Consider the following 42,834-nt stretch of genomic DNA (forward strand, 5'->3'; position numbering starts at 1 on the left):
TCCTTTAAGATCCGGATAAATCCAGTCGTAACGTTTTCCGAGCAAGAACAAAGCGCGCATCGAGTAGGCTTTCGTCGCGACTTTACTCTCGGAAATCAGCCAATCGAATGTCGCCGACGCAATTTTTTGCAATTGTTCGTCGGTCGCAAAATTCCCTTTTCCCTTCGACGGAAATTCCTTTTGCGCAATGAAAAGGCAGATTTTGGAAATCGACCGAAGCGAACTCTCGTCGGGGAACGATTCCAGCGCATCACAAAATTTGTCGAGATACGGCACGATCAAATCGAGTTTTTTCTCGAGTACGAGTTCTAGGTTCCAGCACGCCTTGTGATGGTTTTTGCCTGAAACGTCGAGCGCCAGGTCGAGAAGTTCGGGGAACGCTTCGGGATTTTCGAGCACGTGACTTGAGATCAAATCCCGGATCGGTCGATGTGCCGTGCTATTTTCAATCTGTTGTTTAAGGTCCATCCGCTAAAATAAAAAAGCCCGACAAAATATCGGGCCTTTTCGGTTTAGATTCCTATTGTTATTGGTGTTATTTTCTGAACACGTACTCAACAGTTCCGTTTGCGTAAACAGCGCCTCCGTCTCCGTTACGGTCCGGGTATTCTCCGAACGGCTCAGTATACGTAAGTTCGTCTCCTGATTTTGTCAAGATCCAGTTTACTTCGTCGTTGTTGTCATCGACATAAGTAGCTTCAACAACTACAGTTGAACCCGCCTGACCTTGGATCAACCAAGTTCCGGTGAACGTGTTCGATGCGCAAGTAGCCGTTCCGTTTGATTCGTCGATCAATACGTAGTTTTGGTTGTACGTCAACGTTCCGTCAGCGTTCAACGTGATTTTACCGTTGTCGTAGCAACCGCTTTCCTCAGTAAGGTCAGTGTGCGTTGTTCCGTCCTGGTCAAAATCGTTAGCTTCGCCTACGTTAACTTCTTTAAGATCGTAGGTTCCGGCAAGCGTTCCGCTGTTTCCGTCGTCGTCGCTGCTACATGATGTGAATCCCAATGCCGCTACTGCGAAGATGCCTAGTAAAAAATTACTCTTTTTCATTTTGTGTTAGTTTTGAATTATTAATAAGGCAAATTTAGAGCCCACAGTGCGGGGATTGTTATACGAATTTTCATCAGTTTTATAAGATTTCCTGCGATTGAAACCTCAAAAGTTACAGTTAAACGACAGGCCGCCAAAGTAGTTCACAGGCATTCCGGGATAGTAATAACGCGGGTTACCGTTTGGCGCTGTGGCATTTGGCAGAATCATCGAAGCGTATTTTTCATCGCCGATGTTGTTTACGCCACCGAATAGTTCCATAAAAGCATCGGTGAACAGCACGAACTTGTATCCTGCCTTCGCGTTCCAAACGCGATACGAATCATTGTATAAGGAGTTGGCATCGTTGAGTGGGATTTCGTCTACGTATCGGAAGTCGGTCAGCAAATAAAGCCCGCCCGCGTTCAAAGACAAGCCCGCATTTGCCGTAGTAGATGGAACTCCCGTTAATTTATTGCCCGAATAATCGATGTCGTTGTTGAGGAATTCCTCGAATTTATATTCACCGAAAGAAATGTTCGCGAACGGACGCAGCGATACCGACTTTGAAATCGCGATCGCGTATTGGCCCGAGACTTCAATTCCCTGATGCAAGGTTTCGCCTGCATTCACGCCGACATATTGATCATCTCCGACGCGTTGCGCGACCAATAAATCCTTGATCGACATCCTGTAAACCGAGATTTCGGCGAATAATTTCCGATCCAGCAAAAAAAATTTCCCGCCGATTTCGAGATTGTAGCCGTTTTCAGGTTTGATGTTCGGATTGATCGTGCCGTTTGGCGTAAGCGTTTCCTCGATCGCAGGCATCGAAAAGCCACGGCTTGCCGAAACGTAAATCGTCTGTAGTTCCGACGGTTTGTACAAGAACGAAAGTTGTGGCGACCAGATCCCGTCATACGAATAGTCCTCAGACGAAATCGCTTCGGCCGGAAATGTCGTGTCCAAGCCAAAACTCGTCTTGTTGAAATTCAATCCGGCCTGGACTTCGAATTTTTTTGACAACGTCGCGCGCAATTGCGCAAATGCGTTGACGATCGTGCGATCCTGTTCACTTCCCGAAAGCTGCGCGCCCGCGAGACTTCCGTTCCCGTTGTTGTCCTGATACAAATTCTCGAGATTCTTTCCTTTGAATCCGTCGCGGAAAAATTCCATGCCCGCCAAAAAAGAGACGCCTTTGAAGATATTTCCGGTGAATTGGGTCCGTGCGCCGTAACCGGTCGTGTTCTGTCGCAAAATGTCGAATGGACGCGGCTCGTCGCTTTTCTTGTGGTTCACGAAAACCGATGTCGCGTTCGAAATCGAATTGTAAACCTTCCAATCGTAGCTCAAACCGCCGATCCACGAATCGTATTGCTCGAAACCTTTCGAAGCCAGCCAGGTCGCGGCGGCGTTTTGTGGATTGTCGTCGAACGTCGCCTTGTCGATCGAACTCGGGATGAACGCTTTTAAATAGGTGTAATTTCCGAAGTAGGTGAGTTTGGAATTTTGTCGTCGGAACAATTCACCCGCAAGCGTCACGCCTTCGCGTTTGTATTTTGAGTTTTGTCGCCAGCCGTCGGATTCCAATCGATGATAGCCGATGTTGAGCGAACCGTTCTTGGAATCGAGCGAATACGTCGCCGTGTTTTTCAATAATCCAAATGAACCGACAGTCGATGAAATCCTGCCGCTGTTTCCATTCGGTCCTGAAACTTTAGGGTCGATCAGGATCGCGCCGCCCAAACCGGATCCGTAGACGCTCGAAAGCGGGCCTTTTATGATCTCGACTTTGTTGATGATTTCGACGTCTATGTCTTCGATCGTGGTTTCGCTGTCGCCCGAAGTCAATGGGATATTTCCGTAAAACGCACGGATCTTATTGGTTCCGAAAGGCGTTCTCGCACCGATTCCGCGAATCGAAATCCGGTTCGTATTCAAACTTCCCGATTGCATCAAAACGCCCGAAATTCGGTTGATCGCAGGCGAAATGTCCACATTGTTGTTGCGTTTCAAATCGGCCGACGAAACCACGCCGATCGCGGCAGGAGCATCGAGCAGACTGTCGGAAACGTGGAAACGGCTGATGGTTACGGGTTCGAGGCGCAAACTCGAAATGCTGTCGGTCTGGGCAAAAACAGAAATGTGCGCCACCATAATAAGTAACGCACATTTTTTTATCGTCGCGAACATTATTTGCTCGCCGAAATTTGCCAAAGCGTATTTCCACTGTCGTCGTTGACCAAAAGTGAACCGTCGTTCATCACGGTGACGTCGACCGGTCGGCCATAGACGCGAGATTTGTCTTCCTGTCTCACGAATCCGGTAAGGAAATCCTCAGGCTGTCCGGGTTTCCCGTTCGTAAACGGAACGAAAAGTACTTTGTAGCCGCTTAATTTCGATCGGTTCCACGAGCCGTGTTGCCCCACGAATGCGCCGTTTTTATATTTCGCGGGGAATTTGTCGCCCGTGTAAAACGCGAGTCCGAGTGATGCCGTGTGCGAATTCACGGGGACGTCTGGAACAAGTGCTTTCTTAACTAGTTCAGGTTTTTGACCTTTCATCCTCGGATCTTCGATCTGGCCGAAATATGAGTACGGCCAACCGTAGAATCCGCCTTGCTTCACGCTCGTGATGTAATCGGGAACGAGTTCGTCTCCGAGTCCGTCGCGTTCGTTGACGGCCGTCCAAAGTTCTTTCGTGTTTGGATTCCAGTCCATTCCGACAGGATTCCGTAAACCGCTCGCGTAGATTTTCTCGCCGCTTCCGTCAGGATTGATCTCGAGGATTGCCGCGCGACGCACTTCGTTTTCCATGCCGTTTTCGCCCACGTTACTGCCTGATCCGACCGAAACGTAGATCTTGCTATTGTCGGCGTTCGCGATGAGGTTGCGCGTCCAGTGATTGTTGTAACCGCCCGCGGGCAGATCGACGATTTTCGTGCCTTTGCCTTCGAGTTTGGTTTGTCCGTCGGTGTACGGATAGGTGTAAACGCCTTCAGTATTCGCGATGTAGAATTTGTTTTTGAGGATCAGCATGCCGTAGGGTTGGCTCAATCCGCTGATCAGGACATTTCGGGTTTCAAATTTCCCGTCCTTGTCTTTGTCCTGGAACATCGTGATCCGGTTCTTGCTCATTCGGGTTCCGCTCTCTACGACGAAGATGTCGCCATTAGGGCCGATGTAGGTATTTCTTGGGTTTTCAAGGTCGCCCGCAAATTTCGTGACCGTGAATCCGGCGGGAGCTTTGGGCGTCTCGTTGCCTTGCCAGCCTTCGATGCGGCTGTTGTTCGTGACCGATTCGGTTTGGTATGGAGGCGGAAGCGTCAAATCGCCGATCGCGGTCTTTACGGTCGTCGCACCTTGGGCAACCGCGGCTTCCTTTTCTTTTTTTGACGGCTGACCATTGCACGAAATTGCGATGGCCGATAGAAGTGAAAGGGTGAAAGTAATGGATTTCATGTCGTTTTTTTTAGAAGTTGCGTGAAGTTAGCCATTAAAAAATCGGGTCGAAAAACGCGCGCCTACATTTAAAACATATTTAACATTGCCTCAAAATCAGCTTTTCCTTATATTTAGGTGAACTATCTGCACTTTTTTACGGATTACGAAAAAGATTAGATGGTGAGTTCTTTACCAACCCGATGCATTTTCAGATATTTGCACCTTTATTCAAACACGAATTGATACACCTTCACGACAAAAGATTCGAGCCGTTCATCTCGGCCGAAGAAATCGATTTTGCAATTGCCGAAATGGCCAGGCACATCGAAGACGATTTTCAGGACGAAACACCTGTATTCGTCGGAATTCTAAACGGCGCCTTCATGGTAGTGGCCGATTTGCTCAAAAAATACCGTTTCCCGTGCGAGGTCAGCTTTTTGAAGTTGTCGTCGTATGAAGGAACGTCGTCCCAGGGCGAGGTGAAGCAGCTCATCGGGCTCAACCAGAATCTCGAAGGCCGAACGGTGATCGTCGTAGAGGACATCGTCGATACGGGAAACACCATCGAGGAACTCAAAGCGCTATTTAAGGCCCAGAACGTCGCACATTTCAAGATCGCCACATTATTCCTGAAACCCGACGCGTATAAGAAAGACATCAAACTCGATTACGTCGGCATCCGGATCCCGAATAAGTTCATCGTGGGTTACGGACTCGACTATGACGGATTGGGTAGGAATTTACCGGAAGTTTACCAGGTCGTGGAATAGTTCGGAAGTTCTTGGTTCGAAAGATCGGAAGACGAATTGAGTAGTCGGAAAGACAGTAAAGACGATTTGGATAAAAAGATGAACTGGTTTCAAATTACCAACTTTCAAAAAGCCACCACTAAACGCTTAACCAAAACGATCCGTCAACGCAAGCGAAGTACTCAAATAAACGCATAAACAAATCAACAAATCAACCAAAAGGTTCTTCCACGCAAGCGAAGCATTCAAATAAACGATTAAACAAATAAACGATTCAACAACAATGACAAACATCGTCCTTTTCGGAAAACCCGGCGCTGGCAAAGGAACCCAAGCTGAATTCCTCAAAGAAAAATACAATTTGGTTCATCTTTCGACCGGCGACATTTTTCGCTACAACATGAAAAACGACACCGAACTTGGGCAACTCGCCAAAAGTTATATCAGCGCGGGCAACCTGGTTCCCGACGAAGTGACTACCAAAATGGTGATGGATTCGGTAAATTCCAATCCGGAGGCGCAAGGCTTTCTGTTCGACGGATATCCGCGGAACATCGCGCAGGCCGAAGCGCTTGACTCGTTTCTGGCCTCGAAAAACATGGACGTTACGGCAACTGTCGCGCTCGAGGCTAACGACGATGTTTTGGTGCAGCGCATCCTGGAGCGAGGAAAAATTTCGCAGCGCCCTGACGATCTTGACGAGGCGACGATCCGCAACCGTTACGTCGTGTACAATACCGAGACGGCGCCGCTGATCGAGTATTATACGGAGCAAGGCAAATTCCACGCGGTGAACGGAATCGGTGAGATTGAGGAAATCACGAAGCGGTTGAGTGGTGTGATCGACGGGTTGTAGTGCAAAGTTCAAAGCGCAAGGTGCAAAGTGCAAGGCGTAATTGAGAAACTTAAAATGCTGTAAGACAAGTCGCGAAAAAAAAGCGAAAATTTGCAGTATCTTAAATTGGAAGCATCGCGCTTTCAGGCCGAAAGGCAGAACCAGGAATCCCGGAATGCAGAGGATTCGACAAAAACAGCTATGGAACTTTTAATAATATTATTCCTAATTATCCTCAACGGCGTGTTTTCGATGAGTGAAATCGCCTTGATTTCGGCGCGAAAGAACCGCCTTGAGAATGCCGCCAAGAAAGGCAACAAAGGCGCACAGACCGCGCTCGACCTTGCGAATTCGCCGAATAAATTCCTTTCGACGGTACAAATCGGGATCACACTTATCGGGATTTTGACGGGTATTTATTCGGGCGATAAAGTAACGACCGACGTACAACTTTTCGTCGAGCGTTTCGAAACGTTGAAGCCGTATGCCGAGAACGTCGCCGTTGGAATCGTCGTCGTGATCTTAACGTTCTTCTCACTCGTTCTGGGTGAACTCTTGCCGAAGCGAATCGGGTTGAATTATCCTGAAAAAATCGCAAAATCAATCGCGATACCGATGAAATGGATTTCAGTTGCAACGGCGCCGTTCATTTGGCTTTTGACCGTTTCCACCGAATTTTTGCTCAAGATTTTCATGATCAAACCGTCGGCTGAAGGAAAAGTCACCGAAGAAGAAATCAAAGCCATCATAAAAGAAGGAACCGAAGGAGGCGAAGTACAGGAAATCGAACAGGATATCATGGAGCGCGTTTTTCACATCGGTGATCGAAAAGTGAATTCATTGATGACGCATCGAAAATCAGTCGCGTTTTTACCGTTGAACGCCGACAAGAATCACACTAAAGAGTTGATGCTAAAGGAATTGCACTCGGTTTATCCCGTGTACAACGACAATTACGACGACATCGTGGGCGTGGTGAATTTGAAAAGCATTTTCGCGCATTTCGAGGAAGCCGATTTCAGCATTCCCAAGATCATGACCGAAGCGCCGTTCATCATGGAACAGACCACGGCCTACAAAGCGCTCGAAAACTTCAAGCAAAGCGGCGTACATTACGCGTTCGTAGCCGATGAATACGGCGTTTTCCAGGGAATCATCACATTGAACGACATTCTCGAAGCTTTGGTTGGAGACGCATCCGATTTTTATAAGGAAGATTTCCAACTCACGTCTCGCGACGATGGCAGCTGGCTCGTGGACGGACATTATCCGCTGCACGATTTCCTAACCTATTTCGAACTCGACGAACTCGTCACCGATTACGAAGTCACGACCGTTTCGGGCCTCATCATGACCGAGCTCTCGCGTATCCCGAAACAAGGCGAGAAATTACACTGGCAGGATTACGAACTAGAAGTAATTGATATGGACGGAGTCAAAATTGACAAGGTACTTGTTACATCACTCAAAGAAAAATAGCGCCACTAAAATAGCGCCACTAACCGATTAAACGGTTAACCAATTAACCCAAGAACGATGCGTCTCCGCAAGGGAAGAATTCAAATAAACGCATAAACAAATAAACAAACAACACGCCCGAAATCCAAAGTCCCGATAAACTCAGGCACTCAGGCACTCAGGCACTCAGGTACTCAAAAAAAATGACTGAAGGAAATTTCGTCGACTACGTAAAAATATACATCTCTTCCGGCAAAGGAGGCAAAGGATCCACGCACTTACATCGCGAGAAATTCATCGAGAAAGGCGGCCCTGACGGAGGCGACGGCGGACGCGGCGGACACGTCTACCTACGCGGAAACAAAGGGCTCTGGACATTGTTCCACCTCAAATTCGCGAAGCACGTAAAAGCCAGCCACGGCGGAGACGGTGGATCGTCGCGTTCGACCGGGCACGACGGAGAAGACAAATACATCGAAGTCCCGCTCGGAACTGTCGTGCGCGATAAAGATTCGAACGAGATCATGTTCGAGATCACCGAGGACGGCGAGGAAAGAATCGTCGCACAAGGCGGAAAAGGCGGACTCGGCAACTGGCATTTCAGGTCGTCGACGAACCAAACACCGCGTTATTCACAACCCGGAATTCCTGGCGAGGAAAAAGATATCGTGCTCGAGTTGAAAGTGTTGGCCGACGTCGGGTTGGTTGGTTTTCCGAATGCGGGCAAGTCGACATTGTTGTCGGTGCTGACATCGGCAAAACCCAAAATCGCCGATTACCCGTTTACGACATTGAAACCCAATTTGGGAATCGTCGCGTACCGTGATTTCCAATCGTTCGTGATCGCCGATATTCCGGGAATCATCGAGGGTGCGGCCGAAGGAAAAGGTCTCGGACATTACTTTTTGCGCCACATCGAACGCAATTCCACGCTTTTGTTTTTGGTTCCCGCCGACGCGAAAGACGTGAAAGACGAATACCACATTCTGCTCAACGAACTCGAGAAATACAATCCCGAAATGCTCGACAAGGAGCGTTTGCTCGTGATTTCTAAAACCGACATGCTCGACGACGAACTCAAGGCCGAGATGCAAAAAGAACTTAAGAAGACGTTGAAAGGCGTGGAGTTCATGTTTATTTCGTCGGTGGCACAGCAAGGTTTGGTCGAACTCAAAGACAAGCTTTGGAAGATGTTGAATACTGAAGCGGTGGAATAATACAATATATTTTGAACCGTTACGGGCATTAAGTTCATTAAGCGTAAGATCTTAATGAACTTGATGCCCTTACTGTTCCTATTGGTTTAAGAATCGTTCTACGGAAACGGACCACGCGTGAGGGATGCGAGCGGATATCCTTTTTTGCCAGGAAGATTTTATCCGAAACGAAGCGTCACGCAAAAAAGATAGCAGCGGGTCAGCCCGACGGCGGCTACTTATAAGTTCTTTCGCACACTTTCGCGAAAGCCGCCGGCACGCCCAAAAAAAGCACAACTATATCGATATAGTTATTTTTCCAAAACGTAAATTTCACGTATCTTCGCTGCGCTTAAAAAGGGCGGAAAGTTTTGTACATCTTGTAACAAAGCGGGTTTTTGACAGACCAATTCTCCCGTTAACTAACATTAATCTATTTAAAATGAAAAAATTCGTTTTATTCCTGCTCCTTGGGCTGTCGGCTTTCCCGATGCGCGCCGACGAAGGAATGTGGTTCCTGATGTTCATCGAACGCCTCAACCACCGCGACATGCAAAAAATGGGATTGCAGCTTACGGCTGAGGAAATCTACAGCATCAACAACCACAGTCTGAAAGATGCGATCGTGCAGTTCAACGGAGGTTGTACGGCCGAAATGATCTCAAAAGACGGGCTTGTCCTGACAAACCACCACTGCGGTTACGACGCGATCGCCGAACTTTCGTCCCCTGAGAAAAATTATTTGCGCGACGGTTATTTCGCGAAAGACCGCAAAGGCGAAATGAAGCCGAAGTCTTTGTTCGTGCGTTTCTTCGTACGTATGGACGACGTTTCAAAACGCATCCTTTCAAAAGTGAACGATCAAATGAGCGAAGCCGACCGCAACAAAGCGATCCAACAGGAAATGGCGTTGATCGAAAAAGAAAACAGCGAAGGCGGAAAATATGTGGTTTCAGTCCGTCCGTTTTTCCAAGGAAATGAATATTACTATTTCGTATATCAGGATTTCAAGGACGTACGTTTCGTGGGCACGCCGCCTGAAAGCATCGGAAAATACGGTGGAGATACTGACAACTGGGAATGGCCGCGCCACACGGGAGATTTCTCTATGTTCCGCGTTTACGCCGACAAAGACGGAAATCCTGCCGACTATTCAGAAAGCAACGTGCCTTTGCAGCCAAAAAAATACCTTCCCGTAAACCTTTCGGGCGTAAAGGAAAATGACTTCGCGATGATCTTGGGTTATCCGGGCCGAACCAACCGTTGGATGCCTGCGGGCGGAATCGAGCAGAACGTGAAATTCGCATATCCGGCTTGGGTCGAAGGTGCGAAAACGGGAATGGACGCGATGAAAGTCCACATGGACAAGAGCGATGACGTGCGTTTGAAGTACGCTTCGAAATACGCTTCGACCGCTAACTACTGGAAAAACCGTCAGGGAATGATCGACGCGCTTTCAAAAGCGGGAACAGCCAAGACCAAAGCGGGAACCGAAACCAAATTCAATACTTGGGCGAACAAGCCTGAGAACAAGGCAAAATACGGGACCGTAATTTCGACGATCAACAATTATTACGACAAGACGAACCTCAAGGCGCGCCACGACAACTATCTTCAGCAGGTTTTGCGTACGAGCACGTACAGCATGGCGCCTGCGAACTTGGGTAATATGTTGATCCAATATTCGAAAGAGAACGAGGCGAAACGTGCCGAGATGTTGCCTAAAATCGAAGCGGCCGTCGACAATTTCTACGGTGAATTCTACGCTCCGGCCGAGAAAGACATCCTTACCGCGCAATTGAATCTGTACGCCGCGAAAGCCGCAGAATACGGTTTGGCGCCTGTAGTTGCTGCCGAAAAAGCCAAAAACGGCGGAAACTTTACGGCTTACGTAAACGACATCACGTCGAAAAGTATCTTCGCCGACAAAGCGAGCGTGGAAGCTTTCGTGAAAAATCCGGTTGCAGGAAAAGTGGAAGCGGATCCGATGTACGTATTATCGGCCGATCTTTTGGCGAAAATCCGCGCGTTGAGCGACGAGCAAAAGCAATTGACCGACGATTACCAGAAGGCGTTCCGTTTGGAAGTCGAAGGTTTGCGCGAATCGAAGTTGAACTCGATCCAATATCCTGATGCGAACTCAACATTGCGTCTTACTTACGGAAAAGTCCGTTCGTTGCCTGCCGATAAACGCAACGACGCCAAGATCAACAACTACACGACGTTCGACGGAATGGTCAAGAAGTACAAGAAGAACGATCCTGAATTCGACTTGCCACAACGTTTGCTCGACCTTCACAAAGCGAAAGATTACGGTCGTTACGCCGACAAGAACGGTTACATGCCAGTGAATTTCCTTACCGACAACGACATCACGGGCGGAAACTCAGGTTCACCGGTTCTCAACGGAAAAGGCGAACTCATCGGGTTGGCGTTCGACGGAAACATCGAAGCGATGGCCGGAGACGTGATCTTCGATACGAAGTTGCAGCGCACGATCAACGTGGACATCCGTTACGTATTGTGGGTTATCGACAAATACGCGGGTGCGAAACACATCGTGGACGAAATGACGATCGTGAAATAATTCCTCGCCTTTGGGCGGTTGATTTTTGTTTAGGGTTTAGAGTTCAGGGTTGCTTTGCGTAACGCTAAATTCTAAACCCTAAACTTTTCAAACTACCTTACCTTCACGCGAATTCCCTTCGAATGTCCGCTAAATTCCGGCGCGTACATACTTTGTATCGTCGTGATTCCGTTCGAAAAGTCGCCCGTATTGTTCACGCGCAGGTCGTATTCGAAAACGTAGACGCCTTTGGGCAACGAATCGAAAAAGAAATGTGTCGCGGCATCACGCGTGCTTTTATAATAGCTCGCGTTCGCGTCCCAATGATAACCTGAAAGCACGTCGACGGGTTCGAAACACGAGGCGCGCATGTCTTTTAGATGTGCATATTCCATGTCTTCGGTTACGGTTACGATGATACGGACCGTTACCAGATCGCCGGCTTTGAGTGAATTTTCAGTAGTGATTCCCTGCAATTTCGAATCGCCCAAGACTTTGTGGTACAATTGCTTCTCGATCTTCATCGCGCCCGAATGTGATTTTATCTTGTCGAGGTCTTCAAAATATTGAAAATAAAAACCGCCGAATCCCGGAACGCTCGATTTGTTCTCGACCGACAACGTCGCCATTTCCTTTTTAATTTCGGACGCCTTCCAATTGATTTTCACGTAACCCGTCGCGGCCTCTTTCTCAGTCTCGTCCATCTTTTTCGTGGCGATTTTCTCATTCCCGATCTTGAAGACGGTGTTGTCTTTCACGTCGAGCCAATCGCTGCCTCGCATCAACAATGCGTAAACGGCTTCGGTCGTGGATTTCGTCGTCGGCCAATTCTTTTGTTGTTTGTTCTTGAGCAGCCAGACTTTCATCGCGTCGATCGATTTGCGGTCATTCGCGACTTCGTCGAACGCTTCGATAAGCAATGCCTGCGTCTCGATCGGCGCTTGGTACCAATACCAACCCGAGTTGTTCGCGATCCAGTACATGCCCCAATCTTCATTGTACGACGCCGTTTCCCTAAGGCTTTCGACGATTTTCCCGGCCGGTTCTTTTTCCCCGAAACGGTGCAGCACCAAAGCCGCCATTCCTTTTTCATACAAACCTAAGTCGAGCCAATTCGATTTCAGCTGCTCCAATCCGAGTTTTGTAAACGTCCGGATGTTTTCAGGCAGCGGATAGTCGGCCAAGAAAAAACTTCTCGCGTACAGGTAATGCAAATCGGAATACGGCCTGAAATACCGTTTTTTGCTTTCGTCGGTTGAAATCCATTTGGTGAATTCGGCGTCCGAGAACGCAATCGCTTTTTTCGCCATCGCATCGACTTCAGCATCATCGGCCAACGTTCCGAACTTCTTCAAATGACCCAAACCTGCGACGATATGGCGCGTGATGTAGTCGCTTTCGCGTCCGCCGTCGAACCAAGCGAATCCGCCCGAGCCTTGTTGTTTGAGTTGTAATTTCTTGAAAGTCGCCTGTTGCGATGCCTTCATTTTTTCAAGGTCGAACAGCACGGCGAGTTTTTGTTTCTGCTCCGAATCGCTTTTTGCATCGTTTAGCCAAGGCGTTTCGGCGATCAGGATCGATTTGAGTTCTTCATTCAAATCGAATTTCGACTGCGGATTTTTGCGCCACGTCTCAAATATCTCGGCGATTTTCGGATTGCTTCCAATGATTTGCGTCGCGAGCGCATTCGCATAGAAACGCGAGAATGTCTGTTCGGCGCATTCGTGTTCGTATTCCATGAGGTACGGAAGCGACTGCAGCGCGAGCCAAGCCGGGTTCGATGTATATTCGAGCGTCAACAGATGCGGTTTCATCGTGGTCGACGTATTGTTCTTCAAATTCTCGAACACATATTCCTTCCTGGATTTTTCGCGCACCCACAACGCCTGGGTTTCAGTAACGAGCATGTTGTTGGTCAGGACGGGCAAGATGTTTTCCTCTCCGTCCGAGAATTCTCCCGCTTTCGCAACGATGCGGTATTGAACGCCTTGCAAACCTTCGGGCACGAAAATCTTCCAGCTGATCGCTTCGTTGCCCGACGCATTTACCACAAATGATTTTACGTTCTTGGTGTTGAGCGCTTTTACATCGACGGCCTGCATCGTCGTCGCGTCGAACAATTGCAGCATCGCGGTTCCCGACATGGGTTGCGAAGTCATGTTCGAGATTTTCGCCGAAACCACGATCGTGTCGCGCTCTCTTAAAAACCTCGGGAAATTCGGCATCACCATCAAGCTTTTTTGCGTCGTCACATATTTCTGGATTTGTGTCGAAACGCCCGATTTGTTGTGCGCGAGCAATCGCAGTTTCCATTGGGTAAGCGATTCGGGCGATGTGAAACTCAGCTTGATATTGCCGCTTTCGTCTGTGCGCAAATGCGGAAAGAAGAACGCGGTTTCGTTGAAATTCGTGCGTGTTTTTACTTGCGTCAGCACTTCAGTTGACTTCTTGGTAACGATAATTATGACCCCATTTTTGCCATCTATTCCATACAGGGCCGCGCCTTGTAGACCTTTAATAACTGAAACGTCCAATATATCGGCGGGATTCAATTTCTGGAATTCTCCCACGGTTACGATTTTTCCGTCGACGACTATCAATGCGCCACCATTGCTTGACGTACTTCGGTTTCCTCTTAAGACGATACGGGTATCCGGATTTCCCGACGAACGATCGGTGCTGATCTGCAATCCTGAAATTCTGCCGACGAGGTCTTGCACGGCCGAGTTCGAGTTCTGCGTTCCGTATCCAACGACAGCGACGCTTGATGCCGTAACCTCATTTTGGTTTTTCCGAATTCCCACGGCTGTGGTTACTACGACTTCGCCGAGCAAATCGCCGCTTTCAAGCATGACATCGATGTTTCTCCTGTCGACAACCTTCACTTCACGGTCGCTCATGCCTACGAACGAGAACACCAATGTTTCTCCGGCCGCGGCTGCTATCGAATAATAGCCGTCGATGTCAGTCTGTACGCCTCGTTTCGTGCCTTTGACCATGACACTGGCGCCTGGAAGAACGCCTGCGTAATCAGAAACCACACCTGCAATCACTACGTCGTTTGCGGGTTTTGCGAGTTTCTTGGTAACCTGGTCGCGATATTGTTTGTTGTTGTAGCCGAGCCTGTCGCCACTAAAGTTAAACCCGAACCAGATCAATTGCGTTTCTTCAAGGCGCAAACTTCGCATCGGAACGTTTTCGTCGAGATGCGAAAACCACAGCCCGTTCGCGTAGCGTTCCACGACATTTCTTGGATTTCCCTGGTTGGATTTGCGCGCGAAATAGGGCATTTGCCAATCTTGTTTCGCGAATTGGTCGAGAGACGCGTCGTACATCGATGCCAGGACTTCCGACTGCAGCGACGTATTTTTCGCCGACAATTTGAACGACCAGGTTTCAGCGGTTCCCGGTTCAATCCGGTTGCGGAACGTCGAGGTTTCAAGCTCCAACAAAGGTTCGTCGATCTTGATCAGGCTCGTGAACTGCGTGCTGTGAAAGTAATTGTCGAAAAAGCCATCGGCCGAAATCAAAATGCTGTTCCTGAATTCGGCGCGAACCGGAATTCGTACGATAGCTTCATTATTGACGAGCGTTATTGATTTTTCGAAATACGTTTCCTGTTCGTAGACGGCATTGAGTCGGACGGTAAGATCGGCGATAGGCGAGGAGATGCGGATTTTCGCGAAACCGTCTTTTCTACTGTCGGAATTCAATTGCGAAATCTTGAAGAGCAGTTTTGGATCGATGTTGAGGTTCGGATCGTTCAATTCAAGAGTGGTCGTCGTTTCGATTTTGCCCGAAGCATCGACCGCTGAAAATACCAACCTGTAATTTCCAACTTGCAAATCACTCAAATCGATTGACAAATCTTTTTTATTTGCGGTGTCGACATGTATCGTTTTGACGAGTTTTCCGTCTGTGTTCGCATTTTCGTTTCGTTCCTCGTTCGGAAAAAGTCGCGCGAATTCGCCTGCGTCGATACTTTCGATATCAGGCTGTTTGAACTTACGCGGCTTGAACTTACTTGAAAGCGGCGAAACGTAGTAAAATTCGAGTTTTCCTTTTACGGCCGTAAATTGGTTGTTGAGATTCGTGCTCGAAAGCGAGAAACGCGATCCTTTTTTCTTTGCCGCATCCAACACATTTACACCGAGCTGAAGCGAATGATAACCAACGTTCACGTTTGTTTGTGCCGACCTCGTTTCTTGGTTCACGTCGGTCACGTCAACGCTGATCGTGTAGGTGTAGATCGGTTTTTCGTCGCGGTTGTCATTCTCGAGCGCATCTGACGGAAACACGACCTCGAAATTCCCCGACGCGTCGATTTTCGCCGTATCCTGAACTATCGTGACCGATGCATTCGCATATTCGTAGGGATCGTAATAATCTCCGAAATTAAACCGATTTTCTCCTTTTTTACGCAGTTTTTTCGTGCGACGCGTTACCGAATATTTCGCATCGGCGCCTGATAAAGCGCTGCCTGCGAACGATTTTGCATTACCGCGGACCGTGATTTTTTGGCCGATCGTGTAATTTTCAATGACAGGTTCGAACGTGACCTGAAACTTCGGTCGTTTGTATTCTTCGACTTGGAATTCGGTTTCCCTATCATTGAAGTCAACGTTGTCCCAAAACGGATGTTCGTCTTCTTCTTTATCGTATGTCGGATCGTTCTCGTAATCTTCAGGTTCTTCGGTCGTGATTAGATATTTGCCCGTAATTCCCGAAGTCGGAACTTTGAATTCACCTGAAAACGAACCGAATTCGTTCGTTAAGATCGTTTGCGTGAAAACGTCTTTGTATTCCGGATCGCTGACAACGACCGTGATAGACGTCCTGCCCACGACGGCTGTTTTATTTTCTTTTTTCGTAAGTAGAATTCCTTTGAAAAATACGGTTTGTCCGGGTCGGTAAATGGCTCTATCCAAGTATAGTTCGGCGGTTCCGGTTGCCGAATCGTCCTTGTAATCGCGGTAATATCCGTAAGAATGATATTCCGCGATGAGCGTGTCGGTAGCCGTTGAAACGATTGTGCTTTCGTTAATATAATCGCTCGTCAACGGCAAGTATGTGGCGTTTCCGTCCTTGTCGGTCGTTAGATCGAACGCATCGTTTTTGATGCGTACGCCTTCCATCGGTTTCCCTGTCTTGCGGTTCAGGACCGTCAGCAGGCGCTTGTTCTCACGATCGGTCGAGAGCAATGTGATGTTGCTTGACGTCACGATTTCATAGGCGCTTGACGATTTGTCGCGTTCAAAGCCATCGGTCTCAAAACACGCGAGATACATTCCGGCGTCGATTTTTGGCAACAGGATTTCAGTGGAATGTTCCGTGTAGTCTCGTTTGTTGGGTAAAATATGAACGGCCGAATACATCGGTTTTCCTCTTTTGACGAGTGAAATCAAACTATCGATTAAGTTGTGATTGCGCCTGAAAAAATTCATTTCAGAAGCCGGGATTTTGTAATAGGAAACCCGAAGTGAGTCGACATCCTTAAAATCGACACGGGCGCGCGCATTTTCAAACGGATACAGTTCGACGTCCATTTTCATGGATAACGACCGTTGTGTGATTCGGTTCTTGAGACTTTGCGCAAGCACTTCGGCGTTGGCTCTTCCCGCTTTCCCGATGATGCTGTCAAGTATGTTTACCGCCTTTATCTTGAACTCGCTGTTTTTTTGGGATTCACCCAAGTGAGAATAGACGTTTGCCTTTTCCAACCTGATATTGGCCGACATCAAAGTGTCGGCGGTTTTTTTCTGTAATCGGTCGAGTAGTTTTACATATTCGAGATCCGACGCGAGGAAATAGTCATGCACGATTTTAAGCCTGAGGAATCGGTTGCCCGGTGATGGAAAATGTGTTTCAAGTTGCTGGAACAATGTGAGCACACGGTTCACCTCTTCGGGAATATCAACGAATTTTGCGTTTCTGAATGTTTCCGAATCGGCGGAGAGAACCGTTTCGAACGGTCGTAACTTTGCCATATATGCATAATATGGTTGAAGCTTCGAAACCCTGTGATTGATATTTTCGACGAGCAAATAGTCGAGCATCGATTGACCCTCAAATTCGCTCTCGTCCAAGTAATCGAAAACCTGATCGTATTTTTTAAGTTTTTCCCGCGCAAGAAGTTCAGGATTTTCAAGCGATTGGTCGTATGCTTTCGATATTTCCGAATTGAATTCCTCACGTGTCCACGTCCTGAAATCCGCTGTCGGAATGCTGTCCACGGCTGATCGTTGCGCGAGTTTCCACTGATTGCGACTGAGGTAATCGTTGAGGCATCGCGCGTAGATGACGCGTAACAAACCTTTCGTTGCGGGCGTCGCGGCGATGATTTCGGTATTGAGATTTTCGAGTATTTTAACTTGCGCATCTTCCTCAAGCGTGAACATGAATTTCGACCTGAAGAAGAACGTCTTTACGATTTGAGGCTCGTTTTTACGTGATTTCGCTTTCTTGTAGATTTTTTCGACTACCGAGTTCGCCGATTTGATCTTTCCTTGATTTTCAAGATCAATGACTTTTTCCCACTGCTTTTGGTAATCCTGCGCGAAAGCCGTCATCGAGAGTAAAACGACTAGTAGATATAATTTTCTCATGTTTCGTGTTTCCCTAATTGATGCGCTTATCGCCGATTAGGTTGGAATTTACGGATTGTAATCGAACGGCAGCGTGTCGGCTAATTTTTCCCAACCCATGTAACCGTAAAAAACCAATGCGTCGGGATTTGAAAGAGAACCGTCGGCAAAGATTTCCACTGACGTGCCGTTCAGTCTTATTTGTGAAAACTGTTGGCGCGAGAGTGGATTTTGCGACGGATAATTGTGCTCGGGAATTTCGTTCGAAAACGAAACCTCTATGAAATCGGGAATCGACAAAAGTAAACGGTTCTCGATGGACGATATGAAATCCTGCTCGTACCAGGCGCGTTCACCCAGCGTGACGATTTCCCGCTTTGGTAGTTTGCGCATTTTGGTATAGTCGTTAGTCGTCTGCGCCTCGCGATACATAGCTGAAACCAACGAATCGCCGGGCCACGCGGGATTGATTTTTTTCGTGAACGGCCGAACCGTAAACCCGCTCGATGCAAGCTGTCGGGAATAAAGCGTCCGAATAAAATGCATGGACGAACCGTAAAAAGCACGCGAACGGTTCGCGACCGTCTTTTTCGAATTCGCCTTTGCCGCGTCCAGTTCGGCATACGATGCGTAACCCGTGTAATAACTCACTCGTTTTGGCAAGTCGAGATTGAAGTCGGCGAGGATGAATTTGAGTTTGTAATTGAGTTCGGGAATTTCGATTTTGAGCGGAACGTCGGCCCAGGCGTTGAGGATTTGCGTTTCCTTATCGAACTTAAAAAGAATGTCATCGGGATTCAATAATTTGGTTTTTTGCGCATTTCGGCTTGTTCCGATGAGATGCTCGAGGAAAAGTGCGAGATATTTTTCGCGCTCCTTTTTCGACATGATGACCAGTTCGCGAAGTCGTTGTTCGTTCTCGTGCAATTCGATCGTGTAGCGAGCCAATCTGTCGGTAAAAGTCTCAGGCCCCAAAACGATTTGCTCATACCCGACGTAGCTCACGAGCAGTTTGTAATTGTTGTCGGGAACTTCAATCGTAAATCGGCCTTCGGCATCGGTAATCGCCGCGAAAGTGGTTTGCGAAATAAAGATGTTCGCACCGTCCAGCGGAGTTTTAGTCCGGGCATCGATGATCTTGCCGTGCACGTATTGTTGCGCATGGCAAAGCATCGGGACAAGCAGCAAAAACAACAGTCTGACCAAGCGGGCGTTTATCTATTCATGAGTTTCCGACTTTCCACAAGACCGTTTTCAAACTTGACTTTCGCCATGTAAACGCCTTGAGCATAATTGAAATTCCATTGGCAATCGAGTCCGTCGCCGCTCGGCGTGAATGTCTGCAGGCGCTTTCCTGTCACGTCGTAAACCGTAACCTCGGCAATCGGTTGCGAAGCGCGGATCTGTAATATGTTGTCAAATACGAAAGCCGTAAAACCGTTCGTCGAAGCTTCCGAAACATTCAAAGCGTCGGTTGTGTATCTCAAGATAAAACGTTCATTAAAACGTCCGGTCAGGGTCGTAAAATCGTAAGGATTCTGTTTTAGATCGTGGATGATATCGAGTTCCTTGTCTTCGATGTAGATGTTTTGCGAATCGAAAAGCCCGTCGAAATGGTCGATCCGGATCGAATAATTTATGCCCGACGTCGCGTATATGCCAAGCGGAACCTGATCGTTCACGTCAAACGGGATCGGTCGTCCCTGAGTCACGAGATAATCTTCGCCGAGCATCGAGTACAAGGCCGTCGATGTGCTTCCGAAACGCAAACCGTCGAGGCCGCGGTCCCAATCGAGCGTCGCACCTTGGGCATAACCGACCAAAATCTGGCTGAACGCGCCCGCATCGTTGGTCATGTTGAGCCAGATGCGGTGTTTTTCGAAGTCCTCTGATTCCTCGGGATCCGGTTCCTGTTCGGTTTTCCCAAAATCACTGTTCACATTCCTGAAGAATTGGCTGTTGTTTACCGACGATCGCATCGCATTGGTAAACGTCGCGTTGCCCGATTGCACCAAACTTCTCGTGAAGAACGATTGTCCCGCGGCGATATATCCGTTCGGCGCAGGTCCGCCAGACGACGCCATCGTGCCGACGCCACCGAGTTTGTTCCAGGTCGCGTAATCGGCCGCGCTGTAATTGATTTGGAAATCATAGTAAAACGGGTCGGGGAACGTCGCGTTCGGAGCCGTATTATGCGTCCAGAAATAAATCGTGCCATCGAGAACAGGCGTGTTCGCGGCCGCGTTCAGGAACGAAGCTGCGCTCAACGCCGACGGATACGGGTTTCCAAGCAAATTCCACTTGTCGTCCCAAATTCCGGCGCCCAAAGTGCCACGAGAGACGGGAGCCGTAAAATTTCCATTATTCGGTGTTCCGATGAAATTTCCCGTATACGGAACCTTCGTGCTCGGGCTTATCGAATAAGTTTGAGGCGCGCGGATTATGTAGCCTTTTCTCGGATCCATGATCGTCGCGACGCTTTCCTGCGCCCAATTTCCGGTTCCTGCGCCAACGAACGGCATCCAGCTGTAGTATTTGTCGGGCTGCGTGTTCGGCGATAAATTGCCCAGGGTGTAGTTCGACGCCAACGTCATCGGCGAGTTCCAATAGGTGTAATCGTAGCGGTACATCGGTTTGGTGATGCGTTCCATGTTCACGATTCCCGTGTTGTTCACGTTGTTGATCTGTAGCAAATTCGCCGAGTCATAGATGTTGAACGTTCCGCCCGTGTTCACGTGGACGAAATCGGTCACGGTTAGATTGTTGCCCGAATTCAGCCGGAGCGTCCCGCCGTTCTGGACCGTCAAACTATACGCGTAAGCATTGAATGCGCTTCCGGAGATGATACAAGTCGGCGATCCTGTCGGAATCGTAACACAGGTCGCGGCCGTCGGAACTCCATTTGGCGTCCAGTTCGTCGCCGTGTTCCAGTTGTTGTTGCCGGCCGATCCGTTCCAGAGTTTTCCCGCGTTTACCGTTACGTTGGTTTCTTCAGTCTCGACGAGCGTGATGCCGTTGCAGAGCGTGTACGTGACTTCAGCTGTGTACGTTGTGTTTATCGTCGGACAAACATTTATGACGTCGGTAGTCCCAACGACAGGTCCTGAAGTTCCCGAACCTTGAAACCATTTGATCGACGTGATCGATGCGCCCGACGGAACGAAACGCCAAGCCTCGTTCGTAACCGTCCAATCGGGACTCAAACTATTCCTGTTGGGCGGAACGAAAGCCTGTGTTCCCGCTGCATTTTGGATGCCGACCACCGCGTTTCCAGTGTTCCAGGATGCGCAAACCGTTTTATTTTGGATGTATACGTCGATGATGTTCGTATTCTCGTAAAACACGATCATGCCGGTGTAACGCTGCGAACTGCAAGCCGTCGAGTACATCGGGATGTTGTTCCATGAAGCGACCAACGCGCGACATCCTGTATTTAGTGTGATCAGTTCCCAGCCGACTTCACCGCTCAATGTCGGGTCGATGTCGTGGTAAACCCCGAAAATCGAATTCCTGAACAACGAAGTGCTCGGCAGATCGTTCGCGAAACTCCACGTCGAATAACCTCCGGCCGTGTTGTTCGTAAGGTCGAAAGTCACGACGCCGTTCGAACTGATCAGACATTGGTTGTAAGTGTTCCCGAAGAAGCAAAAATTAAACGGAAGGTTCACCACGGGCGACCAAACGTCGTCGTCGTTCACGCTTACGGGATTTTTCAAGCAGCTGAATTGGTAAGGCGGCGCATACGGAATCGACTCGACCGTATAACTTGTGGTTTGCCCGAGTTGCAGGTATGTCGCCTCTAGATTGACGCAACTCGCGCCTGTGCAATTGATCGGCGCAGGATCGGCTCCATTCAATCCCAGCCCGCCCGACAACACCGACGGACAGCCTAAAGTCGTAGTTCCCTGGCTGTTTCCGATACCGCAAGTCGGGATGAAAAACGTGATCGGCCCGACCCAAAATCCCTGGCCGAGAGCGCCGCCGCAGTTCGCGCGTACCCAAACGTAATACGTCGCTCCCGCGGCCAGCCCCGTGAGGTTGGCCGTGGTGATCGTTCCCGCAGTTGACGCATTCGGAGTCGTTGTGCCGGTAGGGCTTGTCGCCGACGTGGAATACCAAAGCTGGTAACCGTTAGCCGGCGCAGGGCTTGCCGCGGTCCAGCTGATGCTCGCCGTCGAATTCGATGTCACGTTCGCCACGATATTCGATGGGAAACCTGAGCATGGTGGCGGTGTCGCGACCGTAAATGCGTAATCTTCTGTTTCTCCATAATCGATCGAGCCGCATGCCGACGGATCGGTCGAGAGGTAATTCGCCCTGATGCGCATGCGGTAATTTCCCGTCGGCGTACCCAAAGGCACGGTGAAACTTCCCGCGGCTGGGTTTACGTACGCGCCTGAAGCGTAGACTTTTTCTCCGGCGTCGTCAAAATCGTTGTCGTTGTTCCAATCGATCCAAATGTTGAATCCGAAAGTGTTCGTGCCGTTAAAACTCGAATTGAAATTAACGGACGCGCCTGCCGATTGGCTCGCTGACATAGACGTGAAATTTCCATATCCGCCCGCTGAAAAACCTGAGTTGAGGTTACTGATGTTCGATATTCCGGCCGAAGTGGAAAAGTTAACGATGCTGTAGCCGGTCGTCGTACTCGTCGCAGGGCAATATCCGGTGTATGTCGAAACACAGATCCCAAACGTGCCGTTGGCGTCGCCGCCGTATTCCCAAACCCTGATGTAAACTTGCGATCCGGGAGTAAGTCCCGTTCTCGTGATCGATGACATGAGGCCGTTCAAGCTGTCATCGTCGTCGCATTCAAGCAGGCTGAGAGCTCCACATGTTCCTGAGTAAAGCGCCATGCCTGAATCGGTTATTCCGCCGGATTGCATATCGACGATCAGGACGCCGTTTGCAGGAACCGTTACGACAAACCAGACATCGTCGTCAACGTAATTCGCGCAACCCGGAGCGGGAATTCCTGAACTCGCGGTCGCGCCGACGTTCGTATACGTCGCGTATGTACAACTCGTATTAACGGGAAGTGTTATGGCCGTCGAGCATTCGTCGTTTGCGTTCGATGAAATAACTTTCGTAATACAGATGTTTCCGACCATAGAATTGTTGTTCGCGTTGTTCGTGCGCATAACCCTTAGGTAATATGTCGTGCTTGGCGTTACGGTAGTGTTTAAAGTTGCGGCTGTCGTTCCGGGAACCGTACAGGCCGAATATAGTGCGCCGCAAGCCGTGTAAATGGCAAGTCCGAGTTGCCTGTCGCTTGTTCCCTGTATGGAAATTGAAGTCGTCGTGGCATCAGTCGTAAACCGGAACCAGCCGTCTCTATACGAAGTTCCGTTGCAAGGCGCAGGGCCATCATTCGTAAATGTAGCGGGAATTGTGTATGAGGTGTTTACGCAGGAGGTGTTTACGTTTATCAGCGGAGCGCCGGTGCCGCAGTTGTCGATTTGTGCGATAGAAGTAGAGCTGAAAAGCAGAACCAATACCGCACAGAGAACCCGATTGGTAAAAATGTAATTCTTTTTCATAAATGTTGGTGGTATGGTGGTGTACTTCCAAAAATAGTGAAATTATCATACGACTATTCGCTATACGTCATAAAATTCTCATTTTAGATAAACAACGTCACGGGATGTACTGAAATAAAAAAGCCCCTGTGGATTACAGGGGCTTTTGCTTATAAATGTTATCGGTTAATTCGCGAGTTTCACGTCGGCGGTGCTTCCGTTGGCGAGTTTCACCTTGGCGATGTATATGCCTTGGGAATACGGGAAAGGTTCCTCGAACAAATTGGAATCCGGCGAGAATGTCACGATGCGTTTTCCGCTGATGTCGAATATTTCAATGCTTTCGATCGTCTCAGGCGATTGCGCGAACAATTTGCCTTCGCTTATAAACGCGGTCAGCGTACTTAGATCGTGATCGCCGACGCCCAATTGCTGGGTCGTGTAGCGCAACAGGAATCTGTCGTTGAAGGTACCGATCGCCGAGTTGAATACATAAGGTGCAACCTTCAAATCATGGATCACGTTGAGCACTTTGTCTTCGAGATATATATTCTGGCCTTCGAACAATCCGTCAAGATGATCGATTCCGATCGTGAACGAAGCGGCAATCGTAGCCTTGTATCCCAACGGAACCATGTCAGCAACTTCAAAAGGAAGTGCGCGTCCTTGAACCGTCAATCGAGTCTCGTCGATAAGAGAATAAAATGTCACGGCATTCGAGGCAAACGTGTCACCGTCGTAAAGTCGGTCCTTGCCATTCGTAGCACCCTCGGCGTAACCCACGAGAATTTGGCTGAAGGCACCCTGGTCATTCGCAAGGTTCAACCAAACCCTGTGTCTTTCGAGGGCAGGCGTCGCATTTGTAAACGGATTCGCCTGTCTGAAAAATACATTATTCAGTCCCGTAACGCGCATGCCGTTATTGAATACGGCGTTTCCTGCGGCAGTAGCCTTTATGAAGAAGCTCTGACCCGAAGCCACGTAACCGCTTGGAGGAGCGCCTCCGTAACCTGAAGGAACTGTAGCCGTTCCACCCATTGCGCTCGTGTAGGTCGCATAATCGCTGGCCGTATAATTACTTTGGAAATTGCCGTAGAAAGGATTCGGATACGCGGCGCTCGGAGGCGAATGGTGCGTCCAGAAATACATCGTTCCATCGAGAATCGCCGCGTTGGCAGGGTGATTCAGGAACAAGTCGGCATCGATCGCTGACGGATACGGATTCCCGATGAGGTTCAATTTATCAAAAACCACGGCAGGAGCGAGGCTTCCTTTTGAAATCGGCGACTGGAAATCACCGTTATTCGGAGTTCCTGTGAATGTCGCGGTGTATGGAGCCGTTATCGCCGGGCTTGTTGAATGTGTATTCGGGGCTCGGACGATATAACCTTTTGCAGGGTTCATGATCGTCGCGACGCTTTCCTGATTCCAGTTTCCGTTCCCGCCTGATATTGATGGATTCCAACTATAGAATTTATCGGGTTGCGTAAGCGCCGACAAATTGCCCAACGTGTAATTGCTTGCAAGCGTAACCGGAGAGTTCCAATACGTATAATCGTAACGATATACCGGAGGCGTAATGCGTTGTATCGTCACAATTCCCGTGTTTGGCACGTTATCGATCTGCACAAGGCTCGCGTCGTTGGCGATAAAGAAAATTCCGCCTGTGTTGACGTTTACGAAATTCGTGACTTCGATAGAATTGTTAGGATTCACGTGGAGATTTCCGCCGTTAAGTACGGTTAAGTTCAACGCGTGCGCAACGAAATTCGTTCCTGAGATTATCGGGTCGTTCGTCACATCGGGAATCACGACGCAATGTGCTGAAGTCGGAACACCTGCCGGAGTCCAGTTCGACGCGTTGTTCCAATCGGTACTTGCCGATCCGTTCCACGATTTACCATTTTGGTTGACGATGACGATGTTACTCGAATTCGAACAATTTTCGCCGTTGAACAAAGACGTTGCAACCAACTGGAAGTACGTGGTCTGCCCCAATACAGGCGGATCGTAACTCGTTCCGGTCGCGATGTTCGTCCACGGACCAGTGGCCGATGGGGCGCTTTGCCATTGATAGCTGATCGATCCCGATCCCGTAGCTGCGATTGTCATCGTAAGAGCCGACGGATCTTCGCCCGCACAAAGATTTTGGTTGCCGGCGATTGTCGCGGCAAAAATTTGGTTCACGAAAACTGTCGCAGGCGTTGTCGTAACCGTACACGGAGAACTGTTGACCGTACCCGTAACCACGCATTGGTAATACAATGTTTGTATCGCTCCCGCAGGCGGATCGTACGAATCGGTCGTCGCACCCAAAATATTGGCATAAGGCCCGGCCGCTGCAGTGCTGCTTTGCCACTGATACGTTAATCCGGTTCCGGTTGCCGCCGTCGTAAACCCGATAGCAGTTGGGTCGCCGCCCATACAAACCGTTCGGTTAGGACCGATCTGCCCGGCTGAGACCGCGTTGAGAGTCGCCGTGACGCAATTCGAATAAGCCGAACAGGAAACGCCGTTCAGCGTTGAGGTCACCACGCGACGGTAATAGGTCGTGTTCGCGATGATCGGTGGATCGTAAAAACTTGAAGTCGCACCGCCAATGTTTGCCCAAGGCGATGATGGATCGCAACTTACCGTATTGCGTTGCCATTGATAGGTCAAAACGCCGTCTCCGGTTGCCGCGGTCGCCTCAGTAAAGACGCTCGGATTGTTGCCGCAAAGCACTTGGTCGATGCCGACGGTTCCGGGATTGACTTGATTGACGGTGACGGTGATGCAAATGCCGGTGTCAGCACAGGCCGACGCTCCGTTCGGAGTCGTGACGCGTCTGAAGTACGTTGTTTGGGTCAATACTCCCGGTGCGTACGTCGCGAGGTTGTTCACGCCCGGCGCATTCGTCCAGGTCGCGCTTCCGCATCCGATCGTGTTGAATTGCCATAAATATGTGATCGTGCCAGTTCCCGTCGCTGCCGTTCCGATCGTGAAAGCCGAAGGAGTCGAACCGCTGCAAATCGTTTGGTTGCCGCTTACGGTTCCCGGATTGATCTGGTTTACAGAGACCATCACGGCATTTGAAAATGCGTTACAGGCCGTTCCGTTAACGGTAGAGATCGTTTCGCGAATAAACCAAGTCGTCTGCGTCAATCCGGCAGGCGGGTCGTAAGTCGTGTTCGTAGCACCTGAAATTGGCGTCCAAGGTCCGGTTGCACTCGTCGTGCTGCTGTGCCAAGCGTAGGTAAGCGTACCGCCTGCGGCTGCTGCGGTTTGTGTCAAATTGTTTGGATCGCCCCCGACGCAAACGCTGTGGTCGGTTCCGATCGATCCCGGAACGACCTGTCTTGCAACTCGAATCGTTATGGTAACCGGAGCTCCCGCGCAAGCACCTGAAGTTCCGCGAGGCGTGATCGTATAGGTAACACTTTGGAAAGTTGCCGCCGTGCTTGTATTGGTAAGTATATCGTTCAATATGAAAGGTGCGCCCGCCGCGGTAGCCGCCGACGTGTACGGGAATGTCAACGAACTCGTCAAGGCTGCGTTCGCACTGCGCGTCACGGTGTAATACATGGTGTCGTCAGTAATGTTTCCATTTACGGTCACGTTGGCGCTCGTTCCGGAACAGATAGTCGTGTTGTTTGCAGGACTTGCGATTATAGCGACTGGTCGTGGGCGAATCGTAAGTGTTATGATTTCAGGTGTGATCGCGCACAGAAACGCGTTGTTGCTCGAACGGTACACTCGAGGCGTGACCGCGATCGACGTCGTGACCGAAGCGTTCGTGTTGTTCGTAGCCGTCAAATTCGGGAAGTTGAACGCCGAATAGATCGCGAAAGTCGTGTTGCCTAAAGGTCCGCCCGTTGCAGGGGAAATGTAAGCGGGATCGGCGGCCCATTGGAACCGCACGTACGACGTCCAGAAGTGAACCGTCGCTATCTCAGGATTGAAAACCGTTCCGCTGCAAACTATGTTGTTCGTGGTTGCGATATCATCGACTATGTCGAACGTAAAGTTGAAATTGTTTACGACTTCCACTGAAACGGATGATGTTGAAAGCACCGAACCGCAACTTCCACTCGTCACGATCAATTGGTAAAACGAGTTGTCCGCACCAAATGCCTGTGTCGGCGCCTGATAGCTTGCTCCCGTTGCTCCGGCTATGTTCGCCCAGGGTCCGGTCGCGGAATCGCTGGTCTGCCATTGGTAAGTATAAGTTCCGGTTCCACCCGTAGGTAAAGTCGTCATCGTGAACGCAGCAGGTTGAGAACCACCGCAAACCGTTTGGGAAGCGCCGATTACAGGCTGTGTCAACGGTGCGTAAACGGTAACAGTTACATCGAACGAATTTTGGCATCCCGCAGGCGTGCGCGTCTCGATCGTAATTGTCGTAATCTGGGTCGTAGCTGTCGTATTTTGCACGTTCGTCGCGTTGATGACGGGAATCGTCGTGCTCCAGCCGGGACTTCCCGCGGCGATGTTGATGATGTTCGTCGTATTCGTGCGCGACCAACGATATTCGGTTCCCGCGACTACTGTCGATGGAACGGCCGTGATCGTCGCTAAATTTCCGCCATGGCAAATATTTTGGCTTACGGGAGTTGCCGTAATTCCAGTCGCAGGCAATATGATCGTTTGAGTCGTGGCCGTCGAACTACATCCGTTCAGCGTGGCCGTAACCGTGAAAATCAAAGTTTGAGGCGAATTGGTCAAGTTGATCCAAGTGCCTGAAATCGTGGCGCCGCTTCCCGATAAAGGGCCGCTGATATTCGCCGAATTATCGCGCGTCCAACTCAAGACCGCCGTTCCGATGTTGCTGCTTATCGTAAGCGGCGTAATCGCGATGTTCGAGCAAACCGATGCTTGGGCAACCGTCACGGTAACGGTCGGTCGAGGATTCACAAGAACTGAAACCGTGACAGGCGTTCCCGGACATCCGGCCGATAAAGGCGTAATCGTAAACGTAGCCGTTTGCGCGGTCGTTGAAGTGTTTGTCATCGAGCCCGTAATGTCGCCCGATCCGTTGTCCAATCCCGTAAGGTTGGCATTTGGCGTGCGAACCCAGGTAAAAGTCGTTCCCGTGGGTTGTGTCGTAATGACGATCGGAACTATCGCAGCTCCCGAACAAACGGTCTGCGTGGCCGGCAAAGCTGTCGCCGAACCCTGTGGATTGATCGTTACCGTTGCAGTCGTCGGCAATGAAACGCAACCGTATTCCGATTCGGTTGTAATCGTGAACGTAACGGTCTGCGGAACCAATGTCGTATTGACGAGCGTTCCGGTTATCGTGTCGCCGAACCCTTCATTAGGCAATCCCGTGACTTCGGTCAGTTTGTCGCGTGTCCAATGATATTGGATCGGGCCGAAAACCGAATTCGGATTGCTCAAAGTAATCGGGCCGATCGCCGTTCCGCTGCAAATAGTTTGTGCGATTGGCAAAGCGGCTGCGTCAGGAGTTGCACGCACGGTGAAAATTACCGTGAATGTCGTGCCGACGCAAGTCCCGTCGGTCGCCGTAACCGTGTAGGTCGCAGTTCCGTCGACGCCCGTCGTGTTGAGCAACGTTTGTGTGACCGACGACAAATTCGTGCCCGTCGTCGCGCCACTCACGCTTCCGATCGGTGAAATCACAGGCGTTGGCCAAGAGTATGTGGTTCCCGCAGGAACGATGTTTCCGCCTCCGTTCGTCGGATTATAAAAAAATGTCGTGCCCGTACAAGCCGTTTGCAACGAGTTCTGTATAAAAGGTCGTGGATTTACGAGGACGTTTACGGTAAACGGAGTGCCCGAGCAACTTCCCGTAGTGCCCGAAGTCGGCGTTACGAGATATGTCGCCGTCAGCGCAGTGTTCGTGTTATTCGTGAGTGTCTGTGAAATGATCGTTTGCGCGCTTGCCGCACTTCCGCCCGTCAAACCTGCAGGCATTGTGGGAGCATTCCATGAATATGTCGTGTTCGCGGGAATGATCGTGGCCGCCGTCGGAACACCGTTTACAGGTAAGACGCTGAACGAGTCGCCGCTGCAGATCGTCGCCGATTGCGTCGGGATAAAAGGACGTTCGTTTACGATCAGTTCAGCCGATGCAGACGATACCGGCGCGCCACATTCATTTGTGACCAGCACGTGATAATTCGTCGAACTGTCGGCCAAAGTCGTCGTCGAAAGATTTAAGGTCGCCGATGTCGCGCCTGAAATCGCACCGCCATCAACTAAAAGCGTCGCTCCGTTATACCATTGGTAATTCAAGTTCACGCCTGAAACTACGACGCCGAACGAAACCGCCGTTCCCGCGCAAACTGTTTGAGTGGCGACAGGTCCCGATGTGATCGATGGCAACGCATTTACGACAAGCGTAGCCATGTTCGAATTTACGGTAGGGCAAGGGCCCGTGCCGTCGACCTCGCAATAGTAATTCGCTGAGGCATCGGCCAACGTGATATTGCTCAACGTGAGCGAATTCGTAAACGCTCCTGAAACGTTTGCCGAATTTACCAAGGGCGTGGAACCCTTATACCATCGATACCCCATTACGGCGCCCGTGGTCGTTATGCTGAAGATTGCCGTGCCACCTTCGCAAACAATTTGCGGCGTAATCGGGTGGGCTGTTATAGTTGCACGTGGTGTTACCGTGACTGATGCTGTGTTCGTAGTGGCGTTTCCGCAGAGTCCCGTAACGACACAATAATAAATATCATTCGTGGTTACATTACTTATGGTCAGGAATGACGTGTTAGCGCCTGAAATATTCCCACCATTACTCAAAGCGCCCGCGCCGTTGAACCATTGATAGTTTAAAAGGGAGCCCACTGCGCTCACGGTGAAACCGGTGGTGCCGCCGGAACAGACCTGTTGTGATCCTATGAATGCCGTTAGGCTGGTAACAGGACTTACGATAACTGATTTCGTTGCCGTACATCCCGTCGTGCTCGTGAACCTGATTGTGGCGAATCCACCGAACAATCCAGTGATTACGCCGCTAGGCGACACCAAGGCGAATCCCGGAGTATCGCTGCTCCAGGTTCCCGATGTACTGGATGTTGCAGTTATAGTCGATCCGACGCAAACCGACGAAGGTCCGCCAAGAACAGGCGTGTCTATCGTAAAGTTGGCTTCGGCGTAATTTCCGCCCAATGTGACGCGTATCGGTCCCGATGTCGCGCCTGCGGGAATGGTCACGGTCATCGATGTCGCTGTGGCTGAAACGACCGTGGCAGGAATTCCATTGAACGTAACGGTTGCTCCTGTGAAATTTGTTCCGGTTAGGATTATGTTGTTTCCAATGCAACCGCTTGTAGGGTTGACTAATGAGATTGTTGGTTTTATATACGTTATTGTTATTCGGCCGGTTCCGCCATCACCGCCGATCCGCGAAGTAGTTCCAAAGAAAGAATAAGCTTCGCCTCCGCCGCCGCCGCCGCCGGGAGCTCCGCCCGGAAGGCCGTTTACATTAGCCTGTCCTGGACCGCCGCCACCACCACTGGATGCAGTTCCTCCGTTTCCTCCAGTTCCACCTCCGCCCGCAGTTCCGTTTCCACCCGCAGTATTTGTCGTTCCACCCGACGCACTTCCACCTATTCCACCCGCGCCACCATTACGTGTCCCACCTGCGCCGCCAAATCCAATCATGGTAGTAGCGGGAAATGGTAGGGTAATTTGTGACGCGGTACCTGACGCCGATGTAGCCACTTGGGTCGCCACACCGCCAATACCAGTCGTGAAGGCTAGAAACTGAAGCGGCGTAACCGCTACATTGTTTCGCGTTGCGTAACCACCAGCACCACCTCCGGAACCAGCGTCATTGTTAGTGTTTGATGCGCCTCCGGAACCTCCGCCGCCCCAAACCTGTACACTTATTTGAGTGACGCCAACTGGCACTTGCCAATTCCCGGAACCAGGAGGTAATGTGCTCACTGTAGCCTGCGAAAATATCGGTGAGGAAAAAAATAAACCGAGAATCAAAAACGAAATGGTTTTCAGTCCGTTTAAGAAATTTATTTTTCCTAATTTATTTGAAATCAAGTAATTGTATTTCATGTCATTGCAATTTAATCAAGCTACAAATTTACCTAGCGGTGTGTATTTATGTTCTTTTTATGGATGACGAGCACCAATAATCGACAAAATGCGAATTTTCAGGATTCGTTTGCGTTTTGTCGTCGTAAACTGCACGTTTACAGGCGATGCCAAAATATCAATCGATGTAGTTCATCGAAGATTTTAGCACATTTTTAAAAGCTTTCGTTTTTGGAATTCAGGATGAAGTGGCTTTCCTGATTTTGTCGGATGTAAAATAACGAAACAAAATTCGTAATATAAATCCCCATTTTTAGGGATTTTTCTATTTTTGGAACTAATCTCCGCGACATGTCGAAACGCTTGATTCTCTTATTGCTGATTTTTACATCGTTGGCCTTTTCACAGTCTGACGAAAAAAAAGCGGAACAGTTTTTCGAACAGAAGAAATACTCCGAGGCAAAGGCGATTTATCTTGAAATCTATTCCCGACAACCGTCAAATGCGAACGTCGTCGAACATCTTGGTGATTTGAGTGCGATCGGAAAAAAATGGCAAACCGCCTCGCATTACTACAACAAACTCGTTGCGCTAAACCCTAATGATCCTGAAGCGCATTACAAATTCGGCGGCGCGATGGCGATGGACGCTGCCCAGACCAACAAATTGCGCGCACTCACGATGATTTCTAACATCGAGGCTTCGTTTGAAAAAGCGATCAGGCTCGATCCGAAACATATAAATGCACGTTGGGCGCTCATTGAATTCTATCTGCAACTTCCGGGAATTTTCGGCGGCAGCGAATCGAAAGCCGCGCAATACGCCAACGAACTCGCCAAACTTTCGCCCGTAGATCATTACCTTGCGAAAGCCCGAATCGACGAATATTTCGAACGGTACGAAAAGGCCGAGAAGAATTATGTGAAGGCACACGAGATCGGCCAGTCGGAAACCACGAAACGAAAACTCGCGTCGATACGTATCAAACTCAAAAACGCAAGTTCCTAACACAAGCATCCAACGGAAGGCAAGCACTCAAATCAACGAATCAACAAATCAACAAATCAACAATGAAAACCCACTTCATCGCCATCGGCGGCTCAGCCATGCACAATCTCGCTCTCGCGCTTCATTCAAAAGGATATCAGGTCACGGGAAGCGACGACGCGATTTTCGAACCGTCGCGCACGCGATTGGAAAAGAAAGGTTTGTTGCCAAGTGAAATGGGTTGGTTTCCTGAAAAGATCACGGCCGACATCGAAGCGGTAATCCTCGGAATGCACGCAAAATCCGATAATCCCGAATTGCTCAAAGCCGAAGAACTCGGACTCAAAATCTATTCATACCCTGAATTCCTATACGAACAATCGAAACACAAGACCCGCGTCGTCATTGGTGGATCGCACGGGAAAACCACGATCACCTCGATGATTTTGCACGTGATGCATTACCACGACATCAACGTCGACTATATGGTAGGTGCGCAATTAGAAGGTTTCGACACGATGGTGCATTTGACTGAGGACAATGATTTCATCGTTTTGGAAGGCGACGAGTACTTGTCGTCCCCGAGTGATCTGCGTCCGAAATTCCATTTATATAATCCGAACATCGCATTGATTTCAGGCATCGCATGGGATCATATAAACGTGTTTCCGACGTATGAGAATTACGTCGAACAATTCGAGATCTTCATCCAAAAAATCACCAACGGCGGCATGCTCGTGTACAACGCCGACGATTCTGAAGTGAAACGCGTAGCCGAAGCGGCAACCAATCCGATCCGGAAAGTCGCCTACTCAACTCCCGAGTACACGGTCGAAAAAGGAAGGACGCTTCTCGAAACGCCTGAAGGCCCGATGCCGATCGAAGTTTTCGGGCGCCACAACCTGAACAATCTCGCGGGAGCGAAATGGATCTGCCAGGCTATGGGCGTCGACGAAGCCGATTTTTACGAAGCGATCGCAACGTTCAAAGGCGCGTCGAAACGTCTCGAGAAAATCGCCGAGAACGAAAAAAACGTCGCCTACAAAGACTTCGCGCATTCACCGAGTAAAGTCGCGGCAACTACCAAAGCGGTCAAGGAACAATATCCCGATCGCAAACTGGTCGCGTGTCTGGAACTCCATACGTATAGTTCGTTGAATCCCGAATTCCTCAAGGAATATGAAGGCGCGCTCGATGCCGCCGACGTTGCCGTTGTTTTCTATTCGCCTGAAGCCGTGAAGATCAAGCGCCTCGAGGAAATTTCGTCAGCGCAGATTGCAACCGCATTCAATCGCGAGGACCTGATAATTTACACGAATCCCGATGCGTTCAAGGAATATCTGTTCCACTTGAAATTCGATACTGAAGGAATCGCGTTGTTGCTCATGAGTTCGGGGAATTACGGCGGTTTGAATTTCGATGAGATCAAGACGTTGATTTGATTTCTGGGCATGAACGAAACAGATAAGGCGTTTTTCGAAAACTCTGAAGAACTCATCAACTGGACGTATCCGGGCGCGACTTTGTATTATAAGGATTGCGATCTGACCGACAAAGTTCGGAGTCAATTCACCGTCGGGAAAATCCTCAGGAACGGGTACATGCTCGACGTGAGCAGTCGCGGCGGCGGTTTGAAGTTCAATACGCGCTTTTTGATCGCGTCGTCCAAAGCCGCAAAACTTTACGAAGTCAATCCCGACAATACCAAATACGGGCATTGTTGCCTCAACATCGACAGTTATCTGAAAGTGCTCGACGTGTATGAATTGAACGGAAAAACGCAGATCTTCCTGTTGCACATTCCCGCGAAAGGCGTCGATTTTTTCCGACGGACAACCACGAATCTCGACACCCAAATCATCGCCAAAGCACGCGAAGGTTTTGAGAACAAGATTGGCTTGGAACCCATTCCCGAACTACTTGAGAAATTTTGGGTCGATCGCGTGAATTTTCCCGTCGGAATGGATGGTTACGACCGTTTTTATCCGATGTCGGAAATCTCCAAATTGCCCGGAGTGATTGGCGAAACGTATCGCGGAGTACGAAGTCTGATCAAGGATTCGTCAGGTCTCAATACGCCCGAACCGAATTTCAATTTCATCGGTGAAGAACCGAAACGCAACGGTTTCTGGAAAAGCCTGTTCGGTAAAAAGTAGCGAAAAAGCACTCGATCACGCCTATTCAAAATTGTCAATTGTCAGTTATCAATTATCAATTATCAATTATCAATTGGAGATTCCGATCCATATCTAAAACAACACATCCAAAATGGGAAACCACAAAACGTTTAAAACAAAAACCGGATATTGCCACATCACTGACACGCAAATCATACTCACTAAACGCGACGTGCTCGGTGATTTTTCAAAATCCGGATCACCTGATAAAATTGCAATGATTCTAATTGTATACGTTTTGTTGGGCATTTTTCTGGCTTATCTCAGCGTAAGCGATTTCCAGCAACGCAAATACCCGACGGCATTGATGTATGCTTTAGTTGGAGCGTATCTCATTTATGGTGTGATAAAAAGCCGTAACAATTCTGCGACACCCGTAATCGAGCGCAAGTCAATCCAAAAAGTGAATTTTATTCAAGCCAGGACCGGAGCGACGCGAGCGTGTTTCGAAGTGATTTTCAAAAATCAAAAAGGAAACCTCAAGACACGCCTGATTTTTTTGCCGGGTTCATTGAGCAATGGGAAAGCCGCGACCGATGATGCGCTTCGTGTTTTTAAGCATGAAAATCTTATCGACTGACTTTAGGGCAACAGTTTTCAGAACCCGTCAGCCCAGAACTTCTCGTATCCGAAAACCCTCGGAAAAACCGCTTAACTTCCCTTAACTATCTCAATTGTTCAAAGAATGTTAAGCAAAACTGTCCATTATCAATTATCAATTGTCAATTATCCATTGTCAATTATCAATCACCCCCATACCGAAAATGCCCCACGATCTCATACTTAAACAAACAATCTTCCAAAACCTGTCCGCCGCCGACGTTGTGCACGATGAGGTTGCGTTTTCCATCAGTCGTTTTCCTGTTGGTCACGATTCCGATGTGCGGCAGTTTATCGCTGATCATCCAAGTCACCAGATCTCCTGTCTTATAATCGGAAGCATTTCGCGTCACGGCTGATTTTTTTCCTTTTCGCGTAAAGAAAACCTCGAGATTAGGCACGCGTCGGTGATCGATGTTCATGTCGGGTTTTTTCAATCCCCATTTCGTGGGATATTTCGAGAAATTACGGGCCATGTCCTCATGCACTTCTTTTTGCAGGTCGATTCCGAGTTTGCGGTACGATCGGATCACGACGTCGGTGCAAACGCCTTTGTCTTTGGGAACGTCGCCGTTGGGATATTTGATCGTAAAGTATTTCGGGTCGTAGGTTACTTTGTCTTTCGTGACTGAAATTGCCGCGTCCGAGAGTTTTGTGTAAAAATTTTCGTCGGGAACGATTAAAATTCCCAAGACGATGAACAGCGCGTATATGATTTTCATAAATTAGTCATCTGGTTTGCAGCTTCTAACGAATATGCGAACGCGAATATTTCAACGCCATCTAAATTTTTACACGCCATGAGTGAAACTACTTCTTTCCCGATGCGCCAATGGTCCGAGGACGACCGACCGCGCGAAAAATTAATCCTCAAAGGCCGCGCTGCATTAAGCGACGCCGAACTTATCGCGATCCTTATCGGGTCGGGCAGCCGAAACGAAACCGCGGTCGACCTTAGCAAGCGAATCCTGTCGAATGCCGGAAACAACCTGAACGAACTGTCGCGCATGACATTGTCGCAACTGCTCGCGTTCAAAGGGATCGGCGAAGCGAAAGCGGTCGCGATTTCAGCGGCGATGGAACTTGGCAGGCGAAAACGCGAATCGGAAGCGCGCGAATTGTCGAAAATTTCATCAAGCCACGACGTTTTTCAGGTCATGCAACCGCTGATCGGTGAATTGCCTCACGAGGAATTCTGGATTTTGTACCTTAATAATTCGAACAAGATCCTGCACAAATCGTTGCTGTCTCGCGGCGGAATTACCGGGACGGTCGTCGACGTGAGGCTCGCCTTCAAAACCGCGTTGCTGCAAAGCGCGACGGGAATGATCTTGTGCCACAACCATCCGTCGGGAACATTGAAAGCGAGCGAAGCCGACAAGCAGATCACGCGCAAGATAAAACTCGCGGGAGAGAATCTCGACATCAAAGTGCTCGATCACTTGATCGTGACGGAAACCGCTTATTTCAGTTTCTCGGACGAAGGAATTTTATGATTTGTTTTTTATGGACAAATGTCGTATTTTTACAGACAAATGACGTAAATCTTGAATCATGAAAAAAGTAGCCGCAAATTCAGACATACAGCTCGACGAAGCCGTGCGCTCTTTTGTATTTAAAGTAGGGCAGGAATCGAACCTTTCGATCGTGAAGGACGACGACATCACCTATAGGAGTTTCCTGTCAGACAAACTGCTCATCGTACATTCGATCAGGCGCGGTATTCCGTACCAATTGTATGAGATGATCAGCGAAAGATTGCCGTTCCGTCAGGAAGATTGGGCCGAATTCCTCGGGATTTCGCCACGTACGATGTTGCGCAACAAAGCCAAACAGGATTATGTGTTCGAATCGATACCGTCTGAGAAAATCCTTGAACTGGCCGAAGTCACATCGCTCGGAAAAGAAGTTTTCGACAATGAAGAACAGTTCTACCTGTGGCTAAGCACGCCCAATTTCGCACTCGGAAATCTCAAGCCGCTCGAACTTCTCAAGGATTCGTACGGAAAGGAAATGGTCGTGAGCGAATTGCATAAGATCGATCTGGGTATCTTCATCTGATGGAAGTTTTCAGGCTTCAAAACCGGAAATATCCAATCGAACTTTCGGGCAAAGGCGCGGCGATGATCGGTGCGCGTTGGAATTCGAAAGGGACCGAGGTGATTTACACGGCCCAAAACCGCGCGCTTGCAATGGCCGAAGTCGCCGTGCATTTGACGATGGCGATGTTGCCGTCGAAATTTTGCATGATATCCGTGAATATTCCCGATTCGATTGCCATAAAAACCGTGAAGACAAGCGAATTGCCAAAAGGCTGGAATTCGTTTCCCGAGATGTCGGGCACGCAAAAACTCGGCGACAAATGGTTGTTCGATGGCGAATTTTGCGTGATAAAAGTGCCGTCGGCGGTGGTGAAAGGCGAATTCAATTTCTTGATAAACCCGCGTCACAAGGATTTCAGACGCATAAAGATTACGCACGAGGAAGATTTTCCGTTCGACAAACGCATTTTCAGTTAATTAAATCTAACGATTTACATTTTTTTGGCGCAGGTCGTTATCTTTGCGCGAATACGCTATGATGACAGCCGCAGTTTCAGATGTTTTTTTTGACCTCGACCACACGCTTTGGGATTTCGAGAAAAATTCGGCTTTGGCATTCACGACGATTTTTCGCGACATGTCAATCGACATCGACCTTGATGCGTTCCTGAAAATTTACGTTCCGATCAATCACGAATATTGGGAACTGTATAGACATGATAAAATTTCGCATGAGGAATTGCGTTACGGTCGCGTCCGAAAGTCGTTCGAGAAGCTTGGGGTTGATATTTCAGATGATTTGGTCCACGATATTTCGGTCGAATATATAAAGCATTTGCCGCTCAATAACCATTTGTTTGACGGTACGATCGAAATTTTGGATTACCTGAGAAGCAAATATAAATTGCATATCATTACGAACGGTTTTCACGAAGTGCAACAATTGAAGCTCGATAATTCGGGCATCGGACATTATTTCGATACGGTCACGAATTCAGAAATGGCCGGAGTCAAGAAACCGAACCCGCAGATTTTCGAATACGCACTCGCGTCGGCGAAAGCACAAAAAGAAAAAAGCGTCATGATTGGCGATTGCATCGATGCCGATGTTCGCGGCGCGCTGAATTGCGGTTTGGACGCGATACATTTTTGCATTGACGACGCCATCTCGCACGAAGGCATAAAAAAAATAACCAAACTACAAGAATTAAAAAAGTATCTCTGATATGAAAAAGTTTATCGCAGTGGCTTTGCTGCTCGTCACCACGTTTGCAGTCGCACAAAATGATCCTTCGGTAATCAACAATTACAAGGTGGCAATCGTGCCGAAGAAATTTTCGTTCCTCAAAGAAGAAGACCAATATCGTCTCAACACACTTACGAAAATGTATATGGAAAAATACGGTTTCAAGGCGTATTTTGATACGGACGAAATACCGCCCGATGATTATGTTGAGGAATATGCGAAGGTTTTTGTCGACCTGATCACCGAAACGAACATGTTCCAAACCAAAGTCATCGTGGTGTTGCGCGATTACAAAAAGAAAGAGTTGTTTAGGACTGAGGCGGGAAAAAGCCGCGACAAGGATTATAAGACGTCCTACCAGCAGGCATTACGTGAAGCGTTCAACTATTTCAATACGCTGGGTTACGAATACAACGGAGGCTCGGGGCTTGCGGTTTTGGCGCCACCACCGCCTCCGACGAGAGTTTCCACGCCAGTCAAAGAAAGCAAACCTGTCGTGGTCGACAAAAACACGCTGTTTGCGCAGCCTGTAGAGAATGGATTTCAATTGGTTGATACGACGCCTAAAGTAATTTTCAAGCTTAGAAAGACATCTTCCGACAAAGTCTATATGGCCGAAAAAGGCACGCAAGCCGGAACATTGATTGAAAAAGAAGACGGGAAATGGGTTTTCGAATCCTACGTCGACGGAAAACTCGTAACTGAAACCGTGTCGGTCAAATTCTAATAATCGTAACGGTTCTTCCAACGATTCTTTAGGAATTCGCGCGTGGAGTTTTCACGTGAGTTGTTTCCGGGTTCGTAGATTTTCGTGCCCTTCAAAGCGTCGGGCAAGAAATCCTGGTCTACGAAATTGTTGTCGTAACTGTGGGCGTATTTGTATTCGTCCCCGTAGCCCAATTCCTTCATAAGTTTCGTTGGCGCGTTTCTCAGGTGCAACGGAACCGGCAAATCCCCGTGCTGCCGAACCAGTTGCTGCGCTTTTCCGATCGCCTCATAACTTGCGTTGCTTTTTGGTGAAGTCGCCAAATAGACGGCACATTGGCTTAGGATTATGCGGCTTTCGGGATATCCGATGGTCGTCACGGCCTGAAACGTATTGTTTGCGATCACGAGTGCCGTCGGGTTTGCGTTGCCGATGTCTTCGCTTGCCAAAATCAACATTCTCCTCGCTATGAATTTCACGTCCTCGCCACCTTCGATCATGCGTGCGAGCCAATAGACCGCGCCGTTCGGATCAGAACCGCGCATCGATTTGATGAATGCCGAGATGATATCGTAATGCTGTTCGCCCGTCTTGTCGTACAAAACCGTGTTCTGTTGCGCGATTTTCAGGACCATATCATTCGTGATCGTGATCGAATCGCCTCCGGTCGCATTGATGACGAGTTCGAAGACGTTGAGCAGTTTCCGGCCGTCGCCTCCTGACAAACGCAAAAGCGCTTCGGTTTCCTTGAGCTTTATTTTCTTGGATTTGAGCACGACGTCGGTTTTGATCGCGCGTTGCAAAAGCGCTTCGAGATCCTCGCGTGAGAACGGATTGAGCACGTAAACCTGACAACGCGACAGTAAAGCGGGAATTACTTCGAAGCTCGGGTTCTCGGTCGTGGCTCCGATTAATGTGACCCAACCTTTCTCGACGGCCGCGAGCAGCGAATCCTGTTGGGATTTACTGAAGCGGTGGATCTCATCGATGAACAGGATCGGGTTTTTCGCCGTGAACAAACCGCCTGACGCTTTGGCCTTGTCGATGACTTCGCGCACGTCTTTCACGCCAGCGTTTATCGCGCTCAAAATATAAAAAGGGCGTTGCGATTGTTGGGCGATGATCTGCGCCAACGTCGTTTTTCCGGTTCCGGGCGGTCCCCAAAAAATGAGCGAAGGCACGACGCCGCGCGCGATTTGTTGCGTGAGCGAACCTTCAGGCCCGACGAGATGTAACTGGCTTATGTAGTCCTCGAGCGTGGTCGGGCGAATGCGTTCTGCGAGCGGTGCTTCCATTTTACAAAAATACAGGATTTGGAGTTTAGAGTTTTATATAGTTTAGCGTTTAAGGTTTAAAGTTTTGGGGTCGGACTTTAGGACTTTAGCACCGAGCACTTCAGCACTAACTGACAAAATTTCACTACTTTTCAATTGGTCGCGTTTTTGAAGGCTGCGCGTCAACATAACCAACTCGTCAGTCTTTCGACTTTCGATTTTTGACTTTCGACTGATATGAACGACAACTACTTTAAATACACGCCATCGGTAATCCTTTTTCCATTATTGTTCGCGTCCATCATTTGGGGCGTGTACTTTTTGGAAAACTACTTCAATCTGGATCTGCATTATCTCGCGATTTTGCCGAGAACGGTTCAGGGATTGCCCGGAATTTTCACGAGCGCGTTTCTGCACGGGAGTCTGGAGCACATTGCGAACAACTCGGTTCCGTTGGTTATTTTGATGGCCGCGCTGATTTATTTCTATCGTGAACTTTCGCTGAAGGTAATTTTCTTCGGAATATTGGTTTCGGGCGCGTTCACGTGGATTTTTGGCCGACAGGATTATCATTTGGGCGCCAGCGGCTTGATCTACGTATTGTTCAGCTTCATATTTTTCAAGGGAATTTTGACGAAATATTACCGACTCGTCGCGCTTTCGCTCGCTGTGATCATGAGTTACGGCGGAATGGTCTGGTACGTTTTCCCGGGAATCGAGGAACGCATTTCATGGGAAGGACATCTTGGCGGTTTCCTCGCGGGATTGTTGTTCGCATTCATTTACAAGACACCCGAATACCACGAAATGCTACGTTATGATTGGCAGCAACCTGATTTCGATCCGAGTCAGGACGCGTTCATGAGACGATTCGATGAGAATGGGAACTTTGTGAATCCGCCGCCGCCTGAAGTTGTAGAAGATCAGGCAGTTAACGAACACCCTGTCAGGGTCGTTTATGACTTTATAGAGAAAAAACCGGAATCGGAGACGAATTCCTAGCCCGGATGGAAGCGGTTAGCCTTTTGAGAAAAACGGCTTGGTTTTGTTGGCAAGCCGAAGCGACCGGAGGAAGCTTCAGGTTTGGCTTACAAAAGCAGGCGTTTTTTAAAAAGCTAAAAGCGGACAGCCGGAAATTGCTACAAATAAGGAAAAGGTTTTTTGGACAATTAAGATAGTTGAGGCTAGTTAAGACTTTTACTCATCCCACAAGATTTTTTAAAACATTAAGAGCATTAAGTTCATTAAGACTACCAATTCTTAATGAACTTAATGCTCTTAATGGTAAGAAAGGAAATGGGTGAAATTTATAGCCTTAACTACTCTTAACTATCTTAATTGTTTAAAAATCTAAACCGTTCTTTGACGGACGGCTTCATACAAAAATGCACCGCAAGCGACCGAAACGTTCAAAGATCCAATCGTCCCAAACATAGGCAATTTCGCTTTTTCGTCAACGATTTTCAACACCGACGGATTCACGCCGCGGTCTTCAGAACCCATGATGATCGCAACCGGTTCGTTGAAATTGATGTCATAGATGCTCGATTCGGTCTTCTCGGTCGCAGCGACGGTCTTGATGCCTGAACCTTGAAGGTAAAAAATCGCGTCCTTGATGTGCTCGACCTTGCAGATCGGAACATTGAATACCGCTCCGGCCGACGTTTTCACGGTGTCGCCGTTCACGGGAGCCGAGCCCGCTTTTTGCACGATGATGCCGTTTACGCCCGTACATTCGGCGGTTCGGATAATCGCTCCGAAGTTTCTCGCATCGCTGAGTTGATCCAAGATCAAAAACAACGGCGTTTTGCCTGATTCGGTGACTTCGTTGATAAGCGTTTCCATGTCGTAGAACGAAATCGGGGCAATCGTAGCGACCGCACCCTGGTGGTTCAGACTCGTCAACCTATTGAGTTTTTCGACGGGAACGTATGAGAAATTGATGTTATTCCTTTTAAGCGCCGACATGAGTTCGCGCATCAGATCGCCCTGCGCGTCCTTTTGGATAAAGACTTTGTCGATTTCCTTTTTATTGCGGATGGCTTCGATGATGGCGCGGATGCCGAAAATTTGTGATTCTTGTTCCATGGGCGCAAAGGTAAGTGTTTTTGGACACAAGGCGCGAAGGTTTTTAAGGGTCAATGGATTTTGACACAAAGGCACAAAGCAGCGAAGACACGAAGATTTTTTGCCTATTGTTTTCGAAGCCAATTTGGGACGGTTAGTTCCGGATTAGCTCACGACGGATAAATATTGAAAAACCATGAGCGCGCGAAGTCACTAAGTTTTATTTTGTGGTACGCGTTGTTTTTTCTGATTTTAACAAACGGTGTGTTCGTTTTACCACGAAAGTGCGAAGTTTTGCATTTTAAAAACCAATTTGATAAAAACCAGTTTGACAAAAAACAGAAAACG

25 protein-coding genes and 1 pseudogene are annotated in these 42,834 nt (G+C 48.9%); 15 read left to right on the top strand and 11 right to left on the bottom strand.

Annotated features, from left to right (window positions below; all coding sequences use genetic code 11):
* The 4 genes from EOO50_RS12980 to EOO50_RS12995 all read right to left on the bottom strand — a co-directional run.
* Positions 1-468 (bottom strand): hypothetical protein (locus EOO50_RS12980; RefSeq protein ID WP_290840701.1); only part of this gene is annotated, 468 nt, incomplete at its 3' end.
* 67 nt (positions 469-535) lie between these two features.
* Positions 536-1,054, bottom strand: a complete 519-nt coding sequence (locus tag EOO50_RS12985; RefSeq protein WP_290840702.1) for a hypothetical protein — start codon at positions 1,052-1,054, stop codon at positions 536-538.
* A 105-nt stretch (positions 1,055-1,159) separates the two neighbouring features.
* Positions 1,160-3,190: a TonB-dependent receptor gene (locus EOO50_RS12990; protein ID WP_290840703.1), complete on the bottom strand. Its 2,031-nt coding sequence runs from the start codon at positions 3,188-3,190 to the stop codon at positions 1,160-1,162.
* A gap of 35 nt (positions 3,191-3,225) precedes the next feature.
* Positions 3,226-4,494 (bottom strand): sorbosone dehydrogenase family protein, encoded by a 1,269-nt coding sequence (locus EOO50_RS12995; RefSeq protein WP_290840704.1) that lies wholly within the window; start codon positions 4,492-4,494, stop codon positions 3,226-3,228.
* Positions 4,495-4,715: 221 nt separating this feature from the next.
* On the opposite strand from EOO50_RS12995, the gene hpt reads away from it, so the two are divergent.
* The 5 genes and pseudogenes from hpt to EOO50_RS13020 all read left to right on the top strand — a co-directional run bounded on the left by hpt (position 4,716) and on the right by EOO50_RS13020 (position 11,301).
* Positions 4,716-5,246 carry a hypoxanthine phosphoribosyltransferase gene (gene hpt / locus EOO50_RS13000; protein ID WP_290840705.1) on the top strand — a complete coding sequence of 177 codons (531 nt, stop codon included), beginning with the start codon at positions 4,716-4,718 and terminating at the stop codon, positions 5,244-5,246.
* 241 nt (positions 5,247-5,487) lie between these two features.
* Positions 5,488-6,081: pseudogene (locus tag EOO50_RS13005) on the top strand (adenylate kinase); the annotation flags it as partial.
* A 180-nt stretch (positions 6,082-6,261) separates the two neighbouring features.
* Positions 6,262-7,539 (top strand): hemolysin family protein, encoded by a 1,278-nt coding sequence (locus EOO50_RS13010; protein ID WP_290840706.1) that lies wholly within the window; start codon positions 6,262-6,264, stop codon positions 7,537-7,539.
* A gap of 182 nt (positions 7,540-7,721) precedes the next feature.
* Positions 7,722-8,735: a GTPase ObgE gene (obgE, locus tag EOO50_RS13015; protein ID WP_290840707.1), complete on the top strand. Its 1,014-nt coding sequence runs from the start codon at positions 7,722-7,724 to the stop codon at positions 8,733-8,735.
* Positions 8,736-9,156: 421 nt separating this feature from the next.
* The gene (locus tag EOO50_RS13020) at positions 9,157-11,301 is read left to right on the top strand and encodes a S46 family peptidase (RefSeq protein ID WP_290840708.1); all 2,145 of its coding nucleotides are present in this window, start codon (positions 9,157-9,159) and stop codon (positions 11,299-11,301) included.
* A gap of 92 nt (positions 11,302-11,393) precedes the next feature.
* Here the strand turns inward: EOO50_RS13020 and EOO50_RS13025 are convergent, their stop codons facing one another.
* The 4 genes from EOO50_RS13025 to EOO50_RS13040 all read right to left on the bottom strand — a co-directional run bounded on the left by EOO50_RS13025 (position 11,394) and on the right by EOO50_RS13040 (position 31,408).
* Complete coding sequence (locus tag EOO50_RS13025) at positions 11,394-17,885, bottom strand: MG2 domain-containing protein (RefSeq protein WP_290840709.1); 6,492 nt, start codon at positions 17,883-17,885, stop codon at positions 11,394-11,396.
* Between the two features lie 48 nt (positions 17,886-17,933).
* The gene (locus EOO50_RS13030) at positions 17,934-19,070 is read right to left on the bottom strand and encodes a carboxypeptidase-like regulatory domain-containing protein (protein WP_290840710.1); all 1,137 of its coding nucleotides are present in this window, start codon (positions 19,068-19,070) and stop codon (positions 17,934-17,936) included.
* An 8-nt stretch (positions 19,071-19,078) separates the two neighbouring features.
* A complete protein-coding gene (locus EOO50_RS13035; RefSeq protein ID WP_290840711.1) occupies positions 19,079-23,404 on the bottom strand; it encodes a GEVED domain-containing protein in 4,326 nt (1,441 codons plus the stop codon).
* Between the two features lie 165 nt (positions 23,405-23,569).
* The gene (locus tag EOO50_RS13040) at positions 23,570-31,408 is read right to left on the bottom strand and encodes a PKD-like domain-containing protein (protein ID WP_290840712.1); all 7,839 of its coding nucleotides are present in this window, start codon (positions 31,406-31,408) and stop codon (positions 23,570-23,572) included.
* A 330-nt stretch (positions 31,409-31,738) separates the two neighbouring features.
* Between EOO50_RS13040 and EOO50_RS13045 the strand changes: the two genes are divergently transcribed.
* From EOO50_RS13045 to EOO50_RS13060, 4 genes are all read left to right on the top strand, one after another.
* Positions 31,739-32,395: a hypothetical protein gene (locus tag EOO50_RS13045; RefSeq protein WP_290840713.1), complete on the top strand. Its 657-nt coding sequence runs from the start codon at positions 31,739-31,741 to the stop codon at positions 32,393-32,395.
* A 62-nt stretch (positions 32,396-32,457) separates the two neighbouring features.
* On the top strand, positions 32,458-33,816 hold the full coding sequence (locus tag EOO50_RS13050; protein ID WP_290840714.1) for a Mur ligase family protein: 1,359 nt from the start codon (positions 32,458-32,460) through the stop codon (positions 33,814-33,816).
* A gap of 9 nt (positions 33,817-33,825) precedes the next feature.
* On the top strand, positions 33,826-34,530 hold the full coding sequence (locus EOO50_RS13055; protein ID WP_290840715.1) for a hypothetical protein: 705 nt from the start codon (positions 33,826-33,828) through the stop codon (positions 34,528-34,530).
* A 238-nt stretch (positions 34,531-34,768) separates the two neighbouring features.
* Positions 34,769-35,131: a phosphoribosylaminoimidazolesuccinocarboxamide synthase gene (locus EOO50_RS13060; RefSeq protein ID WP_290840716.1), complete on the top strand. Its 363-nt coding sequence runs from the start codon at positions 34,769-34,771 to the stop codon at positions 35,129-35,131.
* A gap of 163 nt (positions 35,132-35,294) precedes the next feature.
* Here the strand turns inward: EOO50_RS13060 and EOO50_RS13065 are convergent, their stop codons facing one another.
* Positions 35,295-35,873, bottom strand: a complete 579-nt coding sequence (locus tag EOO50_RS13065; RefSeq protein ID WP_290840717.1) for a DUF1287 domain-containing protein — start codon at positions 35,871-35,873, stop codon at positions 35,295-35,297.
* A 78-nt stretch (positions 35,874-35,951) separates the two neighbouring features.
* On the opposite strand from EOO50_RS13065, the gene radC reads away from it, so the two are divergent.
* The 5 genes from radC to EOO50_RS13090 are packed head-to-tail and all read left to right on the top strand — an operon-like array spanning position 35,952 to position 39,166.
* A complete protein-coding gene (gene radC, locus EOO50_RS13070; protein ID WP_290840718.1) occupies positions 35,952-36,647 on the top strand; it encodes a DNA repair protein RadC in 696 nt (231 codons plus the stop codon).
* Positions 36,648-36,705: 58 nt separating this feature from the next.
* Entirely contained in the window at positions 36,706-37,212 is a 507-nt protein-coding gene (locus EOO50_RS13075) for an antitoxin Xre/MbcA/ParS toxin-binding domain-containing protein (RefSeq protein WP_290840719.1), read from the top strand.
* A complete protein-coding gene (locus EOO50_RS13080) occupies positions 37,212-37,670 on the top strand; it encodes an RES family NAD+ phosphorylase (protein WP_290840720.1) in 459 nt (152 codons plus the stop codon). Before EOO50_RS13075 ends, EOO50_RS13080 begins: the two co-directional genes overlap by 1 nt.
* Before the next feature lie 58 nt (positions 37,671-37,728).
* Complete coding sequence (locus EOO50_RS13085; protein WP_363331755.1) at positions 37,729-38,418, top strand: YjjG family noncanonical pyrimidine nucleotidase; 690 nt, start codon at positions 37,729-37,731, stop codon at positions 38,416-38,418.
* 1 nt (position 38,419) lies between these two features.
* On the top strand, positions 38,420-39,166 hold the full coding sequence (locus EOO50_RS13090) for a hypothetical protein (RefSeq protein ID WP_290840721.1): 747 nt from the start codon (positions 38,420-38,422) through the stop codon (positions 39,164-39,166).
* Here EOO50_RS13090 and EOO50_RS13095 read toward each other — a convergent pair.
* The gene (locus EOO50_RS13095) at positions 39,163-40,440 is read right to left on the bottom strand and encodes a replication-associated recombination protein A (protein WP_290840722.1); all 1,278 of its coding nucleotides are present in this window, start codon (positions 40,438-40,440) and stop codon (positions 39,163-39,165) included. The two genes, EOO50_RS13090 and EOO50_RS13095, sit on opposite strands and share 4 nt — an antisense overlap.
* Positions 40,441-40,656: 216 nt before the next feature.
* Here EOO50_RS13095 and EOO50_RS13100 point away from each other — a divergent pair, with 216 nt between their 5' ends.
* Positions 40,657-41,421 (top strand): rhomboid family intramembrane serine protease, encoded by a 765-nt coding sequence (locus EOO50_RS13100; protein ID WP_290840723.1) that lies wholly within the window; start codon positions 40,657-40,659, stop codon positions 41,419-41,421.
* Between the two features lie 348 nt (positions 41,422-41,769).
* Here the strand turns inward: EOO50_RS13100 and rlmB are convergent, their stop codons facing one another.
* Positions 41,770-42,507 carry a 23S rRNA (guanosine(2251)-2'-O)-methyltransferase RlmB gene (gene rlmB, locus EOO50_RS13105; RefSeq protein WP_290840724.1) on the bottom strand — a complete coding sequence of 246 codons (738 nt, stop codon included), beginning with the start codon at positions 42,505-42,507 and terminating at the stop codon, positions 41,770-41,772.
* Between the last annotated feature and the right edge of the window lie 327 nt (positions 42,508-42,834).

The organism is Flavobacterium sp., assembly GCF_004211145.1.
Lineage (GTDB): Bacteria > Bacteroidota > Bacteroidia > Flavobacteriales > Flavobacteriaceae > Flavobacterium.

What these genes read in the sequence shown, in the direction of transcription:
- EOO50_RS13010 (WP_290840706.1), top strand. Translation starts at nt 6,262, where the DNA reads ATGGAACTTTTAATAATATTATTCCTAATTATCCTCAACGGCGTGTTT.
- EOO50_RS13095 (WP_290840722.1), bottom strand. Translation starts at nt 40,440, where the DNA reads ATGGAAGCACCGCTCGCAGAACGCATTCGCCCGACCACGCTCGAGGAC.
- EOO50_RS13020 (WP_290840708.1), top strand. Translation starts at nt 9,157, where the DNA reads ATGAAAAAATTCGTTTTATTCCTGCTCCTTGGGCTGTCGGCTTTCCCG.
- EOO50_RS13040 (WP_290840712.1), bottom strand. Translation starts at nt 31,408, where the DNA reads ATGAAATACAATTACTTGATTTCAAATAAATTAGGAAAAATAAATTTC.
- EOO50_RS13080 (WP_290840720.1), top strand. Translation starts at nt 37,212, where the DNA reads ATGGAAGTTTTCAGGCTTCAAAACCGGAAATATCCAATCGAACTTTCG.
- EOO50_RS13100 (WP_290840723.1), top strand. Translation starts at nt 40,657, where the DNA reads ATGAACGACAACTACTTTAAATACACGCCATCGGTAATCCTTTTTCCA.
- EOO50_RS13035 (WP_290840711.1), bottom strand. Translation starts at nt 23,404, where the DNA reads ATGAAAAAGAATTACATTTTTACCAATCGGGTTCTCTGTGCGGTATTG.
- EOO50_RS13090 (WP_290840721.1), top strand. Translation starts at nt 38,420, where the DNA reads ATGAAAAAGTTTATCGCAGTGGCTTTGCTGCTCGTCACCACGTTTGCA.
- EOO50_RS12985 (WP_290840702.1), bottom strand. Translation starts at nt 1,054, where the DNA reads ATGAAAAAGAGTAATTTTTTACTAGGCATCTTCGCAGTAGCGGCATTG.
- EOO50_RS13055 (WP_290840715.1), top strand. Translation starts at nt 33,826, where the DNA reads ATGAACGAAACAGATAAGGCGTTTTTCGAAAACTCTGAAGAACTCATC.
- EOO50_RS13045 (WP_290840713.1), top strand. Translation starts at nt 31,739, where the DNA reads ATGTCGAAACGCTTGATTCTCTTATTGCTGATTTTTACATCGTTGGCC.
- EOO50_RS12995 (WP_290840704.1), bottom strand. Translation starts at nt 4,494, where the DNA reads ATGAAATCCATTACTTTCACCCTTTCACTTCTATCGGCCATCGCAATT.
- EOO50_RS13050 (WP_290840714.1), top strand. Translation starts at nt 32,458, where the DNA reads ATGAAAACCCACTTCATCGCCATCGGCGGCTCAGCCATGCACAATCTC.
- EOO50_RS13025 (WP_290840709.1), bottom strand. Translation starts at nt 17,885, where the DNA reads ATGAGAAAATTATATCTACTAGTCGTTTTACTCTCGATGACGGCTTTC.
- obgE (WP_290840707.1), top strand. Translation starts at nt 7,722, where the DNA reads ATGACTGAAGGAAATTTCGTCGACTACGTAAAAATATACATCTCTTCC.
- EOO50_RS12990 (WP_290840703.1), bottom strand. Translation starts at nt 3,190, where the DNA reads ATGGTGGCGCACATTTCTGTTTTTGCCCAGACCGACAGCATTTCGAGT.
- EOO50_RS13065 (WP_290840717.1), bottom strand. Translation starts at nt 35,873, where the DNA reads ATGAAAATCATATACGCGCTGTTCATCGTCTTGGGAATTTTAATCGTT.
- radC (WP_290840718.1), top strand. Translation starts at nt 35,952, where the DNA reads ATGAGTGAAACTACTTCTTTCCCGATGCGCCAATGGTCCGAGGACGAC.
- rlmB (WP_290840724.1), bottom strand. Translation starts at nt 42,507, where the DNA reads ATGGAACAAGAATCACAAATTTTCGGCATCCGCGCCATCATCGAAGCC.
- EOO50_RS13085 (WP_363331755.1), top strand. Translation starts at nt 37,729, where the DNA reads ATGATGACAGCCGCAGTTTCAGATGTTTTTTTTGACCTCGACCACACG.
- EOO50_RS13060 (WP_290840716.1), top strand. Translation starts at nt 34,769, where the DNA reads ATGATTCTAATTGTATACGTTTTGTTGGGCATTTTTCTGGCTTATCTC.
- EOO50_RS13075 (WP_290840719.1), top strand. Translation starts at nt 36,706, where the DNA reads ATGAAAAAAGTAGCCGCAAATTCAGACATACAGCTCGACGAAGCCGTG.